General features: G+C 51.0%; 49 protein-coding genes and 1 tRNA gene (1 of these 50 running past the window's edge). 9 read left to right on the plus strand and 41 right to left on the minus strand.

What is annotated here, in order from left to right:
* From C1719_RS00090 to C1719_RS00140, 11 genes are all read right to left on the minus strand, one after another.
* Nucleotides 1-1561 (minus strand): LCP family protein (locus tag C1719_RS00090; RefSeq protein ID WP_102373249.1); only part of this gene is annotated, 1561 nt, incomplete at its 3' end.
* 224 nt (nt 1562-1785) lie between these two features.
* Nucleotides 1786-2436 (minus strand): HAD family hydrolase, encoded by a 651-nt coding sequence (locus C1719_RS00095; protein ID WP_146007808.1) that lies wholly within the window; start codon nt 2434-2436, stop codon nt 1786-1788.
* Between the two features lie 189 nt (nt 2437-2625).
* Nucleotides 2626-2699: transfer RNA gene (locus C1719_RS00100), tRNA-Gly, on the minus strand.
* A gap of 175 nt (nt 2700-2874) precedes the next feature.
* Entirely contained in the window at nt 2875-3825 is a 951-nt protein-coding gene (locus tag C1719_RS00105) for a LysR family transcriptional regulator (RefSeq protein ID WP_180963384.1), read from the minus strand.
* 298 nt (nt 3826-4123) lie between these two features.
* On the minus strand, nt 4124-5413 hold the full coding sequence (locus C1719_RS00110; protein ID WP_102373252.1) for an MFS transporter: 1290 nt from the start codon (nt 5411-5413) through the stop codon (nt 4124-4126).
* Between the two features lie 256 nt (nt 5414-5669).
* A complete protein-coding gene (locus C1719_RS00115) occupies nt 5670-6104 on the minus strand; it encodes an FKBP-type peptidyl-prolyl cis-trans isomerase (protein ID WP_102373253.1) in 435 nt (144 codons plus the stop codon).
* A gap of 33 nt (nt 6105-6137) precedes the next feature.
* Nucleotides 6138-6641: an oxidoreductase gene (locus C1719_RS00120; protein ID WP_102373254.1), complete on the minus strand. Its 504-nt coding sequence runs from the start codon at nt 6639-6641 to the stop codon at nt 6138-6140.
* A gap of 2 nt (nt 6642-6643) precedes the next feature.
* On the minus strand, nt 6644-9040 hold the full coding sequence (locus tag C1719_RS00125) for a molybdopterin-dependent oxidoreductase (protein ID WP_245874211.1): 2397 nt from the start codon (nt 9038-9040) through the stop codon (nt 6644-6646).
* Between the two features lie 52 nt (nt 9041-9092).
* Complete coding sequence (locus C1719_RS00130) at nt 9093-9431, minus strand: oxidoreductase (protein ID WP_102373255.1); 339 nt, start codon at nt 9429-9431, stop codon at nt 9093-9095.
* 14 nt (nt 9432-9445) lie between these two features.
* Nucleotides 9446-11737 (minus strand): molybdopterin-dependent oxidoreductase, encoded by a 2292-nt coding sequence (locus C1719_RS00135; protein ID WP_102373256.1) that lies wholly within the window; start codon nt 11735-11737, stop codon nt 9446-9448.
* 129 nt (nt 11738-11866) lie between these two features.
* On the minus strand, nt 11867-13126 hold the full coding sequence (locus tag C1719_RS00140; RefSeq protein ID WP_102373257.1) for an MFS transporter: 1260 nt from the start codon (nt 13124-13126) through the stop codon (nt 11867-11869).
* Nucleotides 13127-14131: 1005 nt separating this feature from the next.
* On the opposite strand from C1719_RS00140, the gene C1719_RS00150 reads away from it, so the two are divergent.
* From C1719_RS00150 to C1719_RS00160, 3 genes are all read left to right on the plus strand, one after another.
* On the plus strand, nt 14132-14479 hold the full coding sequence (locus tag C1719_RS00150; protein WP_102373259.1) for a PadR family transcriptional regulator: 348 nt from the start codon (nt 14132-14134) through the stop codon (nt 14477-14479).
* The gene (locus tag C1719_RS00155) at nt 14476-15135 is read left to right on the plus strand and encodes a DUF3887 domain-containing protein (protein ID WP_102373260.1); all 660 of its coding nucleotides are present in this window, start codon (nt 14476-14478) and stop codon (nt 15133-15135) included. The genes C1719_RS00150 and C1719_RS00155 overlap by 4 nt, the downstream gene beginning before the upstream one ends.
* Before the next feature lie 190 nt (nt 15136-15325).
* Nucleotides 15326-15730: a cupin domain-containing protein gene (locus tag C1719_RS00160; RefSeq protein WP_102373261.1), complete on the plus strand. Its 405-nt coding sequence runs from the start codon at nt 15326-15328 to the stop codon at nt 15728-15730.
* A 177-nt stretch (nt 15731-15907) separates the two neighbouring features.
* Here C1719_RS00160 and C1719_RS00165 read toward each other — a convergent pair whose 3' ends face one another.
* Nucleotides 15908-17557 carry an FAD-dependent oxidoreductase gene (locus C1719_RS00165; RefSeq protein WP_102373262.1) on the minus strand — a complete coding sequence of 550 codons (1650 nt, stop codon included), beginning with the start codon at nt 17555-17557 and terminating at the stop codon, nt 15908-15910.
* 214 nt (nt 17558-17771) lie between these two features.
* On the opposite strand from C1719_RS00165, the gene C1719_RS00170 reads away from it, so the two are divergent.
* Nucleotides 17772-19253 carry a helix-turn-helix transcriptional regulator gene (locus C1719_RS00170; protein ID WP_180963385.1) on the plus strand — a complete coding sequence of 494 codons (1482 nt, stop codon included), beginning with the start codon at nt 17772-17774 and terminating at the stop codon, nt 19251-19253.
* A 190-nt stretch (nt 19254-19443) separates the two neighbouring features.
* Here the strand turns inward: C1719_RS00170 and C1719_RS00175 are convergent, their stop codons facing one another.
* From C1719_RS00175 to C1719_RS00210, 8 genes are all read right to left on the minus strand, one after another.
* Nucleotides 19444-20418 (minus strand): LCP family protein, encoded by a 975-nt coding sequence (locus C1719_RS00175; protein ID WP_102373912.1) that lies wholly within the window; start codon nt 20416-20418, stop codon nt 19444-19446.
* Nucleotides 20419-20504: 86 nt separating this feature from the next.
* Nucleotides 20505-21512, minus strand: a complete 1008-nt coding sequence (locus C1719_RS00180) for an LCP family protein (RefSeq protein WP_245874212.1) — start codon at nt 21510-21512, stop codon at nt 20505-20507.
* 617 nt (nt 21513-22129) lie between these two features.
* A complete protein-coding gene (locus C1719_RS00185; RefSeq protein WP_102373265.1) occupies nt 22130-23002 on the minus strand; it encodes a DapH/DapD/GlmU-related protein in 873 nt (290 codons plus the stop codon).
* A 66-nt stretch (nt 23003-23068) separates the two neighbouring features.
* Entirely contained in the window at nt 23069-23836 is a 768-nt protein-coding gene (locus C1719_RS00190; RefSeq protein WP_102373266.1) for a GNAT family N-acetyltransferase, read from the minus strand.
* Nucleotides 23827-25212: an AMP-binding protein gene (locus tag C1719_RS00195; protein ID WP_102373267.1), complete on the minus strand. Its 1386-nt coding sequence runs from the start codon at nt 25210-25212 to the stop codon at nt 23827-23829. Before C1719_RS00195 ends, C1719_RS00190 begins: the two co-directional genes overlap by 10 nt.
* A complete protein-coding gene (locus tag C1719_RS00200) occupies nt 25212-25451 on the minus strand; it encodes an acyl carrier protein (RefSeq protein ID WP_102373268.1) in 240 nt (79 codons plus the stop codon). Before C1719_RS00200 ends, C1719_RS00195 begins: the two co-directional genes overlap by 1 nt.
* A gap of 22 nt (nt 25452-25473) precedes the next feature.
* Nucleotides 25474-26574 carry a DegT/DnrJ/EryC1/StrS family aminotransferase gene (locus C1719_RS00205; protein WP_102373269.1) on the minus strand — a complete coding sequence of 367 codons (1101 nt, stop codon included), beginning with the start codon at nt 26572-26574 and terminating at the stop codon, nt 25474-25476.
* An 8-nt stretch (nt 26575-26582) separates the two neighbouring features.
* Nucleotides 26583-26990: a sugar 3,4-ketoisomerase gene (locus C1719_RS00210; protein WP_102373270.1), complete on the minus strand. Its 408-nt coding sequence runs from the start codon at nt 26988-26990 to the stop codon at nt 26583-26585.
* Nucleotides 26991-27075: 85 nt separating this feature from the next.
* Between C1719_RS00210 and C1719_RS00215 the strand changes: the two genes are divergently transcribed.
* Together C1719_RS00215 and C1719_RS00220 are read left to right on the plus strand one after the other, a co-directional pair.
* On the plus strand, nt 27076-28290 hold the full coding sequence (locus C1719_RS00215; RefSeq protein WP_102373271.1) for a glycosyltransferase family 2 protein: 1215 nt from the start codon (nt 27076-27078) through the stop codon (nt 28288-28290).
* A gap of 27 nt (nt 28291-28317) precedes the next feature.
* Entirely contained in the window at nt 28318-29448 is a 1131-nt protein-coding gene (locus C1719_RS00220; protein ID WP_102373272.1) for a glycosyltransferase, read from the plus strand.
* Nucleotides 29449-29544: 96 nt separating this feature from the next.
* Here C1719_RS00220 and C1719_RS00225 read toward each other — a convergent pair whose 3' ends face one another.
* Together C1719_RS00225 and C1719_RS00230 are read right to left on the minus strand one after the other, a co-directional pair.
* Nucleotides 29545-30678, minus strand: a complete 1134-nt coding sequence (locus C1719_RS00225; RefSeq protein ID WP_102373273.1) for a DegT/DnrJ/EryC1/StrS family aminotransferase — start codon at nt 30676-30678, stop codon at nt 29545-29547.
* 2 nt (nt 30679-30680) lie between these two features.
* Entirely contained in the window at nt 30681-31241 is a 561-nt protein-coding gene (locus C1719_RS00230) for a GNAT family N-acetyltransferase (RefSeq protein WP_102373274.1), read from the minus strand.
* Nucleotides 31242-31409: 168 nt separating this feature from the next.
* Here C1719_RS00230 and C1719_RS00235 point away from each other — a divergent pair, with 168 nt between their 5' ends.
* A complete protein-coding gene (locus C1719_RS00235; RefSeq protein ID WP_102373275.1) occupies nt 31410-32507 on the plus strand; it encodes a glycosyltransferase in 1098 nt (365 codons plus the stop codon).
* 32 nt (nt 32508-32539) lie between these two features.
* Here the strand turns inward: C1719_RS00235 and C1719_RS00240 are convergent, their stop codons facing one another.
* From C1719_RS00240 to C1719_RS00310, 15 genes are all read right to left on the minus strand, one after another.
* Entirely contained in the window at nt 32540-34870 is a 2331-nt protein-coding gene (locus C1719_RS00240) for a glycosyltransferase (RefSeq protein ID WP_102373276.1), read from the minus strand.
* 88 nt (nt 34871-34958) lie between these two features.
* Nucleotides 34959-37658: a bifunctional glycosyltransferase/CDP-glycerol:glycerophosphate glycerophosphotransferase gene (locus tag C1719_RS00245; protein WP_102373277.1), complete on the minus strand. Its 2700-nt coding sequence runs from the start codon at nt 37656-37658 to the stop codon at nt 34959-34961.
* On the minus strand, nt 37645-38877 hold the full coding sequence (locus tag C1719_RS00250; protein ID WP_245874213.1) for a CDP-glycerol glycerophosphotransferase family protein: 1233 nt from the start codon (nt 38875-38877) through the stop codon (nt 37645-37647). The genes C1719_RS00245 and C1719_RS00250 overlap by 14 nt, the downstream gene beginning before the upstream one ends.
* Before the next feature lie 4 nt (nt 38878-38881).
* On the minus strand, nt 38882-40102 hold the full coding sequence (locus tag C1719_RS00255; RefSeq protein ID WP_102373278.1) for a CDP-glycerol glycerophosphotransferase family protein: 1221 nt from the start codon (nt 40100-40102) through the stop codon (nt 38882-38884).
* A gap of 26 nt (nt 40103-40128) precedes the next feature.
* Entirely contained in the window at nt 40129-41151 is a 1023-nt protein-coding gene (locus C1719_RS00260; RefSeq protein WP_102373279.1) for an alcohol dehydrogenase catalytic domain-containing protein, read from the minus strand.
* Nucleotides 41145-41876: an IspD/TarI family cytidylyltransferase gene (locus C1719_RS00265; protein ID WP_102373280.1), complete on the minus strand. Its 732-nt coding sequence runs from the start codon at nt 41874-41876 to the stop codon at nt 41145-41147. Before C1719_RS00265 ends, C1719_RS00260 begins: the two co-directional genes overlap by 7 nt.
* A gap of 10 nt (nt 41877-41886) precedes the next feature.
* Entirely contained in the window at nt 41887-42666 is a 780-nt protein-coding gene (locus C1719_RS00270; protein ID WP_102373281.1) for an ABC transporter ATP-binding protein, read from the minus strand.
* Nucleotides 42656-43474 (minus strand): ABC transporter permease, encoded by an 819-nt coding sequence (locus tag C1719_RS00275; RefSeq protein WP_245874215.1) that lies wholly within the window; start codon nt 43472-43474, stop codon nt 42656-42658. Before C1719_RS00275 ends, C1719_RS00270 begins: the two co-directional genes overlap by 11 nt.
* 219 nt (nt 43475-43693) lie before the next feature.
* The gene (gene rfbC / locus C1719_RS00280; protein ID WP_102373283.1) at nt 43694-44287 is read right to left on the minus strand and encodes a dTDP-4-dehydrorhamnose 3,5-epimerase; all 594 of its coding nucleotides are present in this window, start codon (nt 44285-44287) and stop codon (nt 43694-43696) included.
* Nucleotides 44288-44297: 10 nt separating this feature from the next.
* On the minus strand, nt 44298-45371 hold the full coding sequence (rfbB, locus tag C1719_RS00285; RefSeq protein WP_102373284.1) for a dTDP-glucose 4,6-dehydratase: 1074 nt from the start codon (nt 45369-45371) through the stop codon (nt 44298-44300).
* 1 nt (nt 45372) lies between these two features.
* The gene (gene rfbA, locus C1719_RS00290) at nt 45373-46266 is read right to left on the minus strand and encodes a glucose-1-phosphate thymidylyltransferase RfbA (protein ID WP_102373285.1); all 894 of its coding nucleotides are present in this window, start codon (nt 46264-46266) and stop codon (nt 45373-45375) included.
* Nucleotides 46267-46416: 150 nt separating this feature from the next.
* Entirely contained in the window at nt 46417-47364 is a 948-nt protein-coding gene (locus tag C1719_RS00295) for an LCP family protein (protein WP_245874216.1), read from the minus strand.
* Between the two features lie 92 nt (nt 47365-47456).
* A complete protein-coding gene (locus C1719_RS00300; protein WP_245874217.1) occupies nt 47457-48584 on the minus strand; it encodes a glycosyltransferase family 4 protein in 1128 nt (375 codons plus the stop codon).
* A 171-nt stretch (nt 48585-48755) separates the two neighbouring features.
* Nucleotides 48756-49817 (minus strand): glycosyltransferase family 2 protein, encoded by a 1062-nt coding sequence (locus tag C1719_RS00305; RefSeq protein ID WP_102373287.1) that lies wholly within the window; start codon nt 49815-49817, stop codon nt 48756-48758.
* 8 nt (nt 49818-49825) lie between these two features.
* Entirely contained in the window at nt 49826-50815 is a 990-nt protein-coding gene (locus C1719_RS00310) for a glycosyltransferase family 2 protein (RefSeq protein ID WP_102373288.1), read from the minus strand.
* 217 nt (nt 50816-51032) lie between these two features.
* Here C1719_RS00310 and C1719_RS00315 point away from each other — a divergent pair, with 217 nt between their 5' ends.
* Nucleotides 51033-51332: a hypothetical protein gene (locus tag C1719_RS00315; protein ID WP_102373289.1), complete on the plus strand. Its 300-nt coding sequence runs from the start codon at nt 51033-51035 to the stop codon at nt 51330-51332.
* Nucleotides 51329-51601 (plus strand): type II toxin-antitoxin system RelE/ParE family toxin, encoded by a 273-nt coding sequence (locus C1719_RS00320; protein WP_102373290.1) that lies wholly within the window; start codon nt 51329-51331, stop codon nt 51599-51601. Before C1719_RS00315 ends, C1719_RS00320 begins: the two co-directional genes overlap by 4 nt.
* 169 nt (nt 51602-51770) lie before the next feature.
* Here the strand turns inward: C1719_RS00320 and C1719_RS00325 are convergent, their stop codons facing one another.
* The 4 genes from C1719_RS00325 to C1719_RS00340 form a co-directional block, all read right to left on the minus strand.
* Complete coding sequence (locus C1719_RS00325; RefSeq protein WP_102373291.1) at nt 51771-53336, minus strand: flavocytochrome c; 1566 nt, start codon at nt 53334-53336, stop codon at nt 51771-51773.
* Between the two features lie 215 nt (nt 53337-53551).
* Nucleotides 53552-55090, minus strand: coding sequence for a response regulator transcription factor (locus tag C1719_RS00330; protein ID WP_102373292.1), 1539 nt, complete (start codon nt 55088-55090; stop codon nt 53552-53554).
* 141 nt (nt 55091-55231) lie between these two features.
* A complete protein-coding gene (locus C1719_RS00335) occupies nt 55232-56641 on the minus strand; it encodes a helix-turn-helix domain-containing protein (RefSeq protein ID WP_180963386.1) in 1410 nt (469 codons plus the stop codon).
* A 111-nt stretch (nt 56642-56752) separates the two neighbouring features.
* Nucleotides 56753-57671, minus strand: partial view of an FAD-dependent oxidoreductase gene (locus tag C1719_RS00340; protein ID WP_180963387.1) — the 3' portion only. The gene runs 713 nt beyond the window's last position; only the last 919 of its 1632 coding nucleotides appear in the window; its start codon lies off the right edge, out of view; its stop codon occupies nt 56753-56755.

Here is a 57671-nt window from a genome sequence, read left to right on the forward strand (position 1 = left end):
CTTCGCCGCCGGATTGGCCGCCGGAATCACCGCCGCCCGAACCGCCTGCCTCGCCGCCGCCAGAGCCTCCGGAGCCGCTGCCTGCGCCGCCGGATCCTTCGCCCGAACCTCCGCCCGAGACACCTCCGCCCGAAGACCCCGAACCGTCGTCATAGCCCGATCCGCCCGAGTTGTCGTAGCCGCCGTTGTCGTATCCGCCCGACGAATAATCGTTGTAGGAATCGGATGAGTAGTTGTTCGAATAATCGTTGTAGTCATAGGCATCGTTCGAGTACGTTATCGCTCCCCCGAGCCCCGACGGTATCATCGATTCCGTGAAGGTGGACGAGGCGTCGATCGCGGTAGGATCTTCCCCAGCCTCGACAAGCTCCATCATCTGCGCAAGCGAAGTGGGATCGGACACAACGAACGACACGCCGTCGATCAAGTACGGCACGATAGCCGATGGAGTCATCGACGAATACATCTTGAGGTTTCCCAGATCTTGGAACTGGGTAGCAAGCGCAATGATATCCGTAACCGACATGTCGGTGGAAACGCACTGCGCCGCCTTCTCGATAACGCCCGGCAGCTCGGTCACGGGCAACGAAAGCACTTTCTGGATGAGCGCTTCGATCAGCTCGCGCTGGTGCGTCGTTCTCGTAAAATCGCCGTCAACGTACGCGCGGCTTCTCGCATAGACAAGCGCCGCTTCGCCGTTGAGCGTTTGCAGACCGGGCTCTATGATGACAGGGCCCGCATCGGGATCGTTGATCTGCTCTTCCACGTTTATCTCGACGCCGCCGACCGCATCGACAAGCTGGATGAGCTCTTCGAAGTTGACTTCTGCGTAGTGGGAAATGTCAACGCCGAGCAGCTGGCTCGCTTCCCTGATGGTCGATTCGGCACCGCCGTAGTTGTACGCGGCGTTGAATTTGTTTCTTCCGTATCCGTCGATATCGATCATCGTATCGCGCGGAATGGAAAGCATGGTAACCGTGCAGGTAGTCGGATCGACCCGCACGACGATATTGGTGTCGGAGCGCTGGCCCATCTCATCGCTATCCGCTCGGGCATCCGATCCGATGAGCATCATGTAGAACGGCTCGTTGAAGCTCTTCTTCGGAACCAAGACGTCCTGGATGGCCATCTTCTCCTCTTCGGTTTTGTTCCCGCCCAACGTGTTGTTCAGGTTGTTGACGTACAGAGCGGCGGCCGTACCTGCACCGAGAATCAGAACCAAAAGCGAGCACACCACGCCGATTGCGATCTTCTTTCCCTTGCCCATCTTTTTCGCAGCATGGGAATACTGGGGGTTGTTGCGGGAATACTGCCCCGAAGCGGGAGCCTGCCTCGAATAGGCGCCGTTTGCTCCCTTGCCCTGCGTTCCAGGCGTATAGGCCGCGCGATATGCCTGGTGATTGGTCGTGTTGTTGGCATCCGGACGCGCAAACGACTGCGCGGCGGACTTCGAAGCGATGCGCCCTGACTGAGCCGCTCGGGCGGAACGCGCGGCGCGGACCGATTGGGGCTTATGCGAAGAACGCGGTGGGCGGTTCGACTGAGGATTTCGTGATGCCATGTACGAACTCTCCTATGGTATGCAATTCGACACCGGGAGTGCATGCCGATTCCGAGCTTACTATTCTAACATTGAACTGCGAATCCCATAAAATAGCCATGTGATGGGAACGGAGCGTTCACAGTAGCTCGCCCTTGCTGCGTTCAGAGACAAACGTTAACCCCGGAGCGGTTGCGAAGGATGTTCGCCAAAGCCCGCCGCGCGCAAATGCGCAGTTGCCCCGCTTACGAGAAGCCGAGAATCCCGCTCGGATCGCGCACGATCGCATCGGCCCCTTCTTCACGAAGCTCTTCCTCGGGACGATACCCCCACGAAACGCCGAGGGCGAACACGCCCGCGTTGCGCGCGGTTTGCATATCGCTGCCCGAATCACCCACGTAGGCAGTCGTTTCCGGATTGGCTCCGATTTCGTCCATAGTGAACAGCAGCCCGGTCGGATCGGGCTTGCGCGGTATGTCGGCGCTCTCGCCATGCACAGCGTCGAACGTATCGGAAAAGAACGCGGGGATGAGCTCCTGCACGCCGCCATCGAACTTGTTGGACAGCACCGCGAGTTTCTTGCCCTGCACCTTCAATTGGGACAGCACCTCGACCATGCCTTCGTACGGCTTGGTGAGTTCGATGCCGCATTCGGGATACAGCTCGCGCCAACGCTCCATCGCTGCCTCGGCACGGGCCGGATCGGTTCCTTCGGGCACGGCTTGATACATGAGCGCACGTACGCCGTTGCCGACAAAACTCAGGATCTCCTCCTCGGTTCGCTCGGGAAAACCCGCATCGCGCAAGGCTCGATTGGTGAGAGAGACCAGATCGGGAAGCGTGTCGAGCAGCGTTCCGTCGAGGTCGAAAATGAAGGTGTCAAAACGGCGTTCCATGATATGCTCCTGTTGGTTCAGCGCAAGAAGACGGCGATGCGGCAACGCCGGTTTCCCAGCGGCCCGCACAGCGCAGGCCCTGCAGCTATCGAGTTTCGACGTCCATTCTACTACGCAATGAACCACAGCGAAAAACAGCCCGTATACAGAAATGCCGGCCCCGAAAGGTGGCCGGCATCGATGATTCGCTGGAGCGGGCGACGGGAATCGAACCCGCGTTGTAAGCTTGGGAAGCTCAAGTTCTACCATTGAACCACGCCCGCATGCTAGGGAATTATAACCCTACATTCCCCTTCCGTGGAAGAGTTTAGCGAATATTTCATCACTCGGCTCGCCTCAGGTGGCTCACATTCGATAACCTCCGCTCATGAAGGCTGAGTCTGCACTGAGCCTCTAGCTGAGCGATTGTTAAGACGGATTCGGAACAAACCGACATCATTAGCCTTTGTATCCCTCATTGGCTTTTCGTACAAATTCGCAGAAATCCTTCGCCGGTTCGTTTTCCTTCAAAGCCAGAAGATAAGATGTAGCCTGCAGTCGTGGATCGTCAGGAATGCGATATACGATGTCATCTCGAGAACTGAAGATAGAGTCCGAAACCATACCTTCGGTCGTGAACATTATGGAATAAGCATCGAAGTCGGTCATGAAATAAGAAGATGGGGAGTCTTCGTCAAAATGGACTGGCATGAAATAGGGAATCATCCCTGCCATGGAAAACGCATCCTTCGTCGCCTGGCGAATATAGTCGTAAACATTCGTAACGCTCGTCATGATGTTTGCGTGTTCAAGGTTTTCCAAAACAATTTTATCTTTTGAACCAAGGCGGTTGTCTCTTCGAAACCATATAACCAAAGGGCTGGTTTCTAGGGGGACGGCAATCAGCCTATCATGGTATTTCTCGGGGAAATGATCTTCCAATCTACCGCAAACAAGGTCGACTACCGCATCGAATTCACCAGAATCAAGAGCTTCAAGAGGAGAGCGGCCGACAAGCTTGGCAAACGACACTTCTATATTTGGATGGGATTCCCTGTACTCTCTATTTGAGAGGAAGAGGCGGGTGTTCGCTGTGTTTCCATTGAGAAACATTGCCACGGAAAGCTTTCCGGGTCCGTTTTGCGCAACATCTTGAAGAGCTTTGCATTTCAATAGACAATCATCCCATGCTGCCAATATCGAAGCCGTTTGCCTGGCAAACAGCTTCCCTGCGGGAGCGAGGGAAATTTTTTTGGCATCGTGCTTGAGAAGCTCAAGTTTGGTTTCCGCCTCTAATTCGGCCATGTGCTTGCTAAGGCACGACTGCGTAACATGAAGCTCCCGGGCAGCTTTGCTAATGTTCTGAGTCATCGCAATCACCTGAAACTCGCGAAGCGTTTCGATGTTCATGCGCATCCCCCCTACGGTTTTAGCCAGTAGTTTACGCACCTAACACGCATCTAACAAAATGCTTGGATATCCAACGCGGCATTTCATGCGCTTCGAAAGGACGGTGTAATTCTACCATGACAAACTAGGGCTTATCAAACTCGCCTCGAGAAGCGAAGAGGCAAATCGAGCATCTGGATCCGCATCCGTCAAAGCACGAGATCGCTGCAATGCAAACACACAAGGATGCCTCTATGGCGCATGCGGAGGTTTCACCCCTTCGGGCCAAAACCTCCGCGAATCCCTTAGCACCCCAAACCTACTGTTGCTTGGCTACCTTTCCATCCCATTTCAGCTTTCCGATAAAACCCGTAGCCGCGAACAAGAGGATTCCGATAAGCACGATGATGACCAGCGCCGCCACCAACGCAGCATGATATGATCCGAGGAACTGATAAACGATCGCTATGATAGTTCCCGAAATACCCCCCATCAACCCATTCACCGTCATTAGGTTCGAGAATATCTTCGAATAGTCCTTGTTGCCGTAAAGGCCACGCACCACCAAAGGATAGCCAACAGAAATGAGCGCATTATGCGTACCGAACAGAAACGCGCCCACCAAAAGCGTCGCCTGCGAAGGGGCAAACACCCATAGAGCGAAGCCAACGAAGAAGGCGCCGACAAAGGTGATCAGCGTTGCCCGCAGCCCTGCTTTACCCTGCATAAAGCCGAATACAATTTTTCCGCAAATATTTCCTACGGCGGCAACGGAAATCATAGAAGCACCGAGTAAAGCAGCTTCCTGCGCTTCCATTATGCCAGCCGTCAGCTCGGTCGCAATGGCAACTTGATTGCTGTTGAATCCCATTCCGATAGAGGTGAAGAGAATTGCAACGACCATGATCCAGAAAGGAGCAGTTTTCAAAGCTGCGGAACGACGCATGCCAACCTTCATAGCATTCGCTTCGTCTGCGCTTTCCCCCTCAATGTAGCCGTAAGGCCGCAATCCCTTATCCTCGGGCTTGAATTTGAATACGAACAAGGTCCACGGAACCAAAAACACCAGAATGAGCAAAGCGTTGATGCGATACGACATAGCCCATCCGAAGTTCTGCAGAATGACGGTGAACAGCGGAGCCCACACAAAAGTTCCAACACCGGTAAACGCCGCCGCGATACCGAGCATTTTTCCACGATGGCTCTTGCCGAACCAGTTGCCTATGAGAGTAGGAACCGTCAACGTGGCGATGCAGGGCATTGCCAAACCCAAAACGCCGCCCCACACATAGAACCAGACCAAGCTGTTTCCAAAGGAAAACATGAACACGGCAAGGGCAAGAAGTACCGCCGACAGGGTAGTTACGACGTTTATGCTCTTTGCTTGGATCGCCTGCCCCCAGAAGGAAGTCGCAATGCACGACACGACGGAGCATACCGTCATCCACATCATCCAGTCCCCAGGGCCAACGCCAATCGATTGCGACACTGGAAGCAAGTAAACGCCAACTATACTTATCGAAGCAGCCATAGACGCTGCATTCACGAAACAACAACCAATGAAAATAAGCCATGCATAATGCATCCCTTTCGGTTTGCTTTCAGTCATATCCCTTCCAACCTTTCTTCATCTGCCTCGCTGCGTTTATCCGCATCGCGATGCCTGTCGATTGCATCGGCCAATCTCCGAGACTTTCCCGGAGGAGCAGGAGCAGGCGAGCCGCATCTGCCACACATCTCGTCGTCTGGCTGCAACGACGCTCCGCAACCCAAGCAATAAACGCAGGCATCCGGCAATCCGCTCGCTCCCAGTTTTGCACGGGCGCAAAAGCCGCAGCCTGTGCAATAAAAACACATCCCGTTCCCTATTCGATGGCATCGAGCTTAAGCCAGTATGTAAGCTGCTTTCCCGCAAGAGGGTGGTTGAAGTCGACAAGTACCGATGAGCTGTCGGCATCAATGCATTCCACGGGAATGGGCAATCCGCTTACCGGATTCGTCCAACAAAAGAAATCACCTTTCTCAAGCCTGTCGCCATTTTCGATAAACGTACGGGGGTAGCGCTTCACACCTGCGGGATCGTGAAAGCCAAACCCCTTCTCGCAAGGTATGACGACCGTGCGTTCATCCCCGATCTCCATATGCAAGAACGCCTCGTCCATCCCTTTAGGTATCTCTCCTGCGCCCAAAACGATGCGCTGCGGAGCTCCGGTGCTGTAATCGTCGACAGCCTCTTCACCTGTAGCACCTCCTCGGTAGTGAACCAAGGCAACATGCCCCACACGCTGTTCCACACCCATGCTTGCACCCTCCTCTGCCGTTGAGTCTCGCAGTTATTCAGCGTCGCTATCGAGCTCGTCAACACGACGAACATCGGAGTCATCCCGATGGGTCGCAAACTCAACCTGTCCGTACGATTCGACCTCGATGGCCGCAACCTTGCGGCGGCTGTCGTCGTTTTTGCGGATCGACCTGAATTCACCACGCGCTTCATATGGCTTGTATTGAGGAACGAACAGCACCTGCTTCGGCTTGCCGCTTAGCTCCTTAACCAATTTTTCAACCGGTCCGAATTTCATAACATCGGCAAGACAGTGGTGAACGCATGAAGGCTCCCTACCTTTTGCAGCGCGCTCGGCGCAAAGATCGCACAGATCCGTCGGAACGGGAATCTTATTCCAATTCATACGGCCCGGCTCTATTTCCCAAGGCCCCTCGTCAAGCACCTTGATCCCCCATTTTCCAACAGGGTAGCCGTGCTCTTCTTTGCAAGCGACTTCACAAGACTGGCAACCAGTGCAGTATTCGTAATCGATGAGCAATCCATATTGTTCCATGGCTATACCAACTTCCCAAACTTATCCCAAACAACGCCCATGTCGGTATCGTAGTTTTCCGCTACAGGCTCAACGTTGCATAGCAGACATTTGAACGGAGCCCCAAAACCAAGCTTGCCAAAATGAAAATTCGGAACGAGATTGTTGATGTTTGAACGGAAATTGCCATACAGATTGGGCATGCTGCCGTTCTCCTCGGGGAACCACCAACCATGCTGCGCGTGCACCACGTCCTCTTTGACGATCGGAGTGACTTTCGCCTTCAGCAAACAGCTCCCGAACTGATTGCTTACCTTCACCCACTGCCCGTCCGCAATTCCTTTTTCACTTGCAGATTTGGGATTGATTTCCAGAATAGGATCGGGGTTTAGCTCCCGGCAGTAGGGAATCTGACGATTTTCTGAATGGAAGAAGGCATACGTGCGAGCACCCGTTGTGAGAACGAAGGGGTACTCTTCAAGCAGTTCGGGTGTTTGCACGGGACTGTACTGAGGCTCAATGTAATACGGAAGAGGATCGTCCCCGAAGCGCTGGAACGCATATGACCACAGCTCGACCCTACCTGTCGACGTATTGAACCCCGGCTTGCCATCGCGGCGTAAAAGACCCGTTTCGTATTTTCGATAGCCACTGACACGCTGCAGAACGACCTCTTTGCGGATATCTTCGTAGCAGTATTTCTTCCCCAAACGCAAATGTTCGATGAAGTCGCGCACGTCCTCGTACTGATCCCACAGGTGGGGATTGAGAACCTTACCGAGGTTGTAGCATAACTCCATATCAGACATTCCCTCACCCTGGGAGATAGCCTTGTTCATGAACCCCATGGTCACAGGAGAGGATCCGTAATGCGTCTGAACGACGCCCTCCCGCTCGGCAATGGTCGCCAAAGGCAGGAACACATCGCAGGTTGCCTGCGCAGAGGGCGTCATGAAGACATCGAAGGCGATTACGAACTCCATCGAATTGTTGATGGCGCTCATCCAGCGTTCAGGTTCCGCAGAAGTGCAGGAGAGCAGATTATTGCCCGCGAAGAAACCCATTTTTATAGGATACGGATCCCCGGTCTCCATGGCACGCAGCGTTAAGTCGGCATGCGAGTTAAGAATCAGCCCGCAGTAGGCAGGATATTCCTTGGCGCCGATCATCTTAGAGATAAGTTCCTTCCCCAAGCCCTCTTCAAAACCGAACCCAGCCTCATTCAGACCCATGGTCTTATCGCCGATGCGCATGCCACCCGGAACATCGATATTCCCGCAGATGGCCATAAGGGCAATGAGGCAATGTCCCACCTGCATGCCGTTCGCCTTCTGATCGAGAGCCAAGCCCCATGCTATGGAAGCAGGTGTCGCCTCGGCATACATGCGAGCCGATTTGACGATGGCTTCTTCATCGATGCCGCAAATTTCAGCTGCTTTGGATGGAGGCATTTCCTTTACGCGTTCAGCGAGCTGCTCGAAGCCGTAGCACCAATACTCGACGAAGTCTTCGTCGTAAAGACCCTCGGAAATGATGACATTCAACCATGCCATTGCAAGAGCCGCATCGGTTCCGGGCCTAAGCTGAAGAAGATAGTCAGCTCTCGTCGAGAGCCAATTGCTTCTCGGATCGACAACTATCAAGCGTGCACCACGACGCATCAAATCTATCACAGCATGGCCGAAAAACCCGTCCGGGTTGGAAGCAAGCGGCTCTTTTCCCCAGATCACAATACATTCGGGCACATCGTATTCGGGATCGTCGTAACGTCCCGCAAGACCGCCCGCATAGTCGATTTCGGGGTAGGCCGCCCCAAGAAGGTAGGATGATGCGGCCATGCGCGGGCAATAGCAAGCGTAGCCCGACTGCGAATAGCAGTAGTTGGGGGTGCACAGCATACGGCTGCCGAACGGAGCCATCGTACCGCCTTCACGGCCAGTACCCGCAAAGCACACAATCGACTCCCTGCCATATTGCGCCGTAATGCGATCGTAGTTCTCCTTGATAAGAGAAAACGCTTCATCCCATGTAACCTCAACCCATGCATCGGCGTTGCCCCGTTCCTTCGGATCGCGTTTCATGGGATGCAGGATGCGACTGGGATTGTATATGTAATCCTTCAGCGTCAAGCAGCGAACGCACAAGCGCCCTTGAGTCACCGGATTGTTCTCGTCCCCTTCAACCTTAACCAGCTTCCCACTCTCATCGGTGTAAAGCTTGAGAGAACATCCCACGGGATGGCACCCCGGCGGCGACCATGGGCTTGTTCGGGTTACCGTCAGACCATCCTCCTGCCACTGCCATGGTTTGTTCAGGTCGTTGACATCGCTGATGGTGAAATCCCCTCGAGCGTTCAGGCGTTCGGGATGCCATGCTCTCATGGTTGGATTGTCGCGCCAATCCTGATAGTCCTTTTCCATTCTCTCCTCCTCGTCGTTTACCCAACAAATGCTACGACTATCCGCCACCCGACTACGGAAGGTACACCGCAACCTTTTGTTTATTCATCTCGTCGAGCTTGCTCGATACTTCCGAAATCGGGATCACAGAGATAACGGCAGCCAGGCAGTGTAGTTCGCACAGTGGTTTGCTGCCCTGCTCAAGACGCTCTGAGCAAAGGTCGCATAAACGCGAGGGGACGGGAACGTAATCCCATTCCCACTTGCCGTCGGAGAATCTCGCCGGCCCCACCTCGTTCACTCTGATTCCCCATTCGTTTTCCTTAAGGCTCTTTTCTTTAATGCAGGAAACTTCGCACGAGTGACAATTGGTGCAATACTCGTAATCGATGACCATCGCATGATCTTTCATCGAACACCTCCTTTCTAGCCCTCTAAGCTATCGACTTTGTATATCTTGCAAATGACGGTCTTGTACGGAGCCCCGTAACCTGTGACTCCAACTTTCTTATGGGGAATAAGGTTATTGACGTTCGATTTGTAGTTGCCAAACAGATTGGGCGCCTCGCCTTCCTGCTCCGGATACCACCACGCATGCTGGCAATGCACAACGCGTGGATCAACGACAGGGCGGATGCACGCCTTCATGACACAGCGGCCCAGGGGATTCTCAATGGCAACCCAATCCCCCTCTTCAATGCCCTCTTTTGACGCCGTATCGGGATGGATGGTTACAAGCGGCCACGGGTTAAGCTTGCGCAACGACGAGATCTGACGATGCTCGGAGTGAAACATCGCTATATGCCGACCACCTGTTGTCAGGACAAGCGGGTACTCGTCTTTTTCGGATTGGTCGATCTGCTCGCTGTAAGGGCTGAAATACGGTTCCTCAAAATACGGAAGAGCCTGCTCTCCAAAGACCGGGTAAACGGAAGACTTGAGCTCGATCAGTCCCGTCGGAGTATCGAATCCCGGTTTGCCGTCATTGCGCAGCAATCCTTTTTCGTACTTGTAGTACTCGAACTCCTGCTGATGCACCACTTCTTGCTGTAAGTCCTTGAAACCCCATTCGTAGGCGGTGTGAAGCTGAGCGGTAAAGAACTCCTCGGGCGTTTCCCACGGCCACAGTTCTGGACGCAAGCGCCTACCGAGCTCAAGCATAATCTCCACATCGCTCTTGGTGTCTTGCGGCTCGACAGCCTTGCTCATAGCCCCCAGAAAATGGGAGTTGCGACCGAAATGCGGAAAAACAATGCCTTCGTGCTCAACCGAACACGAAAGGGGAAGAACCAAATCGCACAACGCCATAATAGACGGATTCATGAATACATCTTGAGAAACGTTGAACTCGAGCTTCGCCAGAGCCTTTTCCCATCGCTTCGGTGATGCCGCCATGCAGGACAAGGGGTTCGTTCCGAACCAGTAGCTCATGCGGAATCCCCCGAAAGGAGGTTCTTCGACATTGGACCAGTCTTCCATTTCAAGCCAATCGAGCGTTACGTCTGGCAAAGGACCCGGTCCCGCTGCGTCCCAACACTTATAGCGGCCGTCCAGATCGTACATGCGCTTCGCACGGCTTTCGGGGGTAACGGAGTTGACCGTCTCGTAGCGCCACTTCCCCGTAAAGCTTGCTGGCTTAGCCAGGGTGATGCCCCCAGGAATATCCATATAGCCACAGAGCGCACATATGGCAAGAAACGTGTGGCCAGCCTGAACGCCATTCGTCTCAGTGTCGATGGCAAGCCCCCACAAAGCCGAAGATGGGGAGTTCGTAGCAAACGCACGGGCCGCTCCGTAAATGGTTTCCGGGTCGACCCAGCACACTTCACCTGCACGCTCCGGCGTCCATTCAGCAACACATTCAGCAAAAGCATCGAATCCGTAACACCATTTTTCCACGAAATCGCGATTATAAAGACCCTCGCTGATGATGACGTTGCACAGTGCCATCGCGATAGCCGCGTCTGTACCAGGCCTCAGGTCGATGTGGTATTCCGCGCGAGCCGCAATCCACGTCAGCTGAGGATCAACAACGATCAGCTTCGATCCCCGCTTCATAAGATCGACAAGCGCATGTCCGAAGAATCCATCGGGACTCGAATAAATAGGGTTTTTACCCCACACTAAAATGTACTTCGGAACCTCGTAGCGGGGATCATCGTATCTATCAGAGAAATACGCCGCATAATCGAGCTCAGGATAGCCTGCGCCAAGCTGGAAGTTAGCGATGGTACAGCGAGGCCCATAGCATGCTCCCCCGCTTAAAACCATACAGTAATTCGGCGAATTGAAGATCGCGTGGCAATATGCGGCTGAATACATGGTGATCTCGCGTCCCGTTCCTGTAAATGTCAGGATGCTATGCGGACCAGGGTCGCTCCAGTACTCGCGAACTTTGCTTTCGATGAGATCGAATGCTTCGTCCCATGAGATCGTTTCCCACGTATCCTTGCCGCGATCTTCCCTAGCGCGCTTCATAGGATGCACAATGCGGTCGGGATGGTAAAGAACCTCGTCCATCGCAATGCACCTCGGACACAAGCGACCCTGAGTAATGGGGTGCGACGGATCCCCCTCGATTTTCACCACCTTGTTATCCTTGACCGTTACGATAACGCCACAGCCAACAGGATGGTCTCCTGGGGGTGACCAGACACACGTGCGAACCTGATGCGTGCCGTCACCAAGATCGACGACCCAGCTTTCGTTTTCTTCCATCTTTCCTCCTTGTCCAATTGTCTCTGTAGATATTTGTTTCCGGATAGCAAAACGGACATTTTCGAAGCGGCAACCTAAGCCCCATTCAATTCGGGACCGATCAAGCAAAGAAATATGCTGTTGAAAAACTTAAGGAATCTTCTTCCATCCGATAATGAGAATCACAAGTCCTAAGGCGAATATGGGAGCCATGAAGTACATCCCGGCAATCGAAAAACTGCCGTAAGCCTCGACGATAGCGCCAAGGATTCTCGAACCAAAAAAAGCGGCTAGCTGCTGAAAAAGCAGAATGATTGCCGTTGCGGCTGGAATGTCTTCCGCGTTTTCAACCACTTTCGGCGTCGAAGACCATATCATCACGGGGATGATGCCGCCCGCTAAAGCATTGCAGATGATGACGGGTACGAACCCAGCGATAGTTGTGGTCTGAAACACCAGCCATGCATACACGGTTCCGCCTATGCAACTGATAACCATGAGCTTTTTATTCGATTGGATCTTATCGGATATCTTTCCGGCAAGAGGATTCACCACGCAGCCGACAATCGCCATTACTGAGATGATGGTAGACATCGTAGTCAGGGAAATGGGTGTTTCGGTTGTAGCGTACGTGGTCAAGAAATTCGACATTCCTAGGAAGGGAACCTCCTCGCAGAAAAAGATCAAGCCTATAAGCCATACCGATGGATTTTTTACAACACGCTTGAAGTTCATAGGCGAGGCCGCCGATTGGACCGCTTCGGTCTTAGGCACCATAGATCCGCTTTCGTCAAAAGCAAAATTTGGCTCCCGATACAGAAGCACAAGCGCAACTAGCACGATGACATTCAGGATCAGACAAACGAGCCAAATAGCATGGTAATCACCAACGCTGGCGTAGATGCCCGAAAACAAGCGCGGGCCGACGAGAAACGCGGCGGTGACATAAATCGCCCACACCCCAAGAGGAGCTCCCCTTTTCTTAGGTGCGAACCATGCCGATATTGCAGGGACGGCGGCCGTGCCGACAAGTCCGAATCCTATGCCTTCCACTATGCGGCTGAAGATAAACCAGCCCAGATCCGTCGCCACATAGCCGATCAGCCCGCCAATGATCGCGCATGCAAGCGAAGCGATAAAAACCGCTCGTTTGCCAACTTTATTGACGATAAAGGCACCAGGGATGGCAAGTACGGCCCCAACGATGTAGAACATCGCCATAACCCAGCTCATCATGTCTGGACCAACGCCAAAAGCCTCCATAAGCACTGGAGACAAAATGGACACCTTGAGCATGTTCAAAGGCATAACCACGCCGGTCAGCCATACCACTATCGTCACAACCCATGCGTATGCTGGCGTTTTCTCTCCCCTGATCGCCTTATTCTGAGCGATTGAAATGCGAACCATCGCAGGTCACCCCCTGTTACTTAAACGGTCGTAATCGCATATCGCCACGCCAACTTCTTTATCTCGGAACCGAAGGCGGCTTTGGGGCGCCGGGGGCGCCAGGAGCCGCAGGTCTGCCAGGTGCAACAGGAGCGCTAGGGGCACCAGGCATCCCCGAAGCGGCGGTTGCTCCGACGACAGTCATCGACTCGTCGACTTTCTCTCCGCAGAACGGGCATTCATCCGGCATCACTCCAAGCACGGCGTTTATTTGCTTGCCGCATTTCGGACAATCCGCAGAAACATCGACACCTGCTGGTCTAAAACACATCGTTGCCCTCCCTCTCTTCCAATTTAATGGGCTCAAGCCCGCACGAGCACCTATTTGCTGCACGGGTTTTGGCTTGAATGGGGCAATTTTATAGCGGGGGAATCGACAGTGGTGAGTGATGATTTTACAGGGTTCTCATCGTACGAGACTCTATCGCATAGTCCATATTGGAATATGCGATATCTTTCGGAAAACCCAACGAGGGATTGCGCGACGTTGCAGCGCAACAGCAGGAATTAACCTGGAAGCACACTCTGATCCCTAATGGCGAATCGCCTGCGCACCGATGCGAAACCCCCTTAGGCACCCTCGCTTGAACCAAATCAAGCTATAGCAAAGCAACGATGCCGTACGGAGCCGCGATGCGCACGTCGGGCTTGAGCTTCGGGTGAAGGCGCAAATGTTTTATGTGAAACATTTGTTCGTGTTTCATGGACTACTCGAATGACTCTTTCACTTTTGCCGAAACGTAGTGGCTGCCGCCTCTGTCCTTGACACCCTCAACCATCGACACCACCAAAAGTCGCAGGCAAAATGCAAAAGTCCAGAAAAACTGGACCGACTTAGTTATCAGTAGTGCGGTAAATGCTCAGTTCAGCGCGCCGTTTGCCTTTTTCAAAGCTATTTAGCATTGCTAAGTACTCCCGATTCAAGTATATTTAGCAATGCTAAGGTATTCGTAAGAAGGACAAGCCATGCAGCAGCGATTCGCACAGCAGTTGAAGAAAGGCGCGCTCGATATGCTCGTCTTAAAACTGCTTGCGCCCGAGGAAAAATACGGCTACCAGCTTATCAGCGAACTGCGCGACCAGACCAGCGGGCAGCTGTCCCTCAAAGAGGGCACGCTCTATCCCATACTCTATCGTCTCGAAGACACGAACCTCGTAAAAAGCCGCATGGGAGATCACGAGGGCCGAGAACCCACCCGAAAGTACTATGCGATTACCAAACAGGGCCGTGCGGCTCTTCGCGAAATGTATGAAATTTGGAACGAATTCGACGGCTGCGTAAAGTCGATCATGGAGAGAAACGAGGAGCTATGAACCAGCAGGCATATGTGAAAAGGATAGCGAAGAGCCTCATCTGTTCGAAAGCGCGGCGCGACGAATTCGTCCGCGACATAGAATCCGATATCAAGGCGGCGTTGGCTGCAGGAGAGCCGTGGGAGCAGATCGAAGCAAGAATGGGAGATCCGCGCCAGGTAGCTCGGGAATTCAACGAGAACCTCTCCGAAACCGAGCTTGCCGCTGGAAAAAGGAGGAAGCGCAACAAGATCGCCATCGTCGTCGTCGGAATCGTTCTCGCAGTCATTGCAGCGCTCGCCCTTGCCGCATGGTGGTTTTTGCCTCAGCAGCATAGCGCGGGGCAAAGCATCGGCCTTGACGAGCAGACGATCGTTGCCCAGGCCGAAGACGTCATCGAGGTTCTCAACGCAGATGACTTCGACGAATTCGCAGCCATAGCCACCGAAACCATGGCAACCCCCGAATCGGAAGAATCGCTGATGGAGGCGCGAACCTTGATCAGCCCCGATTGGGGCGAGTTCAAATCGTTCAGCAACGCCTATTGCGCCGAGGTCGTGCAAGCGGGGCAGACTCTGCAGATCGTAGAAATCGGAGCGCAGTACGAAAACGTCTCCGTCACCTACACGATCGTGTTCAACGAGAATATGGAAGTGGCGGGCCTGTTCATGAAGTAGCGCGAAACGGAGCCGCGCATCGAGCGGGGGATGCTCGGAGCAACGGCGTCATGCGTTGTCTCGGGCGGGTGCCGGGCGAGAAGACCCCGGCTCCCGCCCTTCCCTATGGCTATGCGCGATTTTCCCTTGACTTCGAGCGCGCTCCAAGGTGTTCAATGGAGGCAACCGAAATCGAGAGGAGACGCAACTTATGAACGAAACCGAATCCGAGATATTTCCCCGTGGCGAAAAGAACCCTTTCGGGCAGTACTTTATCGGTCAAAGCTATCTCGCCATGCTCTCAACCGAGCAAGTGACCATAGGAAACGTCACGTTCGAACCGGGATGCCGAAACAACTGGCACATCCATCATGCCGAAGAAGGCGGCGGACAAATCCTTCTCGTCACCGCAGGGAGGGGCTGGTATCAGGAATGGGGCAAACCCGCACAAGCGCTTTCCGCAGGCGACGTCGTCAACATTCCGGCAAACGTAAAGCACTGGCATGGAGCCGCCAAAGACAGCTGGTTCACCCACTTGGCCGTAGAAGTTCCCGCAACGGGCGCCTCGAACGAATGGTGCGAACCGGTGAGCGACGACGAGTACGGAGCGCTTTAGCTGATCGGAATCCGCTCGCCTAGGGTTTACCAGCGCGCCACCGCATATCGAAAGAACGTTTTTGCTTCATGGTTCTCGGCGCATTGGGCGATTGCCGCAACGAGCCGATGCCGAAATGCTTGCGATGGGTCTCCAGAGATGCCTCTGGAGACCCATCGATATTAGAGCATCTTGCCACTACAGCAAATTCTCCGCCGCATGGCGCGCGGCAACGAGACCGGAATGCAGCTCGTAGGCAACGGCGCTACCGGGCAACTGAAAATAATACATCTGCGTGTAGAACGGGAAGCTATCGACGCCTATGACGTAGAGGCCCTTGATGGGGTTCCAGTTAACGTCAGCAGCCTGCATTTGGCGGTTGACGCGCACGCCGCCGATCGAGCAGAGCGGGGTCACGCCGAGCTGAGTCGCAAAGTAGGGGCCTTCGCCGATGGGCACGAGGCCCTCGGCGTACTTGCCGAAATCGATGTCCTCGCCTGCGGCGCACATCTCGTTGTAGCGATCGACCGTCGCTTGCAGCGTCGCATAGTCGATATCCATGGCCTTTGCCAGCCCTTCGAGGGTGTCGGCCTGGAACTTGGTATTGTGCTCGTTGGCGCTGAGCATCAAGTCCATGCAGTCCTGACCGAGCATATCGGTAATCGCCTTGTCGATGATCGCGAAGCTCTTCTGCTGGGACATGATCGCAGCCGTCGCCCACCCGGCTATGCCGCCTTCGGGTTTCGCAGCTGATTCGTCGGCGAAGCGCTCGCCCAGTTCGTTAACCCAAAGACATTTGCCCATCTTGAGGATGTTCCACACGGGATGCTCGTCGTTACGGTTGGGCGAATACGATGAATCGAGATTCTGCTCGCGCGCTTTCTGCTCAGCCAAGCCCATCTCGGCGAAGGCGGGTTGCTCGATGAAGCCGAGCGACCCAATCGTGTCGAAGGCGCCTGCCTTCATGGAAAACGTATATCCATCGCCAGTCGTGCCCGGAGAGAACGTGTACGGCGAAACCACGTCGTCGGCCCTGCCGACCTTCGCCATGAGATCGGGGTTGCCGCAGATGCCGCCTGTTCCGAGCATGACCGCTTTCGCGTTTATCTGGATGTAGCTCCCTTTCGAGTCCTGGGCGATCACGCCGACCACATCGGCTCCGTCCATAACGATATCAACCGCAGGGGTGTTCGTCAGAATCTCTACGCCAAGCGATTCGGCGGTCGCCTGCATACCCGCAATGTACACGGTCCCCGATCCGACGCGGCCGTGCACTGGATCGATCGTGCCACCGTCTTCGCCCCAGTAGTGCATAGTGGGATTACCCCCCTTGTAGTTGTCCACTACGCTCGAGATGGGCACGCCGTGTTCGGCCGCCCAATCAATGTTGTCCGACGACGCCTCCGCCATATCGATGTAGTAGCGAATGTTGGGGATGTAGTTGAACATGCGCTGATCTTCGACCACTGCCTCTCGGTAGTCGTACGTTACGCCCGCTGCCCTGCTGTACTTCGTATCGAAGCCGCTTGGCCCGTAGGTATGGTTTCCGTTGCCGCCCAGGATTGCCTCCTTCTCAAGCAGCAATGTTGTCGCTCCGAGCTCGGCTGCCTCGACCGCGGCGGCCATACCCGCGTTGCCCGAGCCGACAACCACCACGTCGACCTCCTTCGTTTCGGCGATATCGTATGCCAAAGCCGCATTGTCGGCCTGTCCCGCTGCGGTCGCCTGATTGTCGCCAGCTGCTTTTCCCTGCTCGCCCGCAGCGCATCCCCCCAGTACGCCTGCAGCACCGATCACGCCCGTCGCAAGCGCTCCTTTGAGAAAATTCCTTCGATCTAAGGTATGCATGTGATTCCTCCATTTCGATTTCCCGAATCCCTATTGCGCTTCGGATGGCAACCGCCTCGAAACGCAACCGAAACGATTCTTCCACGGCAGCGAAATATCATGTACCGTTAGTCAGGTGATATCAGGTCGAGTGCTTCACCTGTTTTAGATGAGCAGGCTCGGTAGCGTTGCGCTACTGTATGATTGGGTTGATGTACGCCGTGCGAGAGGATCCATGAAAACCGTCTCCATCGAAATACCGGCAGCAAAGATGTCGATCGATCCGATCCTCAGTATCGGCTTGGGCCTTCATTGGACATGGGTGTTCTGCATCATGTTTGCAACGGGCCGCGTTCTCAATGCGCCAGTCGAGGGATATGACGCCTCGCCGCTTGCAGGATTCGCCCTCGGCGTGTTCTGCACGATCTGCATCACGTTCCTTGCCGTCGGGATTTTCGGCGCCAGCATTGAGCCTCTCTCGCGCAGAAAGCATACGATCATCGTCGTAACGGTTATGGGCATTGTTGCGACTGTCGCCAGATTCGCATCCACGATGTTCGATTCCTACGAAGCAACGTACGCCACAGGGCTAGCTGCAGGATTGTTCGGAGGAATAGCAACCGGATATCTGCTTATATGCTGGGGCTTCGCTTACCGCAAACTCGATAACAGCTCGGTTGCCCTCAATGCCGCTATTGGATTGCTGTTTTCTGCTGCGCTGTACGTCGCTCTTCTCCTGCTCGACAATCCCGCAGTCCTCATCGCCGCTACGGTTTTCTCGATCGCCTCGGAGGGCACCCTGTGCTTCGCTGCCCAAAAAACGCTTCCTGAGGAAACGGCACTGCGCCCGTTCACACAACGCAAAGAGAGGCTTCACCGCTATGCCAAACCAGCGTTTCTGAAGCTCGCCCTCGTCCTGACGATTTTCGGATTCGTCGACAGTACGCTGCGCGAGCTCGCATTAAGCACTTTCAGCGCTGGGCAAGCGGTTCCCGATTCTCTCGTGGGCCTGTTCCTCATCGCAATCGGGTTCATTGCTCTGTTCTTTCTCGTCTACTTGGTCATGGAAGCGCGCTCGTCCGAAAACGGAACCTACTCTTTCGCCACCCTGTTCGTGGTTGGTGTCTCGGTGGCGCTGCTTTTTTTCATGGATCCCTCGTTCGGGTTCGCTTACAGGTTCGTATGCGTTGTCGTCTATCTTCTGTTTGAGCTTCATGTTTGGGTGCTTCTGGCCCATATCGCCCGCGACCGCAACGTTGCACCGAGCATTCTATACGGGTTCGGTTTGTTCTTTCTCTTCGTTGGTCAGTTCTTGAGCCCTATCGCCAACGGGTTCGTGGCCTCGCTCGCGCAACCCCTCCAGCTGGAACGCGTCACCGAGCCCATCGTCCTCATGCTCGCCTTGCTGATTGCAGTCGTTCTGCTAGCCACGGGAAACGCCCGAAACGGATCTTTGTTCGATGGCGAGCGCGCCGATACGTCAATCTTTCTCGATGACGAACAAACGAAGCGCGTTGAGGTCATAGCGGATACCTACCTGCTGACCGAGCGCGAAAGCGAAATTCTTTCCATGCTGGTCAAAGGGAGGAGCTTTGCGAAAATCAGCGAGCGCCTCTTCGTATCGGAGAACACCACAAAGACCCACGTGAAGAATATCTACCGAAAAACCGGCGTCCATTCGAAACAAGAGCTCATGGATCTGATGGATGACATGTAAAAGCGCAAGCATCAATGCACGGTCTCTAGAGGCGCACAGAGCTCACCTCATCACCTCATCGTGGGCTACGCCCACCACAGCTCTCTTTGTCGAGTGAAAATTTTGCCTGGAAAGCGCTTTGCATGAAAAACGGGCGCCGGCCTAAGCCAACGCCCGAATTCGGATACTCTTTTATCTTATAAGCCGCAGCCTACCCCACCGGAACGATCTCAGGCAAAGCCACAACCGAAGTCGGATCGCCGCCCGCATCAATAACGCTGATCACTTCGCTCCATACGCCCTCGTCCCGATACGTGAGCCACAGTCCGCCTGCGTTATCGTTGAAATCTCCCGCATACGGACCGGTGCCGGAAAGAATCGAAAGCTCGCTGGCATGATCGACGAAGCTGGCAATCGTTGCCTTAAGGCCGTCGACAGGCCAATTCGTCTTTGCGTGCTCGGTCAACGCCGCAACCGCCGCGTCGACGGTTCCGGGATTTTCAGCTACCTTCTGTATGGCAACGGCAACGATCTGCCGATCCTGAATCTGGCGGCATGCGTCCAGATCGTACGCGTACAGTTTACGCACGCGTGCGAGCACGAGCGATTCGGCTCCATTGAGGTCCTGCGAACCGGCAGGCAGGGATATCTCGTTGCCGCTTACGATATCCTGCAGATTCATATCGATCGGAACTTCGGCCGTTATGCCGCCAAGCGCATTGATGAAGTTTTCAAACTCGACGAATCCTGTATCGAAGTAGTATTTGATGGTAACGCCAGTCAAGCTTTCAACCTCTTTGACCAGAGCCTCGATGCCGCCCTGATGATATACCTCGTTTATCTTGTTCGGCGATCCGTTTAGATCGACCTCGGTATCGCGAGGCACCGTAACAAGCGTTACCTGGTAGGTTTTAGGATCGATGCGGGCAAGCATAATGGTATCGGCGCGCCCTGATCCATCGGCGTAATCTGCCTTGTCGATTTCCACCGTACCCGTACGGGAGTCGTTTCCGACGATGAGAGTGTAGAAAGGCTCCGTTTCCGCTCCTGCGGCTTTGTCTGTCGATACCTCTTTCATCGCATCGACATCGCTTTGGGGCTCTTGCTTCTCCTGCTGACAACCAGCCAAAGCGAATGCGAAAACCACGCAGAGGGATACCAGCGCGATTTTTATCCAACGACCCATGTAATCTCCCTTCCATTTACCGCCGACAGCGAAATGCGCATATGCAATGCGCATTGATTTACTTTGCATTGTATCGTTTGGATATTTTAAGCCGCCGCGGGGATTATGGCAGTACTATTCACATCAAGACCACTCGGATCTTCGCCCGCATCGACAACGGACATGAGATTCGCCCATCCTTCGGGATTCTCATAGCAAAGCCAAATCCCGCCGGCGGATTCGTTGATGTCGCCGTCCGTTGGACCCGTGCAGCTATACATGGTCATGCTTCCCGAACCGCCCGCGTACTCCATCGCCAGCGTTACGAGATCCGCTGCGTTCAAATCGGTTCCAACGCTCTCGGCAAGGTTCAGCACAGTATCGGGCAGTTCGTAAAACGGTTTTTCGAGCACCTTGGTAATAATCGCCTCGAGCAGCGTTCGGATGTTGTTCTGCCGATGGGCGTCTTGATCCGTTTCGTATTCATGACGGGCTCGAGCGAAAATCTGCGCCTGCTGGCCATCAAGCGTCTGCACGCCTGGCTGGAGCGTAACCCACTCCCCCGTCAGCGCATCCTTGTACGACAGCTCGATGGGAACATCGACCTCGACGCCGCCGAGCTTGTCGACAAGATCTTGAAATTCAGAAAAATGCACTTCGGCATAATGGGTTATCGGAACGCCGGTAAGATCGGAAACGGCTTTGATGGAGTACGCCGCACCCCCGATGTTGTATGCCTCGTTAAGCTTCACGATGCTGCCATCCTCAAGCGTCAACGGCGTATCGCGCGGGATCGACACCATGGTAACCTGCTTGTTTTTCGCATCGACGCGCACGAGAATCATAACGTCGGAGCGCTGGTTATCCCCCGATTCGGCCGCATTGCCCGACGTGCCCGACCCCTCTCGCGAATCGGAGCCGAGAAGCAACATGTAGAACGGCTCGCCTGCAATGGGAGACGAAAGAACATCGTCGACCGCGGCATCTTGCTGATCGCCCATAGAGAGCCGTTCGTCAAGCTGCCCCGAAAACCACAGAGCATAAGCGCCGGTTGCACATACGGCAAGCAGAACGAAGGCACCGACCGCGATGAGAGCCTTTTTCCAGGCCGCCATCTTCTTGCGACGGCTTCTGTAGTTGGAGCTGTTATCGCGGCTGTAGCGGGCAAGCTGCTGATTATCCGCCGCCCTCTGCGCGGTGCTTTGCTGCGATCGAGCATTATCGACCGATCGCGTTGCAGTATTCGAGGAGCTGCGAGGAATACCTTGATGACGAGGTGCGCCATGGCGACCGGCCCGTGCTTTGCACTGGGCGGCCCTCTCATCCCGATCGCCCGATCGATCCCTTTGACGTATGGAAGTCATACCATTGGACACCCGACCTTGAGACACATTATGGTACGCAGCATCGGGCTGAGGGCGACTCGGTTGTCCTTTCGAGTGCGCACCCCGCCGGGGACTACCACCTGATCGTACATGCTTTGCCGCCACTGGTGCCTTCCTGAATCAGCAGTATCCAAGGAATAATAGCATAGGAGCAAACTGCGCTTAGTTTTTCCAAGGGGAATTCATGCATGAATGCACTGGAAAGATGGTTCATGCGACAACGCCCCCCGAATACGTCTTCACGCAATGCCAAAAACAACGACCGCCTGCCTAGCAAAGCGCAATGCATTGAGCTAAGTACGCGGTTAAATCAGAAAACGATTCTGGCGAACCGCCTCTACACAACACTACTTTTGCGGAGTGATGGGGGACTGAGGAATCCCGTAGAGCCCCTTGTCGGTCGTTACATTGCGGGCCACGCGCCCGCCCATGCTAATTTCGGCGTTGTCCACTATCGAGGTCATGTGTTTTACAGTAGCGTTCAGACCTATTCTGACATTTTCTCCAGTAGTAACGTACCCAGCCAAAACCGCGCCGGCGGTTATCACTGTATTCGCGCCGATATTGCCATCGTGCCCAATCCGAACATGATCGTCGATTTTCGCATGATGACCAACCTTTGTATCGGTGTTCGACCCACGGCATATCGTTGTAAAACTTCCCACTTCAACGTCATCGGAAATGTCAACCCTACCCAAGCAAGGAAGCCTCATGTTGTCTCCGTTTTCATCCTTAACAGGGAAAAACCCCTCGAGTCCAATCAAGGCCATTTCCTTTATTAGGCAATTCTTGCCTATTGACGCATGTTTGATCACGGCGTTTGCGAGCACTTGGGTATTGTCACCAATTTCAACACCATGCCCAATCAAAACTCCTGGTTCAATGCGCACGTGATCGCCAATAACGACGCCTTCTCCGACATAATATCCTTCGGAGGTAAGCCTGTACGCTTTCTTTTCCTCAACAAGGGCCAGCTCCTCCGCAAGACCGCACACAAATCTCGTATAGTCGAGAACAGGGTTGTCGCAAAATACAAAATGATGTTTTTCCGAAAGACCAGCTGGAACCTCAATGCCTTGCTCAACAAAAACGAGGCAATCGGAAACAAGCTCGAGATTGTTTAGTTTCGATTCAAATTTCTTAGTTGCGTACAAAGCTGTTCCGCTCTTGGGATCTTCGATATAAGAAACGCGTTTTACTTCCGCAAATACGTCTTGCATTCATCCAGCTCCTCTTCAGTTGGCTCTAACTTAACCTTGATTTGCGCCGCCCATCTCCGGTCAGCGCTATTTTGCCATCATAATATATACATCTTCCGCTTGGGAAAAGCGGGCATCCAGCAATGAATAGATATTCATTGCTGACGTATTCGATGTTGACACACGTCCAGACAATGCACGAATATCCGCTTGCCTGCAGTACTCAAGCGCCTCATAATACAGCTCAACAGCAACACCTAGTGCACGATACCTAGCGTCGACGGCAGCAAGGCGGATGATGGCCTCTTCGCCAATTCGCTCAAGAATCAAAAACGCAACAAGGTCGTCTTTGCTGTACCCGCGAAACACTATATCTTCGCTTGCATAGGAGGCATCGAGATATTCAGACAGCACGTTTTTTATATCACGGGGACCCATATCGGCAGCCCAACGAAATCGGCTATCACGGCTAAAAGACTTTGCGGCGATATCGAGTATGGTCTCCCGGTCCTCCCATCCATTGCGTACGGCCAAGCGTCTTTTTTTCAACGTAAAATCACTTTTCGCAACATTCACGCATGCAATAACGTATCGATCGAGAAAATCTAAACCTGCAGAATGCATGTAGCTCGCGCTGCAGATCCCCGCAGGCATACAGACTTGAACAATAGTTGTATCTTCCTTGAACAGCTCAATAACTTTTTTAATATTTTCAGGCACTTCAAGCTTTACAGCTACTATTCTATGGGCTCGATAGTCTTGCCTACTGGCTTCAACGATTCCAAGCTCGCGTGCTGAGTCCAGCGATAGTTCTTGCGGATTCGCAAAAGTAATTCTTTCATATTTCATAGCCATGCGCTCAATTCTGAGTACAGTATTTTCCCTGATTCGTTTCTGGGAAGAGAGTCTATTGACTTAACGTTAAACACTCGTTTTGGAAAACCTGTCTTTTTCGAAGCTAAATCCGCCAGCTCCTCAAAACTGGCCGAATCGCAAAAAATTGTAACTAGATCATCCTTTCCGATACAGGCAACGCTATACCCTTCGGCCCTGAGCATGTTTTCCATCTCATCGAGACCCACTCTATTCCCATATACTTTTACGATTCGTTTTTTTCGCCCAACTATCTCAAAAAATCCATCTTCATCAATTCTGGCGATATCCCCAGTTTGCAGGCAGCCTTCGAACTCGTCACCATGCATCAGGTCCCCTGCTTCGCTCGCATAACCCATCGTCACGTTAGCACCCCAGTAAACTAACTCTCCCAACGCGCCTGGATTATCGTGGATCGTCCCTGCTTCATCGAGAACCGCCATACGTCCACCCGGAATGGCAATGCCAACGCTACCCACTTTTTCGAGAGCGAATTCCGGAGGAAGGTACGCCATCCTTGCGGTTGCCTCTGTCTGCCCATACATCACAACAAAATCTATTCCTTCATTCAGGCATTCTTCGGCAATCCATCGATGCGTTTCGGAGCCGAGCGGACCCCCTGCCTGCGTCAAATAGCGCAACGACGGCAGCTCCCTTATGTCAAAATGAAGCTTTCTTAACATTTCGTACGAATACGGAACTCCTCCAAAAGTTGTCACCTCGCAATCGCGGCAAGCGTCCCAAAACAATCGATCGAAAAACGATCGCTCAGTCACAAGCAAAGAAGCTCCAGCAACTAAATGACTATTAACTATTGATATGCCATACGAATACGAGAACGGCAGTGTTGTCACAGCCCTATCGGTTGAGCATATCCCAAGATACTGTTTTATAGAACATGCGTTGCTTGAAATGTTTTCATAGGTAACTCGAACGTATTTTGCGCCACCTAAGCTCCCTGACGTAGGCAACAGAAGAGCGAGACGGGAATCCATACTGGGAGGCGCATCTTTCACCTGATACAGAGCATGCTCCCCCATGCTCACCAAAGAGACCGAAGCAATCCTACTCTCGCGACACCAGATATGTGAAGGCGCAAAGGCTTTTATGATGGAGTGCAGCGACTCTTCGTCGATGCCCTTTTTCACCATCAGCATCACTGCACCTACGCGCAACAACGCCACATACGCCATAATCGATGCCGCAGTATTGTCCGCCAGAAAAACTACCAGGCTTCTTGAGGGAACCTTCTTTTCGACCAAATCAGAGAAACGAAGAAGATCAGAGTACAAAAAATAGTCTTCGTTCTCAATTAGCGCCACATCGCCCGGAAGCGCTTTTTCGAGCAAATCAAGCATTACAGTTCAATGCCATAACGACGTACTATTTCTTGCCCTTTTTCGAACGATGCCAAGCCAATCATATCGTCGGGATCGATCGTTATATCGAATGCATCCTCCAACGCAGAAATCAACTGCATATGTCCCACAGAATCCCAATTTGGATGCCCCTGAAACTCAAGCCCCTGCAACGCTTTACGATCTACAAGATCGAGAGCATCCATAAAAACGGCTTCATATAATTCTTTGTTCGTCATACCTCCACCTTATCTTTCATTATCAAAACGCATTGACGGCCTCGACAACCGTTGTAATCGCCTCTTCCGTCATTCCGACGTATAGCGGTAAACTGAGTTCTCTTGCAGCAATTTGGTTAGCGAGCGGCAGTTGCGGGAGCCCGTCTTTTTCATAAGCCCTCTGGTTGGCAATGGATATTGGATAGTGGCAATTAACCCCAATGCCTCTTTTTTCTAAGTGCGATCGTAACGCATCACGGGCCTCGCAAAAAATTGAGAAGATATGCCAGACATGATTTCTTCGACTTCCAATGGTAGGCAAGATAACTTTCTCATTTTTAATTTCTGCCAGATACCGCTGAGCGACCCTGGCTCTATCCTCGCAATACTCATTTAAATGGGGAAGCTTTATCCTTAAAAAAGCCGCTTGCAATTCGTCGAGTCGGCTATTTGTCCCTTTTACATTATGGTGATACTTCTCGACACTCCCATAATTGGCCAACTCTCGAATCTTTTCGCCTAAGAGCCGATCATTCGTTATTACCGCGCCGCCGTCGCCCAACGCACCCAAATTTTTCCCTGGATAAAACGAGAAGCATCCGGCGTCTCCGAACGTTCCAACGTGCTTCCCGTCATACGTAGCTCCATGAGCCTGCGCGCAATCCTCAACCACGGCGATCCCCTGCCCTTTGGCCACACGCGCAATTTCTGCAATCTCAGCAGCCTGACCGTACAAGTGGACGGGAATAACTGCTTTCGTTGATTTGGTTATTGCCGACCTGAACCCCTGACAGGTCATATTCAATGTCTTTGGATCAGGATCAACTAGAACCACCCTTCCACCCACCGCGCTAACGGCAAGCGCCGTCGCAACAAAAGTGTTCGACGGCACAATGACCTCATCACCAGAAGAAATGTTCAGTGCTCGCAACGCAAGGGTCAGGGCATCGAGGCCCGAGGCCACACCAACCGCAAAAGAACTGCCGCAGTAATCCGCAAACTCCCGCTCAAAGCGCTTGCACTCATCACCAAGAATGAATTGCCCTCGATCATAAACCCGAAGAAAAGCGTCGAGCATTTCTTCGCGAATCTCGCCGTGCATGCCATCAAGCGACGCAAACGGGATCTGTTCGCTATGCACCATCTACCTCCCTACCGCCTCTGAGCCTGGCGGCAAAATACCTTATAATCTCTTATATAATCAGAAGTATCATAATGCTCGCTCGCCATAACCAAAAGAACGGCATCAGGCGAAAAATCAAACATTTCCCTCCATACCATGTGTCCTATATAAAGTCCTTTTGTCGGATCGTCTAAAACGATTTCTTCCCTCTCGCTACCGTCATCCAACAAAATCGTGACGCTTCCATGCACGCACACAAGAGCCTGCTCAAGGGCCTCGTGCGAGTGAAAACCTCTTCTCACTCCATCTTCTACACCAAATATGTAGTAAACTCTTTTGACATCAAACGGGATAGTGTCGCATGCCTCAATGGCCACCAAAGAACCAAATCTGTCCAAATAGCAGGGAAATTCAAGGATTCTCACGTTTTTTACCATTGACTATTCTTTCGTTAATTATCTCTGAAGCCGTCACCAAATTGTAGCATAATTAGAAGTCATCGCTTTATTGTAAGGAGAACGCATGGACAACAAAACCGAACGCATTTTCTCGGTCTCGTTAATATCATACAATCAACCCGACTATTGGCGCGAAGCGGTCTCTTCGGTCCTCGCTCAAGATTATCCTGCCATAGATCTAGTTTTCTCCGATGACGGCTCACCGGGCTTTAGCAAGTCAGAAGTAGAAGAATTCATCGAGAGCAGCCGAGGTAAAAACCTTGTCTCTTATACTGTAATCGAACATGAGGAAAACATTGGCACAATGAAAAACCTCAACGATGCAGATGCCGCATGCACCGGTTACTACGTCACCCATCTTGAAGGAGATGACGCATTCGCAACCAATCATGTTTTATCCGATTACGCTAAGGCAATTGAATCAGCGCCCAAAAGCGCTCTTGGGGTTTTCGGAAAAAGAATTGCCTGTGATGAAAAGCTTCGCATCCTGCCAGACACAAGCAATTATGTACAGAACTATTTCTCTATCGACGAAATGGTCGAGATGGACAGCATGACCCCACGTAATCTGTACCGTTATCTTGTCATCAAAGGAAACTGCCGCCTGCCTTGGGGTTCTTCTGCCTTTAGGTTCGCCGACTATCGCCGATACCTTCCCCTCGATACGCGCGTCAACTACATCGGCGACTGGCCTTTCTTTCTTAAGATAACTCGCGAAGGGCACACTATGTCTTTCGCCAATATCGATGCCATTCTTTACAGGAGGGGCGGAATATCCACATCGACCGAACTAACGCCTTTGAAAAAGAAGTATCTTTCTGACCGAGCAAAAGTATACGCTTACGAAATATTTCCCTTCATCAACGAATATTTTTCCCCAGAAGAGCGCGTGGAGATATTTGAAACATACTCCTCGATCCAAAGGACGGCTCCCAGCGAAACCGATCTGATCGCTGCCTCAACCGCAATCGCCCAAGACAAACATACCGCAGCACTCGTCATTGCAAATATGACCAACTTATACCGAAGCAAATGTCTAAACAACGCTTCCGCGAGCAGTAAAGCCCAAACTGACTGGATTCAGCAGCTTCAAGAAGGAAAAGATTGGCTCGAAGACCAATATCGCAAACTAACGACCGAGAATAGCGAACTTAGAAACAACGCAAGAAAAGCAGCGAAAGACGTTCAAGCGATAAAAGATTCTTCATCATGGAAAATCGGTCGTGCGATAACCAGTGTTCCGCGAGCAATCAAGAAAATTGCTCGCGGAACACGATAGCACTGAACGCACTACAGGAGTATATTCATGGATTTTCAACCAAACAACGTTTTCTCTGTTTCGATCGTTCATTTTAATCAGCCTGATTTCTGGCGCGATGCGGTGTCTTCTGTTCTTATGCAGGATTATCCTGCCATACAATTGGTTTTCTCAGACGATGCCTCCCCTGGTTTCGATAAGACAGAAGTTGAACAATTCATCGAAAACAACAAGCTGGACAATCTTGTTTCTTACACTGTGATTGCACACAAAGAAAATATTGGAACGGTACGCAATCACAACCTTGGTGATGAAGCATGCATCGGGCAGTACGTAACTCATTTTGCGGCTGACGATGCCTTCGCAAGCAAATCGGTGCTATCAGCCTACGCCTCGGCCTTGAAGACCATTCCGGACGACGCGCTTGGCGTATTTGGCAGAATCATCCCATGCGACAGAGAACTTGCACCCATAGCTAAACCAAAAGTAAATCTCCCGTCCGAAGAAGAGCGGATCGCCGTTAGCGAAATGACCGCAGACGAACAATATCGCCATCTGGTGTTTAAGCATGGCAGCAGAATTCCCATGGGTGCATCTGCCTTCATTCGCGAGAGATACAGCGCCTTCCACCCCCTTGATACTCGCATGAAATTCATTGAAGACTGGCCTTTCTTCTTAAACATAACCAGAAACGGCCATCGCATGCTATTTGCCGACATCGATGTTTTAATGTATCGAGCGGGCGGAATATCCCAATCGAAAGATGCCGACGAATTCAGAAAATCATATCTTCAAGACTTGGTTAGTGTTTACGAAACATCGATCATCCCTTTCATATGCAACCGCTTCGACGACAAAGAGCAAACGAGCATCCTATGCACCTATCTGACCCTCATTAACAGAATTGATGCCGTTTCGAACTCAGAGAAGCTTGCATCGATCAGCATAGATCCAGATATGATGTTTCGGGTGTGCAAAAAACTGTTATCCGATGCGCGATCAATGAACAATTGGATCGGGGAACTTCAAGAGGGGAAAGACTGGCTCGAAAAGCAATACTACATTTTAACCGAACAAAACCAGGCTCTTCAAAACGAGATCAAAAGGATGAAAACCTCCTTGCCGCGGAAAATTGCTAGAGGCCTCACTCGCCCCATCAAAATGCCGAAAACAAAATAAATAGAAAAGCGACGCTACTTACAAGAAGGGGCTCGCTTTCGGCGAGCCCCTTCTTGTAAAGTTCCTTTCGCCCGGCACGGACTCAAGCTGAAACCACTATCCAACAAAATCGTTAACCAGGTTTGCTATGCCCCTCACCTCATCGTCGCTCAATCCAAGGTGTAGCGGGAGAGTAACAATGTGCTTGGATATCTCATGAGCGCGTGGACACGTTCCTTGCCCATATGAATACATTCCGTATTCCGTATTGTCTCTATAGTGGACACCCGTAAACACCTCATTTTCTGCAAGGAAATTCATCAGCGCGTCTCTGTCGTCGACAGCTATTTCATAAATATGAAAGGAACATTCGTCTTCGTACGTAGCTGGAATAATGTGTATTTTATTGTTACTCGCAAGACATTCATCATAGATCTTGACCATCTCCCGTCGACGCGCGTTGTCTGAGTCGAGGTATTTCAATTGCGTCAACGCCAAAGCAGCCATGATGGAGTTGCCGTGGTATTTGTAACCCAGGTAATCAACATCGTAGCGCCATTTATAGTTTCCGGTTGAAGAAGTTCGTTCGTATGTATCTTTATTGATACCGAGCCATGAATACTTTCGGCATATTGAATCAAGTTCCGAATCAGCAAAGCAAATCATGCCGCTGTCAGCCGTTGGCAGGTTTTTGACAGCCTGAAAGGAATACACGGTCACGTCGATACCGTTTAGGGTTCCTGGGAACACTCCATTTACCCGCGTTCCGCTCATATGAGCTGCGTCGAGAATAAGTTTGAGATTGTACTTTTCGCATATGGCAATTATCTCATCAAGCCTACCGAATCGCCCACCGTAACCTACAAACATTACCGCGCGAGTTTTCTCGGTAATTTTCTTCTCCACGTCGGCCGGGTCAAGGCAAAGAAACTCGTCCACGTCAGCAAACTTAACTTTCATGTTCTGGTGAAGAATTGCATGATTGGTCGACACAAACGTGATGGGTGTCGAGATGATTTCATCGCCGTCAGCCCATCCATACTTTTCTTTCAAGATTTCAACAGCAAGATAAAGTCCTGCGGTATTTGAATTCAAGAAATGCGCGTTGGTATGACCTGTGTATTCCTTCCATGCCTCTTCGAACTCAACTGTTTTATAGCCAAGACCCGTCCAACCTTTTTCGAGACATTCCCGTACAGCTTCTAGGCATTCTTCTATGTGAAATTTCGGAAGAAACACTTGCTGTCCCATTATTACACTCTCCTTGATAGAAACTCGCTTGCGACAGCATTAAGAACCAGCGCCCTCTTGCCGTCTATATCTTCTTTACCGATTACAGTGAATCCTAGCCTTTCGTACAGATCCAAAGCTCGGCAGTTACACTCTAAAACGCTAAGATGCATTGATTTCATCTTCAATTGGCCAAAAGCAATTCCCATTGTAGCGACTAACGCGTCACGCCCCAGGCCCCTTCCCCTAAATGAATCATCAATAACGAACCGCCCGAATTCGCATCGCGTATCACTCATATTATATAGCGCCGTCGCGCCTGCAAACATATCTGTATTCTCGATTTGCGCATACACCGCAAACATAATGTCGTTTTTTTTCGCAAGATACCGCTTAAACCACTGTTCCTGCTGCTCCTGCGTTATTTCGGTATCAGAGTAAAAGAATTGCTTATTCTTATTCCGCAAAATACGCAGTGCCTCCACATCCTGTTCGGCAAGAGGCCGCAAACAAACCGACCCATATGAAGCCTGATATTGATGCCGCATAAGAATCTCCCGTTCACGCCTTGCTTTTTTCTCCATAATATCACAGCACCCATGTCAAAGAAGGAGCTCCGTCAAAAGAGACCGCACAGCCAAGAGTGCAACTCGCGCATGCGTCTTGCATGTTGCCGAGCACCTCCCGCAATCCATCCTATCGGATCATCATATAATGGAAGCGCGGGATACCGTCGAAAGGAATGATAGTCAATGAATAACTGTTTGTTTTCCGTTTCCATTGTTCATTACAAGCAGCCACTTTATTGGCGCGATGCAATAGACTCCGTTCTTGAACAAGATTATCCAAATATCCAGTTGATCTTTACCGACGACGCCTCTCCCAATTTTGACGAGAATGAGGTTGCTAAATATATCGAAGCAAAAGCTCAATCCAACCTTTTTTCCTATAAAGTAATCACGCATTCCAAAAACCTAGGAACTACAGCAAATCACAATGACGGCGATGCTCTTTGCACGGGCCAATACATTACGCATTTTGCGGCTGACGACGCCCTACACAGTCCGCAAACCCTTTCTTGTTTTGCCGAGGCGCTCGAGCAAACCCCTCCCGATACACTAGGTGTTTTCGGCAAGTTTTTCCCATGCAACCAAAAGCTCCAGCGAGACAAAACCCGCGATAAATGGTTGCCATCTTTCAGCGAGTGCACAGAGCTGGGCTCCCTCTCGTCAGAGCAGCTTTATCGACGACTTGTATTGTCGAGAGGATGTAGAATTCCTATGGGCGCATCCGCTTTCATAAGAGACCGATATGCTGAATATTGCCCACTTGACAAAAGAATGAACCTTATTGAAGACTGGCCATTCTTTCTTAAAATATCGCGATCCGGCTATAGAATGAAATTTGTCGGAAAGGAAACCCTCGACCACCGAGATGGCGGCATATCAACCTCATTAAAGTCTACGCCACTTAAAAAGCTATACTACTCCGATATGGTAAAAGTATATGAGTTTGAGATTATGCCATATCTTGAAAACTACTTTTCTCTTGACGAGCAAGCGCAAATTATCGCTGACTTTTTAACCACCCCACGCGATGAAGAATCAAGAGAGTCTATACTTGTGCCTATTTTGGATAGGCTGGCGAGCAACGCGCCTCTTTCTCTGCTAGTCAACAAAAAAATGGCTCATGCATATCAAGAGCTCAACGATTGGACACAAGAATTACAGGTAGGAAAAGATTGGCTTGAGCAACAATACAAAACCCATACCAGCCTCTTAGAGAAAATTAATAAGCAAAACGAGAACGCCTCCCTGGGAAGAAAACTCAGAAAGCTCTTCTTGCAGTAGAGAAAAGCATCGAATGCATGCGCCACGATTTCCTATTGGAACAATTTTGCAATTTTCCTTGGCAACCAGGTTATGGCCCGACCCACCATCCATGAATTCGATTGACTGAATTTTTTGTTCTTCTCCTCCAAAGTTTTATTTCTTTTCCGTAGATAGTCGTTTGACTTCCGTAGTGCAGCAAGTTTTTCATGAGTGCCTCGGGTGTATGCTTCGAGAAGGGTATCAAGCATAAGACGCAGATTGCCCCCATCCGTAGCCGGCTCGCCCCTTGAAGTCGAAAAGACTTTGTCCCATAGATCGACGAAATCAAAATTCGCAATGCGAGCGAGACTTTGCTTCGCCTTCTCGCTCATGGCTTTTGCTCGATCGTCATCGCATAACACTGCAGCCACTTCCCGAGCCGCAACTTCTGCCCTTCCAAAAGGAACCGATACCACGCCACAGTCTCCATCAACAAGCGATAAATAAGGGAGTTCATACATTATACAAGGAAGACCAAACACCTTGCTCTCGACCAGCGTAAGAGGGTATCCCTCTCTTGCTTCGGACGTCATCAAAAATACTCGGGCGCGGCGAAAACAGCTTGCTTTTTCTTCGCCATCCAACCAGCCCGGAAACTCAACAAAACCCGTAAGCCCCAGGTCATCGGAGAGAGCCCTGATTTTAGCGCCGTACTGCTCGTTTGCGGCTGCCCCCGCTAATATAAAACGAGCCTCTGGATCTTCATTATGTACATGGAAAAACGTAAACAAAGCTTCTTCTGGATGCTTTTCTGGCGAAATTCGCCCCATCCATAAAACTACCTTTTCCATAGATAAACTGGGGGCGTGCCCATCTTTTACCACCATTGAAATAGGGTTTTCTGTCTGAAACACGTTCTTGTTATACGCACCCCAAAACATACTATCTGGCGCATTTAGAGTAACGATGGCATCGGCAAGGCCGTACACTTTCGGCATTTCCGCAAATCGTGTATCTAGAAAGTTGACACAATGAGAGAAAACTCCGTGACAGTGGACAACAAATCTGATCTCGAGCAATTTTGCAACAAGCATGTCCCATAAAAGCGAGTGGTTTAGCCATCCGTGATAAACGATCGTATCGATTTCTCTTTCAAGAAGGATTCGGTACAGCGCTTCTGCTCGCATGAAATAATGAGCCGGATCTAGCTCAAAAATCGACGGGATCTTAATTACGTCGACTCCTTCTATATAGTTTTCAGCATCGTGTTCTGTTTCCTTGTCAACCAAAAGGATTACGCTATATCCCATCGAAACCCATTTTTTCGCCAAAGAACGCATTACACCTTCAGCGCCACCCCCATAATATGCATGATAATATGCTGCTATACGCTTTGCCTTGACAGGCTGCGCCGCAAAAAGGGACGACTCGCTTATCATAGAAGGGAACGATCCTTGATCCTCCCAATATGCACGCGCAAATGATGCTACCGCCTGCCAGCCTCCCCACTTACTGCAAGATAGATCGAATGCACGTGCCGTATCCTTGTGCGATAGCATATGCCTACACTGATTGGCGCAATTATCCATCAGTGCTCGCTCTATCCCGTCGAGTCCCTTATAGTACAAATCGGGAGCGTTCCGCTCATCGAGAAACGCGCGCACTTCTTCTACCGCCTTATACGAATCGCTTAATTCTTTGTACCTTTCGAAATCAACAATCGACGACCCATCCTGCCCATCTCCAAAGTTATATATATAGAGATTACGGTTAGACAACCCTCGATACGATTGCGCGTAGTAAGCAATCCCCGCATAAGAGTAAAGATCGTCTCCTCGATGAACGCCTATCGCCCTGACATGCTCGAACCCTTTTCGGCAGACGCTTGCAGAAAACATCTTGTTTACCAAATTCCAGTTATACTTTCTTTCGGTAAAACACGCTTCGTAAACCTCCTGCCCACACAGAATTTCTTTGCAGGGAGCCAAAAATCGTTCTGTAGAATCGGCAACTTGAGCTTCATGCATTCGAGCCGGCTTAACCGTAACGCCAAAGTGCAACACGTCTACAGGTTTTACGCTCATTTCCCTATGCAATATTTCGAAAGCATCCTGTTCAAGCTCATCATCGGCATCGAGAAACATTATATATTCGCCTAGTGCTTTTTGTACTCCGCATTTTCGAGCAAGCGCTCCGTGGACATTTTCTTCAAGGTGTATACAGCTCACACGATCATCGAGACAAGAAATCTCTTTCGCAATCTCGTACGTACGATCCGTGCTAGCATCGTCAACAACAATTGCCTCAAAATCCGCAAATGTCTGGGAAAGAACACTATCCAGACTCCGATTCAAAGTGCCTTCATTATTATGAGCAGGAATGATTATCGATATTTTAGGCATAACGTCCCCTCGCACCAACGATATATAGCATCATGCTACTATACTATCAAACAGACTACGTGCTCTCACCTTGCCTGGAAATCGATTTTTACTTAACTTCCTGGTAAAAAGAACCAGAATCCTTCTCATTCGCTAATGCTTGCGAAGCTTCGTACAATCTATCAGAATTTTTCCCATCATGATGAAAAAAGAACTTTTGACACCGCTTTTGATAAACAGTCTGGTCTATATCGTCATTCTCCGTTCGGCTAAGAACAAGAGCCAACTCTGTGATGGCGTCTTCAGCGTTAGTGGACAGCGGCCCGAATCCTTCATTCTTATCGAGCGAAAAATCCAATTCTGAGTATTGGTTTAAACCTGCTTTAAATTCCTTATAGTCCGGAATAAAGTATAAAATATCACATCCTGCATATACGAAATCATATGCGTATGAAGAGTAATCTGTTATCACAACAGCATAGTCGCTCTCTAAAATCTGCTCTGAGGACAAACTGACGTTATCGTTATCAAATACAAACAGATGCTTATAGCAAGAAAAATTTGGATGAAGCTTGATTTCAAGCGAAAATCCCCATTTTTCTAGAAGTCGTTCCTCGATGAGCCTTGAAACAAATGTCTTTACCCCGCGGTAAAATGAAGAAGAGATCAGCAAGTCATCCACAGCTGTTCTTCGAGATGCCTTTCCCGCAACAAGATAGGCTCTCCAAGAAGGAGCAAACAGAATTTTTTTCTTTGGTCGAATATTTTCGACAGAAATCATATCGAACCGCGGCATACCAGAATAAATAATTGATGAATCAGGAAAGCAATACCGATGAGTCAGATTAGTTGCTTCGAGCTGAGTTGAGATCACAATTTTATCAAACAACAGCCTATCGTACGAAATATACCACGGCATCCGCGCATGAAGAACTCCGTGCTGCAAGTAAATTAGCTCCTGCTTCCCAGCATAGTCTCCAAGACCGTCGTATGTTGATTGACTCATTGGCCGATATGTGAAGCTTTCTACATATGAAGCGAAGATTATTTCTGCCTTTAGGGAAAGAAACACGTGCTCAACCGTTTCGCATTTTACAACATGCCCTAGAAGGACAGGGTGTTCTTTTTCTAGCTGCTCTCCGCAGTTGCTTATATAGTATCTTTCGATTCCGTCATCTTTTTCAATATCATGAAGAAATTGGATCAGAGCATTGCCCTTTGTTGGCGACGCCGGCAAATCAACATATAGCCATACGCGTTGCTTTCTGCGCCTCATCATAAGCATCGAAACAAGCAAACGCTTTACGAGAAAACTCCGGTCTTCCATAGCCTTCTTTGCAAACAGCAAAGCAGTTGACGCTATTCGTTTCCGATGGATTATCAAGTTATCGCCAGATACCTGAAGCATGCATTTTCGGAATAGCGCGGTACCGTCAACAACGAAAGCATTATGGCGCTTTAGGGTTAAAGCTACATCGATCCTTTCAATCGGGCGACGCGACACTTCTGCGATAAACCAATAACTAATCGAATGACGGTCAGGCTCGGTTGGTATCTCTATTGCAAAATTATAGCTTTTCGCCGTTTTGACCTTTGCTTCGTTGTATTCAAAGGATGAAGAGTCGAGCAAAACCTCAACTCTTTTTTCCCCGAAGCAAAGGGAAAGGATCGGCTGTGAGTCAAGGATAAACGCTGGGCAATCGAAGTGGCCTCGCATTAATAGATGTCCCGCCGATTCCAGGCAATGAGTAATTGTGATTTTTGGTTTGTCCGTTTCCCAATACTTCTTGTTTATTGATACCGTAGTTCTCTCACAACCATACGAGACTGAAACCTCTTCTTTAGACAAGATGTATCTGTTAAGCAAATAACCCTTATGATATTCACTAAGGTATGGTGATCTAGCATACGAGAGCATCGGTATCCGTTTGAGAATCGAAGCTAGTTGCTGCTCTTTTCCGCTCCTTTCATCTCCTGTACAAAATGTTGGGAATAAGAGATCACCTCGCAAACGCCAATCTATGTTATATAAAATCAATTGGTATGCATATTCCTTCATTGCAGGGTTTTCTTGAGCTATATCGAGCAGCGATTGATACAGCGTGATCATATCGTCGAAAGCGTATAAAGGATTGTTTCCCTGTCTGGAAGCGTTACTTCCATCCTTTGTATATATGTACTCGGCTTTCGAGCAATAGCCTATCTTTGCCTTACCTTTAAGCCTTTCGGTAATAAAAAGCTGGTCCTCTCCCATTTTCATGCCATAAGCAAACACCGCATCTGGATCCTGCTCGTTTCTAATGCAAACATTCATCGTTGTCTGCGCCACATACGGATACTTCTCTAGATCGTAAACTCCGTCCCCATCAAACCATGTCTCTCGTTTATGGGATTTTCTGCTTCCAGTATAGGGGTTAAAATACTGAAGAGGGTAGGTAATAAGATCAGTGTCTTGTTCGCATTTTTCGAACACAGAAACGAGGCTTTGTATAGTGCCTGGAGAAATCAAATCATCCGCATCAAGAAACATAATGTATCTACCTACTGCGGCCTTCATTCCCGCATTTCTTGCAGCAGATACCCCTTGGTTTGTTTGCGAAATCAGCCGAATGCATGAATGCCTTTCAGCCATGTTGCGGCAGAGCGATAAGCTACCATCAGTCGAGCCATCATCAACAAGAATTATCTCAAATGATGCTTTGTTCGCTGTTTGTCCAAGGACAGACTCGACACATTCTTCCAAACGATCCGCCTTGTTGTAAACCGGAATCACTACACTCATAGAGATTTCACTTTTAAGAGAAGCCATTTTTATCCGTCCCAAACACTTCGCGAACTATTCGATCAGTAGCGTGTCCATCACATGAAGACATGAAACGTTGCCTAAATTTTGTTACCTTTTCACCATCATATCGCTCATCTAGATGCACAAGGTACTCGATCAGATCCTCGTTGTTTTCAAAAATAGGCCCAGGAACAAATTCTTCGTAATTGTAGTAAAAGCCTCTCCAATCATCATAGTCGCCTTTGTCGTAAGCAAAGAAGAGCATCGGGCGCTCAAACAAAGAGTATTCGAACACAATAGATGAATAGTCGGTAATGCAAACGTCCGCGACGCACAGGAGATCCTCTATTTCAATTGCCCCAGAAACATCAAAAGCGAACCCATCGCAATCCTTCGGCACCGCCGGATGATCCCGGACGAAAGGATGATGCTTAATCAAAAGAACGTAATCCTTGCTTAAGGTTTTGCGTAGCCCATCTATATCCAATCTATCTGGACCAGATGCCTTCGACACTCGCCCTCTGAAAGTAGGCGCGTAAAGGATCACTTTTTTATTCTTAGTTTGAGGAAACAAATCCTGCACATGCGCCCGCGCCCTCAATATAAAGGCTTCAGAAAAAAAGACGTCTGTGCGGCTGACGCCAAGTGGCTTGATTATGTCGCGCTGCTTCTCGAGCCCCATGGCCTCCGCATAAGCCCAAACAACTTCGGGGCTGCTTACGGTAACCAGCGACAAGTTCTTATAAAACGGGTGTCTGAGAATCTGCTCTCTCGTGCCTCCAAATTTAAGATCAGCTGTACTCATTCCCCATTTCTTAAAAGCTCCACACGCGTGCCACAGCTGCACTACCTTGGTTTGATCCCTTAAATTCACACAGCTAATCACATCCGAAGCGTCATTCAAAAACACATATTCCGCTGTTGCTATTTCCCTTAATGCATGCACACAGTGAACGAAATACGTAAACCTCGGCACGCGATGCTGTCCTAGCGATATATAGAGAAGGTTATAATCCCCGCACTTCTCAAGCGCACAATAAAGGGTCTCAAAACTGTCGGGCATTTTCTCTTGCTTCGATTCCAGGAACACCACTTTATTACACGCAAGTGACCTTTTTGCGGCACAGAAATAGACAAAGGGCAGTATGATTCCAAGAATTACATCTTTTATTATCGATCTGATCGCGCTTCTACAACGCGCTGCAACGTTTTTACCCTGTTCGCCTATATTGTTTTCACTCATATGCTCATTCCTTCTCCGCAATCCACCGGATAGCAGCATCGACCAATCGCTCGGTCGCGTTGCCTTCGTGTTCGTCTATTGCCCCTTTTGCAAACCTGGATAAGGATTCTTCTGGATATACGCTTAGACCGCGCAACAATGCGTCAATATACTTTAGCAGCTCTTTTTTATTTAGAAAAACAAGCTGCGGGCACTCCACCATCGGATCAGTGTTCAACCCTGGAGAAAGACGATACTGATCTATATCGGGAGTATAAAACAATACTTTTTTCCCAAGAAGAAATGCTTCATAAACAATCGACGAATAATCGGTTACCACGATAGAAGCTCTTTGAAGAAGCTCCTCTGCTCCCCCCGAAGCAACACCAAGAGCTTCTAGCGGATGGAAAGACCATTCAACCAAAGCAAGTTTATTAAGGTACCTCCATTCGTCTCCCTGATACAGTTCTCTAAAGGGATGTCTCGTCGTTTTTTCTTTTCTTAGCGTCGGCGCGAAAAGGACAGTTGGACGATCCGATGCGTCGTCACTTTCGGGTTTGATGCTTTTTAGAATGCTTTTGCTCGAAAGGGCGCTGGGTTTTTCTTCCTGCCGAAGCATCCTCAATTCATCATATTCTGGTCTATGAAGCAATGCCACTCTGCTTTTTGGGTATCCAAACGCTTCTGCATAAACGGATCTGCAACCTTCGCCCGAGCATAATATCCAAGAGTAGTTCGCATGTACTCTGTATAGATCAAGTTCAAAAAGAGAATGCCCTTCGGAAGTATTATAGGATTGATAGCCAAATTTTTTAAAAGCTCCGAAAGCATGCCAAATTTGCACGATCACAGGCTCAACAGGAAAACTATTGTGTAAAAAAGGCGAGTCCGACAAAGACAAATCGAGCTCCTCGCTGGTACTCTTAAATTTTATAAAACCTACTACGGGATCATACCTATCGAGAAAGCACGCTCTGCAGCGGGCAAGATGATAGATCTCCAAAATGACATGGGCCGCATATTTGAAAGCTGTTTTCTTTGATAGCTTTTGATTCAAATAAACAGGCGTGTAGCCTCTTTTTGCGAACTCGCATCCTAAAGCAAGATAATCATGCGACGGAGTATTTGCTTGTCGAGAAGCAAACAAGATCTCATCTTTGCGAGAAAAAAGGCAGAAAAACCTGTACAGCACGTTAAAAACGAACCGTGCACATACAACAAAAACTCGCTTAGCAGCATTTCGCATTCAAACAAACCCTGCTCGACGCAACCCTACATGTTCCATTGCATTATTGTTTTCCCCATAGGTTTTCGCATATCAACCTCAAATGCGGTTTGGATATCTTGAAGATTAGACACTGCATGGACGTGTCCTATCAGGCTTGATAGATAATCAAGAATATCTGGGTGTTTTCTATACAGTTCAACAACCTGCACGAAATCGACTCGTCCGCTGCGGCTATTACCAACGAAGCGCAATCCCTTCTCCAAAACCATTCGTGTGTTTATTGGCACGGAATTTTCGACAACACCCAAAAGAGACACCGTCCCTTCAGGTTCGATATGCTCGATAATCTGCTCAATTGCAGAAGCAGAACCCTCTCCCCCACAACACTCAAAAGCATGATCAACTCGCGCTTTGACGGGCATTTCGCTTGCCAGAAAAATATCTGAAACAAAAGTGAAATCAGCCAACTTCTGAGAGTTGCGACCAACCACGAAAAGCTCGGTATCCGGCAAAAGATAGTGGAGCAGCAGCGCCACAATGTAACCAACATTGCCGTCGCCCCAAATCCCTACCCTCCTCCGTCGACAATGAGCAGTCAGCATAAAGCGGCGTATCGCATGCATTGCCACGCTTACCAACTCAGTAAATGCAGCAATATCGGCATCGATGCCTCGAGGAAGAGGAATGACTCGATCTGGCGACAGGACAACGAGCTCCTGCATAAACCCATCAAAACCACTTCCGCGGAATTTACTGTCAGAAAGATAATTTTCCGCAATAACCAGATCTTGCTTGGAAGGCTCATTCGGGATCATTACAACCAAATCGCCGCAAGTATGCTCTCCCGTCTGATCGCTCACCACACGACCGATTCCTTCATGAATCAAAGCCATTGGTAATTTTTTTCTTAAAACCTCTTCGTTGCGAACACCTTGATAATAGCGCTGGTCGGCATTGCATATCGATAAATTAGTTGGCCTAACGACAACTCTGTCGGCTGCGTCAACCTGTAAGAGCACCGGCTGAATCGTTCTCGGAGCTATGAGGCGGTAGGAGCAGTTCAGCATGATTGTCCCTCTACAAGCGCGAGAGCAATCCTCATATCTTGCGGATATGTTATCTTAATATTTGACTCTTCGCCTCGAACCAACGCGACGCTTTCCCCACGTAAAACCAATGCTTTGCATGCATCAGTAAGAATCGCTTTTTCGTCTTCGCTCAAAGACAGCATGAGTTTTTTCAAATGCAGCATCTTGAAACTTTGCGGAGTTTGCCCCTGGTATAGCATCCTCCTATCGGGAATAGCTGATATCGTTTCGCCGTTCGCGCTCTCCACAATAGTATCTGTTGCCGGAACGACGGTATCGCAGGCGCCGTATTTTTTGACTGCTCGTATGTTTTCCTCTATAACTCGGTACGTTACAAATGGCCTTACTGCATCGTGAGTTACCAAAATCGTGCCATCGTCGGCTCCATACTTCGTCTCGATGTGGTTAATGGCGTTCATGATTGTTTCATTTCGTACCGAACCGCCAGCTGCAACATCTATTTGTCCAGCATGTTTCGAACAGTATTTGTTAATGATATCTTGAGATTGTCGAAGCCATGTTTCTGGGCATAGCAAAATCACCCGATCGAAGAATCCACTTATACAGAACTTTTCAAGAGTATGCACAACGATGGGCTTGTCACCCATCATCAGAAATTGCTTTGGCTTATCGGGATTACCCATCCGAACACCAGAGCCTCCCGCTAGAACCGCAGCATATACCCTACCATTCGCGTTGGACATAATCAGCCCCTTAGAAATTGCTCTCGTAATACGCCGTAGCTTCGTCTATTCCGCCGTCAAAAACTTTTGTTCCCTGATCTAGCACTATCCCTCGGCTACAAAACTCTTTAGCCGATGAAGACGCGTGTGTGACAAATAATACTGTTACGTTTTCGTCAGTCATGATCTCTCGTATTCGTTCGATACATTTTTTTTGAAAAGCCCGATCCCCAACCGACAAAGCTTCATCAACCACCAATATTTCTGGCTCTATCGCAACAGCGAAGGCAAAGCCCAGCCTTGCCTTCATCCCGCTAGAATATGTTCTCATCGGCTGATCTATATAAAGACCCAATTCGGCAAACTCGATAATACTTGGTTCCATCTCCTTTATGTCAGAACGTTTTAAGCCAAGTATTTGCCCTCGCAAACTGATGTTCTCCCTACCCGTCAACTGCATATCGAACCCCGCAGTAAGCTCAAGTAGCGCCGATACGCGGCCCTTTACGTCAACGGTACCACTTGTAGGATGGGTAACACCCGTCACCATTTTCAGCGCAGTGCTCTTCCCGGCACCATTGCATCCAAGAAAAGCAACCGCTTCTCCTTTTTTTATTTCGAACGATAGACTCTTGTTCGCATCAACGCTACCAAGAAAAGCCCCTTTCTTGTTATAGTTGAAAATCCCGAGAAACCGTCCCCTGTCGTTTTTATAAAGATTGTAAGTCTTAGTTACATTGTCAAAGCGAACCACAACTTCGTTGCTCACACTTGTTTTGCATAGCGGTTTGATTTCTTCGCTAGAGGACATCCGCAACCTCCTCATTAAATCGCTTATATACGAACAGCGCTAATATCAATGTAATAATGAATGCAGTTGCAAAACCAATACACGCCATAGGATCATCCCAAAACCAGGTTTTTTCATAAAAGGCGCCCCGAAAAGCCGTAACAAAGAAGGTTATCGGATTAAACTGGAGCAACACCTGAACCCATTCAAGCGGTACGCCTTTTATATTGAAAAGCACCCCCGACAGCCAAAACAAAGGTGTTGACATGGCATGAACGAGATTAGCGACATCCTTGCTCATAGCAGAGAGTTGCGAAAAAAGGATTGACGCGACTGTCCAAAACAGGAACATCAAGATGAGAAGAATGGGAACCTGAAGTAAATACGCGTCAAATTGCATACCGCAAGCAAAGTACATAATAAATAAAACAACCATCAGCATAAGCTGAACGAGCATTGTCGCACTTGTGAAGATAGTGGAAATGCAGCTTAATGGGAACTTTATTTTGTTTACAAGATATGGGTAACGATGTAATACATCGATTCCCGCGCTCAGCATATCCTGCATAAAAAACCACGGGATGATTCCTGCACTAAGCCATAAAATATAGGGAGGTGCATCGGGGCTAGAGGCTCCGCTTCCCACACGCAACCCGACGTCAAGCGCAAACCAAAAACAGAATATGTACATCCCAGGTTTGATGAAAAACCAAGCCCAGCTCAGCACTGCGCCACGAGATTTTTTCACCAAGTCGAACAAAGCAAGGCGTGCGATTTGCTTTCGCCATTGCCAGTTGTCTTTTAGGATTGTCATCAAAGTTGCGAGCACGGTTCTCCTTACAATACCGAACAGCTGAAGCTTAAAATGATAGCATAAGCGTCTTAAACCCATACAACCCACGTGGCGAACTAGCTTTTTTCACGAAGTCAACAGGCGTTTCGCGTTAAGTCGAATCTAGACCGCAAGGGAGTGTCACCTTTCACCCAGCCCCTCGTATCGCTTGGCTTGCGTCGTCTCCTCTCATGTCTCGCCAAACTCAATCAGGCATCAGCAGTATCTATGGCAAGCATCAAATCGAGGTAGCTTAGCATCTTTATCGCTCAAAACTATCTTAGAGGGATCGAACTTGGATGATCCCCCAAAGGAGGGCCACTCTATGCCAATTTCTGGGTCATTCCACGCAATGCCGCCCTCATCATCGGGATAATAGATGTTGTCGCATTTATAGCAGAACTCAGCTTTTTCAGATAAAACCAAGAAGCCGTGCGCAAATCCTCTGGGTATAAAAAGCTGCTTTCTATTCTCGGCTGACAAAACAACGCCCTCCCATGCGCCAAAAGTTGGACTTCCCCAGCGCAAATCAACAGCAACGTCGAATACTTCGCCAAGAACCACGCGCACAAGTTTAGACTGTGGGTGTGCGATTTGAAAATGGAGTCCTCGCAACACGCCTAACGTAGAAGAAGACTGGTTATCTTGTATAAAATCGACGTCGATTCCTCCAGCGACAAAATCCTTTCTTTTATATGTTTCCATGAAGTACCCACGCTCGTCGACAAAAGAAACCACGTCTACTACAGTTACTCCTTCAATAGAGGTTTCGGTAAAAGTGAAGTTACCGCTCTGAATGCTCTTGGCCATATCTTCTCCCTTACTCGTGGTGTTCATACATTTTCGAGTAATACTCTCGATATGCTCCACTAGTAACGCTCTCCAACCAGTCTTCATGAGAAAGATACCAGGCAATCGTCCGCACAATACCGTCCTCGAACGATGTTTCGGGATACCATCCTAGATCGGTTTTTATTTTTTTCGGATCGATACCATAACGACGGTCGTGTCCTTTACGATCCTCGACGTACGAAATTAACGAATCGTTGATTTCGGAATCTTGTAGGACTGTCTCGAGCTCTCGGACAATTGTTCTTACGATGGTTAGATTATTCCGCTCGTTGTGTCCACCGATATTATATATTTCTCCAATCTTGCCCTTTCGCAATACCATATCGATAGCCCTACAGTGGTCTTCCACATAAAGCCAGTCCCGAACGTTCAGTCCATCGCCATACACTGGCAGTGCCCTGTGATGAACTGCGTTGTTTATAATCAAAGGGATGAGTTTCTCGGGAAACTGATATGGACCGTAATTGTTCGAACATCTCGTTATATTGATTGGCAAACCATAGGTATCACCGTATGATTTCACAAATAGATCCGCTGCTGCTTTAGATGCCGAATAGGGACTCCGAGGGTCGAGAGGAGTGCTCTCCTGAAAAAAGCACTCCGGATCGTCTAGAGGAAGGCTTCCGTAAACCTCATCGGTCGAAACCTGCAAAAACTTTCGGTTCTCAAAAGCCCTCTTTGACGATCCCCACGACGCCTTTGCGGCGTTGAGCAGATTGACCGTACCCATAACATTCGTTTGCGCAAAGACTTCAGGAGTCCGTATTGATCGGTCTACATGACTCTCAGCAGCAAAATTTACTACGTAATCGATATCGTAGTCTTGAAATATTTTGCAAATTACATCCGCATCGCAAATGTCTGCCTGCATGAAGATATGACGTTCGTCATCGGCAACGCTGTCGAGGTTTTTTATATTTCCTGCATACGTAAGTTTATCAACATTGATAATGCGAACATCTTCGTATTTCTCTAGCATGTAGAGAACAAAATTGCTCCCGATGAACCCCGCGCCACCGGTCACAAGATATGTTTCTCGCATATTAATCCTCTTTCTCCGATATCATAATCTTTCCATCGCAGATTCTTTGCAGATATTCCCCGTAGGGAGACTTTCCATAAGCCCTCGCAGATTCTTCCAGCATTTCAAGCGAAATCCATCCTCTGTGGTAGGCGATTTCTTCAATTGAGGCAATCTGAAGCCTTTGGGAGCTTTCCACAACCCGAACCAACTCTGCTGCTTCAAACAAAGAATCCGTGGTTCCCGTATCGAACCAAGAGTAACCACGACCGAGCACTATGGCATTTAACGATCCGTCTTCGAGATACATTTGATTTAAGCTTGTGATCTCATACTCACCACGATCTGACGGTTTTACCTGTTTTGCGAATTCGCAAACCCTTTTATCGTAAAAATACAAGCCAGTCACTGCATAATTGGATTTAGGATGTTGGGGTTTTTCCTCTATCGAAAGAACCTGACCGCCAGCATTAAGCTCTACTACGCCAAACCTCTCAGGATCGTCAACGTAATAGCCAAACACAGTTGCACCATATTCGGCCTTGCTTGCCTGCACCAAATGGCGCCCCAAGCCATTTCCATAAAAAATATTGTCTCCAAGAACAAGAGCACATGACTCGTTTGCAACGAATTCTTCTCCGATGACAAACGCCTGGGCAAGACCATTCGGTTCAGGCTGCTCCGCGTATGACAAATTCAATCCAAAATGTGATCCATCACGCAATAAATGTTCAAAATTCGGAAGATCGTGCGGTGTCGAGATAATAAGAATATCTCTAATTCCTGCCAACATTAGCGTTGAAAGAGGATAGTAAATCATGGGCTTATCGTATACAGGCAACAATTGTTTAGACGTAACCGTCGTGAGCGGATACAAACGAGTTCCTGACCCACCCGCTAGAACAATCCCCTTCATTCAAAACTCCTCAATATCGAATAGAATCTATTGCTACTTTATTTTATTACTTAATCTATAATCGTCTGCCTGAATCGCTTCTTTAGCAAAAGAAGTCATTTTCTTCATTTTAAGCTTTACACCTCGCAACAACACCGCACATAAACGAGGTTACGACACAGGAAACGACGGTAAGGCAACAATGCCGGATGAGTCTTCACCTGCATCGACCGTCTCCATAAGGCGGGACCAGGTTTCTTTATCCTCAGGGATCACCCAAAGCCCCGCTTCGTTGACAGAGCCCGTATGCGGTCCTGTGCACGAGTAAATCGTTACCTCGTCTTTATGCAGAAGAAAATCGGCGGCAATCGAAGTAAGCAGCCCGTAGTCCATATCGGTTGTCGTATGCTCTTCGAGATAGATAAGGGCCTCATCGATTTTGGTCGGATCATTGAGCACTTTCTCGATAAGCGATACTTCGATGTTTCGAACGTTGATTTGGCGCAACGCGTCTTGGTCCTCGACGTACTCTTTGCGAGCGCGGGCGAGTACGAGGGTTTGGGAGCCGTTAAGCAGCTGCGATTCGCCTGGCTTAACCGTAACGTCTCTTCCCGTCGAAGGATCATCGGTCGTTATCTTCAACGGAACATCCACGACCGTTCCCCCCAGATCGTCCACCAAAGATTCGAACGAGGTGAACGTTGTCATCATGTAGTAGTCAACCGTGGTCCCTGTCAGCCTTTCGACCACTTTGACTACTTCCTCCGGATCTCCTCCTGCTAGCGCATCGTTGATTTTCCCACCCGTCCCCGCAAGCTGGGTATCCCGAGGCACCGTAACAAGCGTAATGGTGTACGTTTCAGGGTCGACGCGCACCAAAGTCATGATATCCGAATGCTGATCGGTTTGGGCGTGCTCGTTCGCTTTCCCCGTATAAAGGGCCGTTCCCTTTCGAGAGTCGGATCCGATGAGCAGAACATACAGGGGCTCCGTTGCCGGTTCCACGTTCGCGCCGATCTCGCCAGGAGCACCCTTGGTGCTATCGACATGCAAAAGGCTCGCCACGCCGATGAACGCTGCGGCAAACACCGCAACGACGCAAACGACTACTGCAGCCATTTTTCGCGAACGTACTATTGCTTCAGGCGTATTTCCCATTCCCCTAGTATACCATCAGGCAATACGAAGAAGAGCAGTCTGTGTTAAGGGGCTTATTTACTATGGCGAGGAGTACGCGGGCCGTGCTTTCCCTTGTTGTCATAGTAGTGCCGCAAGACCGGTTTGAACAGCCCAAACTTCCAAATGATAAAGAACATGACTACGGCCAAGCCGAAAAATATCGCCCACCGGACAGGGCCGGAAAAGCTTCCCAGCATAGTCCCCACAAACGCGAGGAACGCCGAACACAGCCATAGAACCGCGACAGCCCTGCGCTGCCCCAAGCCGGCACGGAGCAACCGATGGTGTATGTGCCCCATATCCGCTTGCCCGACAGGCTTATGACCTCTGCTACGCCGAATTATGGCAGAGATCGTATCGAGCAGGGGAACTCCCGCGATCACCAAGGGCACGAGCATGACCACGAAGCTCTGCGTGCGGACGACACCCGAAATGGAGATGATGCCCACCATCAGGCCGAGGAGCAAAGCCCCTGAATCCCCCATGAAAATCGAAGCTGGAAAGAAATTGAACCGCAAAAACGCCAAGCACACGGCGATGAGCGCAACGCAGGCCAATGCGAGCGTCGCGCTACCGCGCATTATCACCAGATACAAAAGGCTTGCCGACACGATGGCGATGATGCCCGTTGCCAAGCCATCCAACCCATCGATAAGATTCGTGATGTTGACGAACACCACCAGGTAGAGAACCGTCAAAGGGTAGTTGAGCCATCCAAGATCGACGTAGTCGCCATCGACGATCGACCGAACCGTTCCTATCGTAATGCCCGCAGCCGCAACCACAACGGCAGCGACGATCTGCCCGAAAAGCTTCGGCAAAGCCGCCATCTGAACGATGTCGTCGACAAGGCCCACGGCGAACATGATGGTGATGCCGATGAACAGCACAATGTAATTGATATCCTGAAGGACGTAAAGATCGACAATTTCCCACCCGAAGAACCGCTCCGCGATGAGCACGGACAAACATGCAGCTACAAGCCCGACATACAGGGCAATGCCCCCGCATCGAGGCACGGGGTCGGTGTTGAGCCGTCGATTGCTGGGGTAGTCGATCGCCCCGATGAGAACGGCAATTTTCTTAGACGCAGGCACCATAAGATAAGTGACGATAAACGCCACGAAAAACACCGTTAATGCCTGATGTATCGCCAACAAGTCAAATCCCCATGTACGTATTTGTGTGGCTCATATTAGCAGATATCGAACGCTAAACGTGCTCATAAGGCATTTTGACCTGTATCTTTGTTGGCAAACGGGCGGTTTAGCCGCAGCAGCTGCACGCCGCGACCAGCCGCACGAAGCGCATCGCTCCTTGCGCGAACAAGCCTATTTCCGCTCTTCGCGATACTCCTTCGAGCTGCGAAGGCCGTCGCGTATGCGCCGCGGCACGCCGAGCAGCGCATCCCCAATCCGGTAGGTCTTCGAAGCGCGCAGGTCTTCGTCGAGGTCGTTGAGGGCGGCAGCCGGATATACGGCTTCGGAATAAAAGATCAACCTGTCCTGAACCGACATGCTCCCAAGAAACCGCGCTCGATCCTCCTCCTCGATATCCTCAAGCCAAATACGCCCCGCTACAAGCGAGTAATCCACCATACGGCGCGCAACGGCGCGGAGGAATCCGTCGTCGACCTCGTCCGCATGGGCATTTACCCACTTGCGCATTTCTCGCACGCAGATAAGGTGGCCGCGCACATTTTCGATCGTATGCTTTGCCGTCATGGTGGAGCCGACGCGCACGCGTCGCCTGTATAGCGGTTCGTTCAGGTAGGAGGTCCTCTGCGAATGCACGAGCGTTTGGAATGTGAACAGAACATCCTCGTGGATGATGCCTTCGTAGAAGCGGATATGGTTGTCTTCTATCAGGGAGCGTTTCACCATGCGCAGAGCAGCGTGCGGCAAGAACTCCCGATGTTCCTCGAAGAACGTAAACAGCCTCATACCCGTGGTCACATCTTCGAAAGCAGGCCGGTTGTTGTATTCTTCGCGAACCTGTTCGAACAGCTCTTTCGACTCGTAAAAAGCCTGCGCGGAAAAATACAGGTCTTCGAGCTGCTGCCTGTCGGCCCGGTCGATCATCTTTTCAAGAGCGTCGCCGACAAAGTAGTCGTCGGCGTCGAGCAATACGATGTAGTCACCGCGCGCGTTGTCGAGAGCAACGTTGCGCGCCGCACTCTGACCGCTGTTCTTCTCAAGCTCGAAAAAGCAAAACCGGCCGTCGCCTTGCACCAGCTCCTTCGCCGCAACAAGCGATCCGTCGGTAGAGCAATCGTCAACGCAGAGCACTTCGAAGTTCTCAAACGTCTGGTTTTTAAGCGATTCGATGCATTCTTCCAGATACGGAGCGCAATTGTACATGGGAACGATAACGGAAATTCGAGGGCTTTCCATGATCCCACCTAAAACGTTTCTGCATTGCGCGCCGCGAACGCGGCAGCGCCCTGGTCGAGCAAACTCATGACGGCTTGCCAATCCCGATCGGAAAAGCAATTCCGAACAAGCTCCCCCGCTTCTCGGGCGCGCGCGTATTCTTCGTGCATCCTCGCCGCGAATTCTTCATGAAACGAAGGGTCGATGCGCTCGTAATTCCAGCGGTACTTGCCCCATTTGTCCGCGTGGAACCACGGGATGAAGCGCTCGCACCGTTCGGGACGCTCCCTTAGGAAGCGTTCGCTTTCGGCAAGTTCGTCGCACACAACGTAAATTCGATCCGAAGTCTTCACCGAAGAAGACGGATTGTCCATCCTGTAATGCAAAAGCGGCTTGCGAATAAGCGCGCATCGCCGTGCCGCAAACCAAGCTTTGAGCACGAACGAAGTGTCCTGGAAGGCGGCGCCCGGCGTTTCACGAAACGAGATGCCTTCGCGCCGCAGCATGTCCGAGCGATACAGCCCCGTCCAAATCGAGGGTATCGTACAGATGATGTTCGGATGGTCAGCAGGATCGAACGGTGTCTTCGCAGGGAATTCTCGCAGATTGCGGTTTTTCCTGTTACGCCCGTCGGCGTATTCGTAGAAGTTCGATTTCACCAGGTCGCAATCATGGCGCTCGGCCAACTCGTACATCGTGGCGTACATGGTGCGCTCCGCAAAATCATCGGGTTCGGCAATTGCAATGTATTCGCCGCGCGCCTCCCCTATCCCCCTGTTGAGCGATGCGCCGTATCCCGAATTCTCCTTGTCGATGATCGCGATGCGGGAATCCCGGTCCGCATAGCTGCGCAGTATTGCGGGCGACCCGTCGGTTGCTCCGTCGTTAATGCAGATGATCTCAATGTTTTCCAACGTCTGCCCGCAGAGGGAGTCGAGACATTGCGCCAGATAGCGCTCAACGTTGTAGGTCGGCACAAGAACGGAAACGGCGGGACGCGCCATTGAGTTGTTCGTCATTCGATTTGCCTCCGCTCCACGCAGCTTCCCAAGTGCCCGCGCGCCTATAAACCGCGATAGCATTCCATCATTATAACCGAGAGGAAGAAGGGCATGTATCGTGTTTCTCTTTTGAGCATTCAGCCACGAAATCCAATCAGTCATCATATTTAGTGTATTATTTTATATATGATTTACTTCTTTTTATCTTCCTTCTACGTTACCCAGAGGAGCAGCTATGGAAACAACGCATACGCTTGATCCCATATACCCGATAAGTGCCCTTCAGAAAAAACAACGCGAGGTCAAGGAGGCTGCGTCCAAGGGCATTGTCCGTATCACCGAGCAAGGCGTTGGCGCCTACATTTTCAGCTCCGAAGAGCAATTCGAAAAGGCGATTAAAAGAGCTCAGGAGCAAGCCGTCTACGAAGCGAGACTTGCAGATTCCATTACAGCCGGCCGTGCCGATATGGAAACAGGAAGGCTGCACACCGATCATGAGGCATTCTTCGACAGAGCGCGAGCAAAACTCTCATGACTGTCGTAAAGCGAACGGATACTTTCAACGAAAACGTCCTTGCCAAGGTCGATTCCATTCGGGTTCTCAATGAGATCGAGCGCAAAATAATACTGCTCGAAACGGTCCTCTCTCTAGGAGCTAACGATCTGCCCGCTTCGATACAGCACCGATTCGGCACCAACGTAAGAAGAATCGTCTGCCCACCGTTCCTGATTATCTACGAATACTTCGAAGATGCCGACGTCGTTATTGTCTACGACCTTATCCATGGACGGCAAGCTTATTGACTTTCGAAAACAGGGCGGATAGCCCGACCTGGAAACACGAACGAATGTTTCACGTGAAACATTCGCTTCTCGGACGACGAAAACGGACGCCTGACCCCAGACGTCCGTTTTCCATTGGCAGAGCCATCGCGTGCGGTTCGCAAAGCGCGATGGCGCATGCTCTGCGCGCTTACTCGCTCTGCGCGGCCATCTGACCGGCAAGGCGTCCATTCACCAGGCAGTCGGCGGTTGCGCACGAACCCAAACGGCACGCACCGTGAACGCCGCCGGTCGCTTCGCCTGCGGCGAAGAAGCCGGGAATGGGATTGAGATCCACATCGAGAACCTGCGCGTCCATGTTCGTCTTCACGCCGCCCATCGTGTGGTGCACCTTTGGCCAAATGCGGGTGATGTAGTAAGGACCGTCGCCGAGGGGTTTCGCATCCTCGGGGATCATCTTGCCGAACTCTTCGTCGTTGCGATTTTCGACGTAGGTGTTGTAGCGTTCGAGCTGAGCGCGGAATTCGTCGGGGAGGCTGTACTCGGCGATAACGTCTTCGATCGTGTCGAATTTCTTCGTGATTCCGGCATCGATCGCAGGCTGCAAGTTGGCTTCGTAGTTCCACTTGGGGATATTCTGCTCATCGACGATCTGGAGCAGCGGCACGCCGTTTTCCACGATCGCGTTCGAGTACACGCGGCGGTCGGCGAGCTCGCTGACGATGCGCTTGCCCGTCTGAGGGTCGATGCTCATGCCGTAGGCAACGTTGGCATCGATGTAGCTCGGGCCTTTGCCGTATCCGGTCTCATCGGGGCTGCACCACGGACCAAGCTGGATCCAGTCGAGATGCACGGCCAAAGCGCCGGCTTTCATGGCAGCGGCAAGAGCTTCCGCCGTCGCACCGTCCTGATTGGTGCAATCGACGGTTTCGTCGAGATGCGGATCATGCTGCGCACGCCAGGCGACATCCTTGCCGAACCCGCCGCTTGCAAGCACGACGCCCTTGTTCGCTTTGATGTAGACGGGGTTTCCCGTCGTGGGATCGTTGCCCTTCGCCTTCTCGTTCACCTGCACGCCAACCATGCGCCCGGTTTCGTCACGGAAGAACTTCGTCACCATACGGCCCGTCCCGATCGGCACACCCATCTCGGTGACCTTCTCGGTCAGCGGCACCGTGATCGCGGATCCGTGGCCGATGGCCGGGTGGATGGTGCGCACGGTGTTGTGGCCGCCGTAGGGGATCACATTGATGTTGCCGTCTTCGTCGGTATCCCATTCAACGCCGAGTTCGCTTTGGGTCCACTCCCACGTTTCGTTCGATTTCTCAGCGAGGACACGGCACTTCTCTTCGTCGTTCAAGCCGAGACCTGCGGTCATCATATCAGCGACGTATTTATCGACGGAATCCTCGATGCCCTTCGCCTTCTGCGCCGAAGACATGCATACGGCGAAGTCGCCGTCGGCGATGGCCGAATTGCCACCCGTGGTCGGCATCTTCTCGACGATCATCGTATTGGCGCCAGCCTTCGAAGCCTCGTACGCCGCAGCCAATCCCGCATAGCCCGAGCCGATAACCAGTACATCGCATTCTTCATCCCATTTTTCGGGAAGCCCCGTGCCCGAAACGGCTGCCGCAGTCGCCGTGCCTTTTTGCTGAGGCGCGCATCCCGCAAGGCCCGCTCCGGCTACAACCGCAGCCGCCGAACCAACAGCCAGGGTCTTGAGGAATCCCCTTCTGTCCAACGATGTCTCCATGATCCTTCTCCCTTCGAATCCGTCCCCTGATTACCAAGTATCGACGCATCTTCAGCACGCCCGGCGCGCCGTTTGCGCATTCCGTTGAGGACGGATCGATCATAGGAGCGAGAAGGGCGCGCCGTGTACCTCCAAAGGGACTATTCTCGGATTTTCGCTTGTGGCACAAAAGGGAGTATATTCGAGTTTCCGCAGATCAAAGCATTGATTTAAAACTAAGCGGGAGGCAGCTGCCCCTTCCATACCAAATCGAGCAGCTCTTGGCGCGAATGAATTCCCAGTTTCGCATAGCATCGACGCAAGTGGGTTTTGACCGTGTAATTGGAAAGGAAGAGCTCTTCGGCGATATAGACGGCGCTGCGGCCGCTGGCATACATCATCAGGATTTCGCTCTCGCGCTCGGTAAGGCCCGCGCCTTCGATCGCTTCGGTGAACTTGCGCTCGTAGAGCCCCTTCTCATCCACGTCTTCTTCCGATTCCGTCTGAACGGTTGGTTGCGCAGAGGCAACCGCGGTGCTCGAAGAAGCATCGAGGGCGGCTGCGGCGTTGCCGAATCCGAGCGCGGCGCCGGCAACGCCGAACAGACTCTCGTCTTCGCCCGGCTCGAACGGCGTGGTTTCGGCGTTCTGCCGCTTGAGAATGACGACTACCGTTACGAGCACTCCGATGAACAAGGCCCACAAACCCACAATGGATACCAAATTCGCGGTTGCTTCCGAAATCCCGACGACGTTGGACAAAACCTCGACCGAACCGCGACCGAGCAGAAGGCCCAAGCGCATCGAACCGAGTCCGATGGCGAACAGCACGAGCGAATTCGCCTTACTCTCATAGCCCTTCCATGCGAACACGACCCACACGAGCTGTCCGAAGAAATTGAACAGCGCAAGCGGCAGGCCATTGGTGAAAAACGACTGGCTTTCAAGTACGGCGCGCGCCATGAGAACCGTCGCAAGGGCAAGCGGAACGAGGATTAAAACGCGGAACTGCACGCGCATTCCATCGCGAACCACATAGAGCAGAAGCGCAACCGAAACCGCGATCGTTGCGATTTGAGCCTCGGGGGAAACGATGTAGCCCGAAGCGCCCTGCACGACATCCATCTCCATGATGCTGCCGAAGATGAACGAGAACGCGATGGTTCCCAGTACGATCTCCTTCACCCCCATGAGCAGATGGCCGAAGCTTTCCTGGCTCCCGTCGGGTTCGTAGCGCTTCTGCTTCGTGCCGAAATCAAGACGCGCGAGGCAGAATCCGAGGATTACGAGCGACGCAAGGGGAAACAGCATTCGCAAGCCGCTGAGCCCTACCGAATCGCCGATGTTGAGGGAAAAGAGAAGGGAGCACAAACTCCAGATAATGTACGACCCGATGACCAGAATCACCGAAATCGACGGCTTGAACGAAGCGAAACTCACTCCCCAGCACAAGTTGAGCAGCGCGAGGGCGCCGTACACCCCAATCTGCAGCGGAGCAACCAGATCGGCGGGCACATCAAAGGCGAACAGCACCGCGCACAGAACAACGACGAGGGCAAAGCACACCGCATACAGGTATTTGCTCGTGTAGACGCGCAACCGATAGGCTACGTATCCTCCCAGAAGATACGTGAGCGTTTCGGCCAACAGCAGCGGAAACGGAGTCATCCCGAACCCGAAGAAATTCGGAGACGGAATCTGGAGAACGACAAACAAGCCATCACCGATGATAACCGCCCACAGCAGCCATTGAGGATATGATGAATCCTTCAGCACACGCCCTCCCTTGGGCTTCTCGTCTTTCGGAGTTGCGCAGCATTCGTTCGCAGCGTTAAAAGCATCAGTATACTCGTTTCCGCTGTTTGGTGTTTTATCAGCAAAACGGGCGCCGCGCAAGATGGCGGCAAACGAAACCCGCTACTCCGAATCCAGCAGCGCCCTCAGCTCTTTTTTGCTGTTAATGCCGATCTTTTCGTAAATATGGCGCGTATGCGCCTTAAACGTTCCTTCAGCGATGAACAGCTCCTGCTCGATGGCCGCACTCGTTTTCCCTTGAGCGATCAGCCGAAGAATCTCGTCCTCCCGGGGACTCAACCGGTAGTGCGCCGTCAAATCGTCACAGCGTTTTTCGAGACGTTCCTCTTCAGTGCTTCTCTCGACGAGCGTGCCGGAATCCAAAATCGTCACCCCCCATTTCGACGAAAGCTCGCGCTCGGAGAAGAGGATGAACGTCGAGGCGAGAATCAACACCGCCACGGTTACGGTAACGAGCATATCCTGGGTTGCCGCAGACAACGGTGAAGAAGCGAGCAAAGCGGAGGCGTCTTTTCCCCACACGATGAATATCTGCTCGGCGCTCTTTATGCTCGCAAGAGCCACGATGGCGATTCCGAGTCTCTTCGAAATATCGTACAGCAAGAGGGAAACGAGCACGGTCATGAGAGAGTAGCTCATCGATATGAGGTAACTCGACACCGACGAACCGAGCACGCTCTCCGCAGGAACCAACACGAATCCGCACACCATGAGCAAAAGCGGCGATCGATACACCATGCCGACATTGAAGCGACCGGAGAAGAAGTATACCCCGGCAAACAGAATCCCCATCGCTATGGCGGTAGACGCCGACGAGTGCATGCCCGCCCCATCCGCAAGCTGCGATGCACGCAACCCGTAGGCGAACGAATACAGGGCAAACAGGATGAAGAGCTTCCACGGGTAGGAAAAACGGGGATACGCCTGCGGAGGTTTTTCGCAACGCGCCGCTTTCCTCGCAGCGTACCTGACGCTTGCAATCGCTGCAAGGGGCAGCAGGATCAGCGCGATGTCCATTCTCAAAGCATCGAAACCCTGGCAGAAGAAAACGAATACGACCGCCGCAAGCTGCGACGCCGTCGTATAAAGGAAGATGCGAAGCAAACTGAGCGCCCCAAGCGCTTCAGCCCATATGAGCAGAAACATGCTGAAGCCCAGTCCTCCGGCCAATGCACCCAAAACCGCCGGCACGACGGAGATATCGGAAACATACGATGCGGCGACGCTGCACACCGATGCGACGAGCATACCGCCGAGTGCGAGCGCTTGCGACCAGGGGCGCGCAGACAGGGGAATGATCTTTCTTGCCCCAACGGCAACGGCCACTGCAAGAATGCAGTATGCGTAGTCGAAGAGAACATGCGGGTCGAAAGCGGTTGCAAGAGGCGTCGACGGAGCTGCAAACATCAGCGTGACCCACGCTCGCGCGCACCCGAGGGCGAAGAGATACGGCACTATTCCGTCGAGATGGGCGATGCGCGCTGCGCGCTTTTCTTTTGCATGAGGTTGCATGGCGCTCATTATAAAGCGAAACGGCTCCGTATCGAAGCCGTTTCGCCAAAGCGCATCGCACATGAGGGAGGGGTGTGCGATGCCGGAATAGTTCTTGGCAAAGCCGGTGGGTTACAGGCTTGCAACGAGCTTTCCCGTCACGTAGCCCGACGTGATGGCACGTCCGATCGACAGGCCCTCGATATCCATCGGGTAATCGACGCCGCCGTAGAACTGCCCGGACGCATTGCCGACGGCGTACAGCCCTTCGATCGGATTGAACTCGCCATCGAGGCACTGGCTTTCGGCGTTGACCACCAAACCGCCGAGGATAGCAGGAAGCTTGTTGGAGCCGCGCGGCACTGCGTAATACGGGCCGCCTTCTATGGGGACAAGATACTTTGCCGATTTGCCGAAATCTTCGTCGCGACCGGCTGCGCACAGTTCGTTGTAGCGGTTCACTTCCTCCGCAACGGTTTTCGCATCGAGCGGATCTATGTCCCATTGGTTTTCAACGGCGTATGCGTTCATCGCCTCGACAAGCTCTTCGATGGTTTCGCCCTGTATCCATTTTTCGGGATTCACCTTGTTTGCTCCGTTGTAGATGGATACGTCGTACGGAGCTTCGGCCTTCCAATCCTCGTAGTACGTTTCCCAATCGCTTGGCGCAAGACTGAAGAACTTCGCCGCCGTCGAATCCTGAAAACCCTTTTCGGCAAGATAGGGCCGCGCGAAGTTGTTCATGTAGCCCATGCGGCAGCAGGTCTCGTCCATGAAACGACGTCCATGGTTGTCGATGAAGAGGAAGGGCATTTCCAGCCGGACGGCAGCGGGTTCGCCGTGGATCATCTTCGTATGCGTGGGCGGCGTCATGATGGCACCCGCCCACATGCCTGCGCAGAGCGCGCTTCCGTCGCGGAAGGTCGTGAAGAGGGAGAATCCTTTCGTATCGGGCGCATAGTAATCGAGCATCTCCTGGTTGCTCGAATAATCCCCGCATGCGAGGATGACGCCCTTGGTTGCCTTGAAGAGCACGTGTTCTTCGGCTTCG

The organism is Raoultibacter massiliensis (assembly GCF_900199545.1).
In the GTDB taxonomy this organism is placed as follows: domain Bacteria; phylum Actinomycetota; class Coriobacteriia; order Coriobacteriales; family Eggerthellaceae; genus Raoultibacter; species Raoultibacter massiliensis.

What these genes read in the sequence shown, in the direction of transcription:
- C1719_RS00095 (WP_146007808.1), bottom strand. Translation starts at nt 2,436, where the DNA reads ATGGAACGCCGTTTTGACACCTTCATTTTCGACCTCGACGGAACGCTG.
- C1719_RS00105 (WP_180963384.1), bottom strand. Translation starts at nt 3,825, where the DNA reads ATGAACATCGAAACGCTTCGCGAGTTTCAGGTGATTGCGATGACTCAG.
- C1719_RS00110 (WP_102373252.1), bottom strand. Translation starts at nt 5,413, where the DNA reads ATGACTGAAAGCAAACCGAAAGGGATGCATTATGCATGGCTTATTTTC.
- C1719_RS00115 (WP_102373253.1), bottom strand. Translation starts at nt 6,104, where the DNA reads ATGGGTGTGGAACAGCGTGTGGGGCATGTTGCCTTGGTTCACTACCGA.
- C1719_RS00120 (WP_102373254.1), bottom strand. Translation starts at nt 6,641, where the DNA reads ATGGAACAATATGGATTGCTCATCGATTACGAATACTGCACTGGTTGC.
- C1719_RS00125 (WP_245874211.1), bottom strand. Translation starts at nt 9,040, where the DNA reads ATGGAAAAGGACTATCAGGATTGGCGCGACAATCCAACCATGAGAGCA.
- C1719_RS00130 (WP_102373255.1), bottom strand. Translation starts at nt 9,431, where the DNA reads ATGAAAGATCATGCGATGGTCATCGATTACGAGTATTGCACCAATTGT.
- C1719_RS00135 (WP_102373256.1), bottom strand. Translation starts at nt 11,737, where the DNA reads ATGGAAGAAAACGAAAGCTGGGTCGTCGATCTTGGTGACGGCACGCAT.
- C1719_RS00140 (WP_102373257.1), bottom strand. Translation starts at nt 13,126, where the DNA reads ATGGTTCGCATTTCAATCGCTCAGAATAAGGCGATCAGGGGAGAGAAA.
- C1719_RS00150 (WP_102373259.1), top strand. Translation starts at nt 14,132, where the DNA reads ATGCAGCAGCGATTCGCACAGCAGTTGAAGAAAGGCGCGCTCGATATG.
- C1719_RS00155 (WP_102373260.1), top strand. Translation starts at nt 14,476, where the DNA reads ATGAACCAGCAGGCATATGTGAAAAGGATAGCGAAGAGCCTCATCTGT.
- C1719_RS00160 (WP_102373261.1), top strand. Translation starts at nt 15,326, where the DNA reads ATGAACGAAACCGAATCCGAGATATTTCCCCGTGGCGAAAAGAACCCT.
- C1719_RS00165 (WP_102373262.1), bottom strand. Translation starts at nt 17,557, where the DNA reads ATGCATACCTTAGATCGAAGGAATTTTCTCAAAGGAGCGCTTGCGACG.
- C1719_RS00170 (WP_180963385.1), top strand. Translation starts at nt 17,772, where the DNA reads ATGAAAACCGTCTCCATCGAAATACCGGCAGCAAAGATGTCGATCGAT.
- C1719_RS00175 (WP_102373912.1), bottom strand. Translation starts at nt 20,418, where the DNA reads ATGGGTCGTTGGATAAAAATCGCGCTGGTATCCCTCTGCGTGGTTTTC.
- C1719_RS00180 (WP_245874212.1), bottom strand. Translation starts at nt 21,512, where the DNA reads ATGGCGGCCTGGAAAAAGGCTCTCATCGCGGTCGGTGCCTTCGTTCTG.
- C1719_RS00185 (WP_102373265.1), bottom strand. Translation starts at nt 23,002, where the DNA reads ATGCAAGACGTATTTGCGGAAGTAAAACGCGTTTCTTATATCGAAGAT.
- C1719_RS00190 (WP_102373266.1), bottom strand. Translation starts at nt 23,836, where the DNA reads ATGGCTATGAAATATGAAAGAATTACTTTTGCGAATCCGCAAGAACTA.
- C1719_RS00195 (WP_102373267.1), bottom strand. Translation starts at nt 25,212, where the DNA reads ATGCTTGATTTGCTCGAAAAAGCGCTTCCGGGCGATGTGGCGCTAATT.
- C1719_RS00200 (WP_102373268.1), bottom strand. Translation starts at nt 25,451, where the DNA reads ATGACGAACAAAGAATTATATGAAGCCGTTTTTATGGATGCTCTCGAT.
- C1719_RS00205 (WP_102373269.1), bottom strand. Translation starts at nt 26,574, where the DNA reads ATGGTGCATAGCGAACAGATCCCGTTTGCGTCGCTTGATGGCATGCAC.
- C1719_RS00210 (WP_102373270.1), bottom strand. Translation starts at nt 26,990, where the DNA reads ATGGTAAAAAACGTGAGAATCCTTGAATTTCCCTGCTATTTGGACAGA.
- C1719_RS00215 (WP_102373271.1), top strand. Translation starts at nt 27,076, where the DNA reads ATGGACAACAAAACCGAACGCATTTTCTCGGTCTCGTTAATATCATAC.
- C1719_RS00220 (WP_102373272.1), top strand. Translation starts at nt 28,318, where the DNA reads ATGGATTTTCAACCAAACAACGTTTTCTCTGTTTCGATCGTTCATTTT.
- C1719_RS00225 (WP_102373273.1), bottom strand. Translation starts at nt 30,678, where the DNA reads ATGGGACAGCAAGTGTTTCTTCCGAAATTTCACATAGAAGAATGCCTA.
- C1719_RS00230 (WP_102373274.1), bottom strand. Translation starts at nt 31,241, where the DNA reads ATGGAGAAAAAAGCAAGGCGTGAACGGGAGATTCTTATGCGGCATCAA.
- C1719_RS00235 (WP_102373275.1), top strand. Translation starts at nt 31,410, where the DNA reads ATGAATAACTGTTTGTTTTCCGTTTCCATTGTTCATTACAAGCAGCCA.
- C1719_RS00240 (WP_102373276.1), bottom strand. Translation starts at nt 34,870, where the DNA reads ATGCCTAAAATATCGATAATCATTCCTGCTCATAATAATGAAGGCACT.
- C1719_RS00245 (WP_102373277.1), bottom strand. Translation starts at nt 37,658, where the DNA reads ATGGCTTCTCTTAAAAGTGAAATCTCTATGAGTGTAGTGATTCCGGTT.
- C1719_RS00250 (WP_245874213.1), bottom strand. Translation starts at nt 38,877, where the DNA reads ATGAGTGAAAACAATATAGGCGAACAGGGTAAAAACGTTGCAGCGCGT.
- C1719_RS00255 (WP_102373278.1), bottom strand. Translation starts at nt 40,102, where the DNA reads ATGCGAAATGCTGCTAAGCGAGTTTTTGTTGTATGTGCACGGTTCGTT.
- C1719_RS00260 (WP_102373279.1), bottom strand. Translation starts at nt 41,151, where the DNA reads ATGCTGAACTGCTCCTACCGCCTCATAGCTCCGAGAACGATTCAGCCG.
- C1719_RS00265 (WP_102373280.1), bottom strand. Translation starts at nt 41,876, where the DNA reads ATGTCCAACGCGAATGGTAGGGTATATGCTGCGGTTCTAGCGGGAGGC.
- C1719_RS00270 (WP_102373281.1), bottom strand. Translation starts at nt 42,666, where the DNA reads ATGTCCTCTAGCGAAGAAATCAAACCGCTATGCAAAACAAGTGTGAGC.
- rfbC (WP_102373283.1), bottom strand. Translation starts at nt 44,287, where the DNA reads ATGGCCAAGAGCATTCAGAGCGGTAACTTCACTTTTACCGAAACCTCT.
- rfbB (WP_102373284.1), bottom strand. Translation starts at nt 45,371, where the DNA reads ATGCGAGAAACATATCTTGTGACCGGTGGCGCGGGGTTCATCGGGAGC.
- rfbA (WP_102373285.1), bottom strand. Translation starts at nt 46,266, where the DNA reads ATGAAGGGGATTGTTCTAGCGGGTGGGTCAGGAACTCGTTTGTATCCG.
- C1719_RS00295 (WP_245874216.1), bottom strand. Translation starts at nt 47,364, where the DNA reads ATGGCTGCAGTAGTCGTTTGCGTCGTTGCGGTGTTTGCCGCAGCGTTC.
- C1719_RS00305 (WP_102373287.1), bottom strand. Translation starts at nt 49,817, where the DNA reads ATGGAAAGCCCTCGAATTTCCGTTATCGTTCCCATGTACAATTGCGCT.
- C1719_RS00310 (WP_102373288.1), bottom strand. Translation starts at nt 50,815, where the DNA reads ATGACGAACAACTCAATGGCGCGTCCCGCCGTTTCCGTTCTTGTGCCG.
- C1719_RS00315 (WP_102373289.1), top strand. Translation starts at nt 51,033, where the DNA reads ATGGAAACAACGCATACGCTTGATCCCATATACCCGATAAGTGCCCTT.
- C1719_RS00320 (WP_102373290.1), top strand. Translation starts at nt 51,329, where the DNA reads ATGACTGTCGTAAAGCGAACGGATACTTTCAACGAAAACGTCCTTGCC.
- C1719_RS00325 (WP_102373291.1), bottom strand. Translation starts at nt 53,336, where the DNA reads ATGGAGACATCGTTGGACAGAAGGGGATTCCTCAAGACCCTGGCTGTT.
- C1719_RS00335 (WP_180963386.1), bottom strand. Translation starts at nt 56,641, where the DNA reads ATGCAACCTCATGCAAAAGAAAAGCGCGCAGCGCGCATCGCCCATCTC.